Raw genomic sequence first — 57,671 nt, forward strand, 5'->3', positions numbered from 1 at the left:
GTATTGTATGCTTTTAGAGGAGGCGCAAATCGTCCGTCAAGATGCGCCCAAAAAGGCAATGCGCATTAAAAAACCAATCGAAGTCAAAGATGGTGATAAATTCGTGCGTATAGAGCCAAGCGAGCGTGTGGTATTTGATTTTCGTATTTCTTTCCCACATCAAGCTATTAAAGAGCAGGCATATACATTTACTTTTTCTACAAGTGGGTATATCGAGGAGATTGCGCGGGCGAGGACTTTTGGCTTTTTAAGCGAGGTGAATTATTTGCGCTCTCAAGGGCTTGCTAAGGGGGGAGATTTGAGTAATTGTATCGTGCTTGATGATAATGGCGTGATGAATAAAGATGGATTGCGCTATAAAGATGAGTTTGTGCGACACAAAATTTTAGATGCTATTGGTGATATGGCGGTGCTTGGAATCCCGCTCATTGGTAGCTACATCGCTTTTGCGGGGAGCCATAAACTAAACCACCTCCTCACGCAAAAAATCCTAAACGAACAAGGCGCGTATGAAGTGGTGGATTTAGATGAAGTGGCTGAAGATGAGGCACTAGATTACGCACTAGCGCAAGATTACGAGCACAAAATCTAAATTTTTATACAAATTTTTGCAATTTTGTCTATGGTGGCTTAATTTTTGCTATTGCAAGGAAGTGGTGTTTAGGAATCTTTGTGAAATTTTATAGATTCTTAAGCGCGAAAGAACTACAATGTATGCTTTGCAAGTGGTATTAAAATTTTAGGGAAGTGCAAGTCGTGGGCGAGATTCACAAAATATTAAACTTTTTACAAGCTAATTGGCATTTGACGGCGTATATTGGCGTGGTGGTGATTTTGGTGTCTCCTGTGGTGCTGTGGCTTTGTAAGCTGGCGGTGGATATTTTTGGGATTTTTTCCGTAGTTTTTGTAGAGATTACCTTTTTTATTACGATGCTTTTGCTTTGCTTTGTGGTGTTTTTAGGAATCAAGCAAGGATATAACTGCCTTAATGGCACGCAAGCAATACAAGCTGTGTGGCATTATATGGTCGCTAGTATCGCTTCGCTAGGGCTAATGGTAATGCTTAAGCGAATGCGCGATAAACAAAGTATCAGCACCAAGACAGAGCAATCCAGCGTTACCACAGATTCCCAAGATTTTGAATTTTAACCTCGTAATTTACCTACTTTTTCTTAGTTGTATTAAGTTTAATACATTTTTTTCAAAAATTGACAAAAACTCTCTTTTTTATGGTAAAATGTCGCTCTAAATCGTTTTTTTTTTTTTTGTCTTGCGCCGTTCTCATCAGTATTTTTGGTTTTATAAATTACTTAAAGGAGGAGTGATGAAAAGCATTTTAGCAAGGCTTGCAGGCGTGGTATTTGTATTTGGGTTGGTAGCGTGTGGCTCATCTAGCAGGAGTGCCGATGAAGCCTCAATAGAGTATGTTAAAAGCTGCTTTAGTGGCAGTGGGACGGAGTTTTTAAGCAATGCACGGGGTCCAAATGGCACTACGCTTGATAAAGAGCGGGTTATCGAGCGCACACAAGATATAGCCCAGCTACGCAGTTTCGCTCAAGCTCGAGGCGGGCTGAAGGCTATAAGCGTGCTAAAAAGCAGCAATATATCAAATGAAATACACAAGAATCTTATGCTTATAGAGTTAAAGGTGGAGTTTCATAATGGCGAGGCGGTGGATTATGTTGTGAAAGTCGCTCTTATTGATGATGTGTGGCGGGTGCTGGTGGATTGAGCGCGTGGGGTTATTGATTGGATTTTATGATTTTAATCTCATTAGAATCTAGCTCGTAGAGGGCATAGGCTAACATTTATTTGGTATGGTGAATGCTATCAAATCTACAAACTAATTGTTAGCTTTTTTAGTCCCACTGCTCTAGCGTATTTCACAGCAGTGTCTAGGCTAAAGCCACCATTTGCGCTCTCTAGTCTTGCGATATTTGATTGTTTTAGTCCGCTACGCTGCGCTACTTGGGCTTGGGTTAGCTTTTTTGCTAGTCGTTTGGCAATGAGTATGGATTTGATTTGAAATTCTGGTGTTAATCGCTCAAATTCCGCCCTAAACTCGCTATCTTGCATACATTTATTAAGTGTGTTTTTGAAATCAATCGTTGCCATTTGCAAACTCCTTTAATCGTTGTGTTGCCGTTTGGATAAACGCTTTGGGCGTTTTTTGTGATTTTTTTACAAATACCACAAGGATTAAAATCACCCTATCTTTTTGATACGCATAAACCGCCCTCGCTATGCCCTCTTGCGCTTTAATCCGTAGTTCAAACAGCTCATCTTGCAATTTTTTGGTATGCGGTTCGCCAAGTGCGCCAAATTTCTCTAATAGCAAAATCATCTGCGCCATTTTTGCCCGCAATTTTGTTGGTAGGGCTAAAAATTCATCATTTGATTTTTGACTTACAAATTTGACTACAAACATTTTGAACCTTAAATATCCATTAGACTTATGATTATATCACTTTTGATATAAAATTGTCCTTATTTTTCGTGCAATTTTAGCGTAAATATTTATGAGTTTTTGATTATGTCAATCTCGTGGGAATCCAATCCATAAAGTTTATAGACCAACTCATCGATTTTGGATTCTAAATCTTTGATTTTTGTGTCATATTGAGGTTTCGCAGAAACCGAAATATCTTTGTTGTCATCTTGAGCGGAGCAAAAAATCTCTTTTGTTGATTGAGATACTTCGCTTTCTTGCGAAAGCTCAGTATGACAAAGATTTTTTGACTCCAAAATTGTATCCACGAGATTTTCAATCTCATCGGCGATTTTTTGGTTTTTTGCCGTTATTTTTGGGATAGGGATTTTTCCTGCCACTTCGTTAGAAAAATCCATCGAGCGAATCGCTTTAGCATAAGCAAATCTGTGTGCATACCAATTTATGAGTTTTGAGTGAAATAACCCTAAAATAAACTTATTTGAAATATCCTCTTTGCAAATTATTTGAAAAATTGTATTAACGATTTTGTAGCTTTTATCATTAGTAATCGTGCCTGTAAATTTTATGTGTGATGTTGGATTATCAATGTGTGAGATGATTCGTTGCAATAAAATGCCATTGTCCTTTATTGTGGAATGTTCGCCGATTTCGTTTTTGTCAATATAACCCTTAACACCACTTATTGTGTATCTTTGGATTTCATTTCCACCCAAAACTTTGTATCCTTTTGAATCTTTGTTCATAAATTTTTGAAAACTATCACCACGATAACATTCTGCAAAATCTAAAAGTGTTTGTTTGCAATTTTTACAAATTTTAATCCCCAAATCCAACTCTCTTTTGGTTAAGCCATTGACAAATATCCCAAATAAATCAATAAGTTTTTTATCAACAATAATGCTTTGACTTTGCGTTTGAGATTGACTAGATTCCGAATTTTTAAAGAAAATGCTTTTATAATTTTCATATTTGTGATTTTTATGCACGGCATAGATTACCATTTCAAGCTTGACATAATTCCACGCCTTGCCACAATCTGCTAGCAAATAAAGATTTGGGTTTAGCACTTCGCGCAAGGGTTTCCATTTGGCGACATAGGCAAGGGATTTTGGCACGATAAAGGTATTTATGCCATTTGGGCTTGTGATTTTATCGCCGAGCAAAATAAAAAGTTGCGCGGTATTTGTCGAGTTGAGTTTATAAATTTGCTTATATTTTTCTCTATCCTCTTTGCTTAAATCCGCACCATACGGCGGATTGCCTATCACTAAATCAAATCCCACAAAATCCCCATTGCTATCCAAAACTTCGGGGAACTCAAATCGCCATTCAAAAGAAGATTTTGCTTCATTTGCGATATTTTCATAGGCATTCATAGACTTTACCAATGCGATAAAATCGCGTTCCACAAATTCGCGTGGGTCATCTGCTTTAGGAATATCAAGGATTATCTGATGAAAATTAAAGTCATTTATATAAGTGTTTAGTTTGTTCTGCCACTCTTGTAGTTCTGCTATGTCGATATTTACCATTCGCGCATTATCGATACCATTGCAACCATGAGTTTTGAGATATTCTGCAAAAAGGATTTTAAATTTTCGATATGTAGGGTGCGTTTTGACAAAAAGATTTAGGATAAAGTCTTTGGCGGATTGTATTTTGCATTTATGCTGTGCTTTTAAGTCTTTGTGTGTTTCGTTTTTGTAGGCGTTTGTGGCTTCTTTGTAGATTTCGATTTGTCGAGGGAGTTTATTTTTTAAATCATTTAAAATCGCTTTGATTTCATAGCTAAAGACTAAGGTTTGTTTTTTGTTATTTTCTACTTTATCAGTCGTGGTGAAAAGTCCTGCGGATTGGAGCAAATCTTTTAGCTGTTTTTCTAGCTTGTCTTTGGCAATATCTAGCGCGATATTTGAGAGCAGGCTATTTCCACATTTGATATTTATATCGATATTTGGGAGGGTTTGCATTTGGTGGATATGCGCGCTTAAAGTTGACTCATATCCCTCATCGCCCTGCGTGAGATAATAGCTATTTTTAAGCAATTCAATCCATAATCGTAGCCTGCAAATCTCCACCGAGTTTGGGTTTATATCCACGCCAAAAAGGTTGTTTTCGATTATGGATTGTTTGAGCGTGAAAAGTTCTTTTTGGATTTGATACTCTCTGCCTTGTGAATCTCTTTTATACGCGAAATCTGCTATATCTATCTCATCATCGATGATTTCTAAATGTGTAATATCGCTATTGATTAAATGCAGGTCATAATGTATCTGTATCATAGCATTGAGCGCGGATACGAGGAAGTGTCCGCTCCCCACAGCAGGGTCGCAAATGCGAATGCCTTGGAGCAAGGTTTTATACTTTTGTTTGATAGCGTTTCTATCCGCGCTTTGTCTCATTTCCATTTTAATTTCATCTTGTATATCACTTATATGTTTGCATTGCCACTTAGGATTTGCCTCATTAAACTTCTGCAAAACAACTCGCCCTAAACTCTCCTTACACATATATGCTGTAATCGCGCTAGGTGTATAAAATGAGCCGTCTTTATACGCATTTAGTCGCTCAAAGACATTGCCTAAAATGCTTGCGCTAATAAGCGTCTTGCCTTGTGCTTCTACCTCTGCAGTGCCAAAGTCAAAGGCGTTTAAAAACTCAAATAAATAGGATAAAAATTTCACTTCGCCTTTTTTGCTTTTGCCTGTGGCTTCTTTGATTTGTGTGTGGGGATAGTAGGATAATTTTGCTTGATTATTAAGACTTGAAATCTCTAGCAAATATGCTGGATTGTGTGGATTCTCAATGTCTTGTCTTTGAAAGAGTGATGAGTTGAGATAAGGGAGGTGGTAAAATGGCGAGTTTGTATCGTGCCTTTTATCGTGGGGGAGCGCGAGAATCTCAAAAAACAGCTCGCTCAGTGTGCCAAAATCTTGGATTGTGCCAGATTCAAAGAACCTATCCCCCCTAATTGCCTATCTGTCGAGAATCTAACGAGGTTTGCCTCGATGAGCTTTAAAAATAAGATTCTATTTAGCCATAGGATTATGAGCTTCATCACATTTTCAAAATTTTTATCTTCTGACGCAAGTTTGTGGAGTATATTATCATACAGCGTTCCATTGTTGTTTGCTCTTGGTGTGAGCTTTTCTTTATCTTGCTGTAAGCCTAAAATATAGAGCAATTCTTTATAGAAATTTTCGCTAATTTGGTTGTTGATGTTGGGGTTAAACTCGCCGAGTAAAAAATCTCTATGAAAGGCTTTGATAAAGGGTTTATAATCCTTAGAATCTCTTAGGGAATCTAAATCCAAAAACAACGGCTGCAAGGCTTGCAATCCCTCTGTTACTAAAAATCTCTCATATTCATCGCTCGCTAAATACTCTTTTATGTTGGTGTAGAAGTCTTGGTTGTTGTCTTGCTCGCTTTTTGGAATCTTTGTGGTAAGATTGGCGTGATTTTCTGGTAATTGTTTGAAAAGCTCACGGATTCTTTTGTCTTGGTAGAAAAACTTATCAAACTGCGCCTCCCTAAAAATATAAAATTGTGTGAAATTTGTGATTATGATAAATTTTACTTCGTTGTTGGTTCTTGTCTTTTCTCGTAAATAATACAGTATGGTTTGGTGTAGAGATTTTGTGTTGTAATTATCGAGTCTTATCATTTCAGGGCTTTTTGGGGCTTTGACTTCGCATATCACGCTGACTTTATTGTGTTTTTTAATGCTTATATCAATTTCACTATTGCCCTTTTGAGAATCTCCCACAACCACTTCATCTTCATCAAAGCCTAGTGCCCTGAAAAATCCTCCCAAAATCTCTGCTTTTGCGCGCTCATTTTGCTGGCTAGAATTTTGGAGTTTTTTGTGATATTCTTGCAAGGCATTGTCAAATCTCACCTCACTATCGTGTAATGGATTACTTTGAAAGTATAATGGTGTAAAAAACTTTTGCGCTTCTATGGATTCTATGGGTTGTAGTTTAAGCATTGCCGACCTTATTTAGACTTATTTGTGGGTTAAGTCGCGCCTTTGCAAGACACGACTTTTAAGTTTTACAAAGTATTAAACAAATCCGTGCTTAAATATCGCTCGGCGGTGTCATTAAGCACAGTTAAAATCGTTTTATCGCTATGCTCGCGTGCGATTTTTAGAGCCGCGCTTACATTTGCACCGCTTGAGATTCCCACCATTATGCCGATTTTGCCAAGCCTTTGTGCCATAGCGATAGCGTCATCGTTCTCCACGCACGCGATTTCATCTATCACATTGCGGTTTAAAATCTCAGGGATAAAGTTCGCGCCAATGCCTTGAATCTTATGCCCGCCTGCTTGTCCTTTGCTAAGCAGTGGCGAAGCAGCTGGCTCAACGCCTATGATTTTGATATTTGGGTTTTTTTCTTTGAGCACTTCGCCCACACCGCTTATCGTCCCGCCTGTGCCAAATCCAGCGACAAAATAATCTAAATTAGAGCCAAAGCTCTCCCAAATCTCAACTGCAGTCGTTTTTTTGTGCATTTCTTTGTTTGCAAGGTTGCTAAATTGGCTTGGCATAAAGGCATTTGGCGTATTAGCTAAAATCTCATTTGCCTTGTTGAGCGCGCCTTTCATTCCCTCGCTTGCGGGGGTTAGCTCGAGCTTCGCGCCAAAGAGTTGCACCATTTTCCTACGCTCGATACTCATAGATTCTGGCATTGTGAGGATTATCTTTAACCCCAAGCTCGCGCAAATCATCGCTAGTGAGATTCCCATATTGCCACTTGTGCATTCTACAATGGTGGTGTCTTGGTTTATCTTGCCACTTTTGAGTGCCTCATCTATCATCGCATACGCCGCCCTGTCTTTGACCGAATGGCTAGGGTTTAGAAACTCGCACTTGCCATAGAGGTTTGGCGCGATTTGCTTTAGGCTTATGATTGGTGTTTTGCCGATAATGTCGGTGATATTTTCATAGACTTTCATTGTCTCTCCTTTTATGTTCCTCTTTTTATGAGGGTTTTGATTTTGTGTTTAACGCGCATAACATAGCAAAAAATCTATTTACAATCAAGGGAAAGACTATGCACTTATACAAATCTCTTATTTGTTTTGCTATAATCGCACCTGTTTTATCTAAACAAATTGCATAAATGAGAGAATATGATACAAAAAACGCTTGAATATTTTGGCAAAATCGCTAGTATCCCGCACGCTAGCTATGATACAACATTGCTTTTTGAATTTTTATTGCAAGAATGCGAAAAATTAGGCGCGCAAGTCAGTGTCGATGAAGCACGCAATATCCATTTGCTAAAGGGCAATCCAAAATGTTGCTTACAGGGGCATTATGATATGGTAGCGGTGGGGGAAGCGCGAGAGGAAAAGCCACTTGAGCTCTATGAGGAAGTGCAAGGAGAGAGGCGGTTTTTACGCGCGCGAGATTCTTCGCTTGGTGCGGATAATGGCGTTGCTATCGCGCTGTGCTTGGCATTGGCAAACAAATATGATGATATAGAATGTCTTTTTACCAATGATGAGGAAGTGGGTATGCTTGGGGCAAAGGCATTGCAACTGCCAATACACGCTACCATTATGCTTAATTTAGATTCTGAAAATATCAATGAAATTGTGCTTGGTTGCGCGGGCGGTATGGATATAAATGCAAAAAAATCTCTTATTCCTCAAAAGCGCAAATATGCGCATTTTTACACCATTACCGCGTTTGGATTCCAAGGGGGGCATAGCGGGATTGATATAAACAAGGGACGCGATAATGCTATTATTGAGTGCGCGAAGTTGTTAGGAGAGTTGCCTTGCGAGATTATGCGCTTTAAGGGTGGGGAGAAGCGAAATTCTATTCCAACGGGCGTTGAGGTAGTTATCGCAAGCGAGCGAGATTTGCTTGATTCTTTAGCGTTAGGAAAATTTTGCAATCATTTAGAATCTTTTGAGGAATCCACGCAATCTCTTTGCCTAAAGAGTGTTAAAAATTGGGGGTTTGCCTTTAGACAATGCGAGTGGGGTGAGAATCTTAGCTTTGCTAAAGAGCAGATTCTCCCTATTTTGCTAGAGATAAAAAGTGGCGTGTATGAGAGTGATGGCGCGGTGGTGCTAAACTCCGCAAATCTTTCTCTTTGTGAATTAGAGCTTGCTCCAACGCCGACTTTTAGTCTAAGCATTATGGCGCGGGCAAATGATGATGAAAAACTCGCACACACCAAGACACACTTGCAACAATCACTACAAATGCAGGACTTTGCAGTGGAGATAAGTGATTTTTACGGAGCGTGGAAACGAAGCATACACGATGATGACACACTTTTACAACTCCTTATGAAAGAATTTAATGTGTGCGACATCACACCAAGTGTGGTGCAGATTCACGCGGGATTAGAATGCGGGATTTTGCAAAAGCGCATTAGTGAGCTACGCGCTAAAAGTGGTGGCAAGAGCGAGTCTTTAAAGATTCTCTCTATCGGTCCTAGCATAGATTTCCCGCATAGCACGCAAGAAAGGCTTGATTTAGCAAGTTTAAAACATTTTGTTACAATCGTGGAAAATTTTATGCAATCATTGCAAAAAGATTGTAAGGTTGGTTAGGAGAGGAAATGAAACGCTTACGCGCTGGAATCATTGGAGTAAGTGGCTATACGGGTGCAGAGTTATTAAAGATTTTGCTTCCCCATCCACATTTTGAGATTACTTTGCTGGCAAACTCGCAGGGGCAAACAAACATAGAGCACATTCACCCCGAGTTTAAGGGAATCTTTGAATGTGAGGTAAAAAAGGCAGACCCACAAGAGGCGATTGCAAGTTGTGATATAGTGTTTTTAGCTCTACCGCATAAAAGTGCTATGGAGTTTGTCAAAGGCTTGGGAGAGAATCTCGGTGGGCTAAAGGTTGTTGATTTGTCCGCAGATTATCGCTTAAGCGCGCAAAATTATGAGAAGTTTTATTGTCCGCATATTGATTTGCATAATTTACAAGGCGCAGTATATGGGCTACCAGAATATGCCAAAAGAGAAATTGCGAATGCTTCTTTGGTGGCAAATCCGGGCTGTTATCCAACGGCGACACTTTTAGCCATTGTGCCATTTTTGCCATTTATTAAGTCAAATACTCTCTTTGTCGATGCCAAAAGTGGCGTGAGTGGCGCGGGAAAAAAGCTCAGTGATAATACACATTTTCCCAGCATTAACGAAAATATCTTTGCGTATTCACCGCTAAATCATCGCCACCAAATCGAAATGGAAGAAAAATGTGCTCTTTTTGGGAATAGGGAATTGCAAATCCATTTTATTCCCCACCTTATCCCCATTACGCGTGGAATGTTAGTGAGTGTTTTTGCCGAGCTTAGCGAGGATATTGAGCCATTAGAAATTTTACAAAAAACCTACAAGGGAGCGGAATTTGTGAGAATCTGTGAAAGCCCCGTGCGTGTAAGCAATGTATGCAAAACTAATATGTGCGATATTTTTGCTTCAAAAAGAGGAAACGCGCTCTATGTCAATAGTGCGATTGATAATCTTATGCGCGGGGCGAGCTCCCAAGCGGTAGTAAATGCAAATTTAATGTGTGGATTCCCTGCGGACTGCGCAATCCCAAAAGTTTGATAGCTTAATGTCAAAATACACAGAAATTGTCATCAACCCTGATGCGGTGTTTGTCGCGGATTCTCATTGGTTTGATTGCACGCTTATTAGTGAGAATCTTCGCACAAACGCCACAGATTCTAGCGATTATACGCCAAAAGATTTGCCAAGTTTTTTAGAATCTTTGCGTTGCTCGCAAGTGTTTTTAATGGGTGATATTGCGCAAGTGCTCGTTGGCAACATTCACACAAGCGTGCAATCAAACCAAAAATTGCTCGCGGTTATAGAGATTGTAAGTCAAAGAAGCGAGGTTTTTTGGTTTGAGGGTAATCACGACTTTGCCTTGCAATCATTACAATCATTGCTCCCTCGCGTGCGTTTTATCCCACGCAAAAGCCAGCCACTTTTGGCGACATTGAATGAGAAGTGCGTAAGTTTAGCACACGGCGATTTGTTTTTAAATTTGCGCTACAAAGTGTATATTGGAATCTTAAATTCTTCTTTTGGTCGCAGTGTCATTAAAGTGCTTAATAAAGCGTGCTTTGGCAAGTTATATGAGGCATTGGAGCAAAAAATCGTGCGTAAAAAAATGCGCCCATTTGCTGGGGAATCAGAGGCATTTTGTGAGAGAAGATTGCATTTGTATGCGCGATATTTTACTCATAGAGAAAAAAAAATGCCACAAATCATTATCGAGGGGCATTTTCATTTAAACACACACAAACTCAAAGATGGAGTTTTGTATGTGTGTTTGCCAGCTTTTTGTGAAAATAGCGAAACTTTATGCCTTAATACCCTCATAGATACAATCAATGATATAAAGATTTGATAAAATTGCCGATTGTTTTGGACTAAAGTCAAAGAGATTATAATATTTGGGAGAAATCAAAATATGCTAGGCGAAAAATCAGGCATTCCTAGTCTAAGCACCAATGAAATGGAGCTATTAGATTTTAGAATCTATGAGCTACGCGAAGATAACAGAGTTTATGAGGGTGTGTATGGGATAAATGTCGCTAAGGTTGAGGGCGTTGTGGTCTATCCAGACCATATTTTTGATTTGCCTGCCGCACCTGATTATGTGATTGGGACTTTTGATTTGCGTGGAGAGATTGTGCCGTTGGTGGATTTGACCAAATGGATTAGAGTGCAATCTGATACCTCAAGGGATAGAGATAGAAAAGTCATTATCGCGATTTTTAATAACATTAAAATTGGCTTTGTGATTCACGAGGCAAAGAGAATCCGCCGTATTAGTTGGAAAGATATTGATGGCGCGGAGTTTGGTATGAGCGGTGATAATAGTCGCTCTAAAATCACGGGCACTACCCGCATAGAAGATGGTGTAACACTGCTAATTCTCGATTTAGAGGGAATCATTGATGATTTGGATTTCTACGACCCGATGAAATCTCTGTCTAAAGATGATGGTTCTACGCGCGAGATTCCCAAATTTGACGGAATGGCTCTCATTTTAGATGATAGTGTTATTGCGCGCAAACTTTTGCGCACTTCTCTTGGCAATGCGGGCTTTGAGCTTGTAGAGGCGGTGAATGGCGAAGATGGCTTGCAAAAGTTAGAGAGTTTGTATGCCAAGTATGGCAACGAGCTTAACAAACATCTTAAAATCATCGTTTCAGATGTGGAAATGCCAAAGATGGATGGCTTTCATTTTGCTGAAATAGTGAAGCAAGATAGGCGGTTTTCAAGCATTCCCGTAGTCTTTAACTCTTCGATTTGTGATAGAATTAGCGCGGAGAAGGGGAAAAAGGTTGGTGCTGATGCGTATTTAGTGAAATTTGATGCGGGGTCATTTTATGATGAAATCTCTAAAATTTTATCTAAATAGCTCTAAAATTTGCTACAATCCCAAAAACACTAAATTTTGGGGTTGATTAAAACTTAAATTTAAAGCGGAGGTTTTTTATGGATGATATGCAAGAGATAATGGAGGACTTCCTTGTTGAAGCCTTTGAAATGGTTGAGCAACTCGACCAAGACTTAGTCGAACTAGAGAGCAACCCAGAAGATTTGGAATTGCTTAATAGAATCTTCCGTGTGGCACACACCGTGAAAGGCTCTAGCTCATTTTTGAACCTAGACATTCTCACAAGCCTTACACACAATATGGAAGATGTGCTCAATAAAGCGCGTAGAGGTGAGTTAAAAATCACTCCTGATGTAATGGATGTGGTGCTTGCTTCGATTGACTTGATGAAATCTCTACTCAACGCCATTAGGGATAACGGCACAGATTCTAATAGTGGCATTGACATCACTGATATTGTAAAAAGATTGCAAGCTATCTCCACAGGTGGCGCAGCTCCAGCGGAATCTGCCCCAGAAGCTCCAGCCGCCGCCCCAGCGCAACCAGCTCCAGCCACCACTCCAGCCCCAGATTCCTCCAATCCTTTAGCAAATGAGCCAGAGATTGATGTGTCATCAATGAGTGGCGAGCAAGTTGATGCTGAGATTGAACGATTACTTAAAAAACGACAAGAGGCGGATAAGGCGCGTCGTGAGGAACTTAAAAAACAAGGTGTAGCAGTAGAAGTGCAAGCTCCAAGCGCACCAGCTACTGAAGCTCCAAAGGCTCAAGCCGCCCCAGCGCAACCAGCTCCAGCCGCCGCTCCCAAGCCAGCGGCCAAACCTGCTCCTAAACCAGCAGAGAAAAAAGACGGAAATGCTCCAGCGACTAATGTCGAGCAAACTGTGCGTGTAGATGTCCGTAGATTAGACCATTTGATGAATCTCATTGGTGAGCTTGTGCTCGGCAAAAACCGCCTTATTAAGATTTATGGTGATGTCGAGGAGCGATATGATGGCGAGCGATTCTTAGAGGATCTTAACCAAGTTGTTTCAAGCGTTTCAAGCGTTACTACCGACATTCAGCTAGCGGTGATGAAAACGCGTATGCAACCTGTTGGAAAGGTATTTAACAAATTCCCTAGAATGGTGCGGGATTTATCACGCGATTTGAAAAAAAGCATTGACTTAGTAATCACAGGTGAAGAAACAGAGCTTGATAAATCTATTATTGAGGAAATTGGCGACCCACTTATTCACATTATCCGTAACTCTTGCGACCACGGTGTGGAATCACCAGAGGATAGAAAAATCGCTGGCAAACCCGAAACAGGACGCGTGGATTTGAAAGCATATAACGAGGGAAATCATATCGTTATTGAAGTAGTTGATGATGGTAAGGGCTTAGATGCGGATATGCTTAAGCAAAAGGCAGTTGAGAAAGGCTTAATTAGCGAGCGAGAGGCTGATACAATGAGCGATAAAGAAGCCTTTGGTATCATCTTTAAGCCGGGCTTTTCTACCGCCAAAGTCGTCTCAAATGTCTCTGGGCGTGGTGTGGGAATGGATGTGGTGAAAACGAATGTCGAGAAACTCAATGGAATCATTGAGATAGATTCCGAAAAGGGTGTGGGCACGGTCTTTAAACTTAAAATCCCACTTACACTTGCTATTATTCAAGCATTGCTTGTGGGTGTGCAAGAGGAATATTATGCCATTCCGCTTTCATCGGTTATTGAGACGGTGCGCATTAGCCAAGAGGAGATTTATGCTATTGATGGGAAGAGCGTGCTAAGATTGCGCGATGAGGTGCTTTCTCTCGTGCGATTGGCGGATATTTTTAAGGTAGATTCTGTTTTAGAGGCGATGAATGAAGTATATGTAGTCATCATCGGGCTTGCAGACCAAAAGATAGGCGTGATTGTGGATTATCTTGTGGGACAAGAAGAGGTGGTTATTAAATCACTTGGCTATTACCTAAAAGGCACAGAGGGTATAGCTGGAGCGACTGTGCGAGGTGATGGTAAGATTACACTTATTGTCGATGTCGCAGGTATGATGGAAATGGCAAAAAGTGTAAAAGTAAGCATCAACAAGCTAATGGACGAGGCTGAAACACAAAAAACCAAAAATTCTCCAGCGGATTATATCGTGCTTGCTATTGATGATAGCAACACGGATAGAGCGATTATGAAAAAATGCCTTAAAAAGCTTGGCGTAACGGTGCTAGAAGCGGCAAATGGGCTAGACGGTTTAGAAATTGTCAAAAATAGCGATAAGCCACTTGATGCTGTGCTCGTGGATATAGAGATGCCAAAGATGGATGGTTATACTTTCGCTAGCGAAGTGCGAAAATACAATAAATTTAAGAATCTGCCACTGATTGCGGTTACAAGTAGAAATAGTAAGACGGATAGAATGCGCGGGGTAGAATCTGGTATGACAGAGTATATCACTAAGCCCTATACACCCGAGTATTTAACCAATGTGGTAAAACGCAACATTCACCTTGAAACGACAGGAGAGTAAAAATGAGCGACCAAGTAAAAAAAGTAATGCAAGACCAGCAAAAGGGAATTGATAACAAAAACACCGAGATTGAGGAGGCGTTGCAAGTCATTAGCTTCACTATTGGCAATGAAGAATTTGCTGTGCCAATCCTTAATATAAAAGGAATCGAGCGACCTATCGAATATACACGCGTGCCGGGCACACCTAATTATGTGTTGGGTGTGTTTAATCTACGCGGAAGTGTCTATCCGCTTATTAACTTACGAATGAAGTTTGGACTTAATGCGATTAAGCAAGATAAAGACACACGATATTTAGTCGTGCATAATCACGATGAAATGGCGGGTTTTGTCATTGATAAACTCAATGAGGCTATGTGGATAAATCAAAGCGATATTGACCCTGTGCCAGAAACCATTGGTGAGGGAGAGAATCTCATTCAAGGTATTGGCAAGCGAGAGGATAGACTTATCTCAATCCTTAAGGCAGAAAATCTTCTCAAGCGAGTTTTTTAAGCTCGCTCCCCATACATTAAGTTCCTTCTTTTTTATTTTCTATCTTTTTAAGTAGTTTTTGCAGTCGTGCTATATTGAGACAAATAATTTTTTAATATAGTAAATTAGGGAAATTATTTGTAGAATTTTTGCATAAATTGCAAGATTCTCATTATGTTTAAAAAATTTTTAAGTTTAATTTCGTTAGAATCGCCTCGTAAAAAAATATTAAGGAGCGTGCAATGTCTTATACACAGCAAGTTCTAGCCAACTTAAAGGCTAATTTTCCGTCTCAGGTGCTTTTTCATCAAGCCGTAGAAGAGGTTTTTGATTCTCTTCGTTTAGAAGTGGATAAAAATCCAAAATACCAAAAAAACGCGATTTTAGAGCGAATGGTGCTCCCAGAGCGCGAGATTCACTTTCGTGTGCCTTGGGTTGATGATAATGGTAAAGTGCAGGTTAATCGGGGCTATCGTATTGAGTTTAGTTCAGCGATTGGACCATATAAGGGAGGATTACGCTTTCACCCAAGTGTAAATGAGGGCGTAATCAAGTTTTTGGGCTTTGAGCAAGTGCTTAAAAACTCTCTTACCACGCTTGCTATGGGCGGTGGTAAGGGTGGAAGCGACTTCGACCCACACGGCAAAAGTGATGGCGAAGTAATGCGATTTTGCCAAAGTTTTATGAATGAGCTTTTCCGTCATATTGGTGCGACTACCGATGTGCCAGCGGGTGATATAGGTGTTGGAGGGCGTGAGATTGGCTATCTTTTTGGTCAATATAAGCGTCTTACCAATCGTTTTGATGGTGTGCTCACAGGCAAGGCTCTTGCTTGGGGCGGAAGTTTAGTGCGCACAGAAGCCACAGGCTATGGATGTGTGTATTTTGCTGAGGAAATGCTAAAAGAGCGAGGTGAGAGCTTGCAGGGCAAGACTTGCACTGTCTCAGGTGCGGGCAATGTGGCAATCTACACGGTTGAGAAACTCCATCAATTAGGCGCAAAAGCCGTAACGGTAAGTGATTCTAAAGGAATGATTTATGACGAGAATGGCATTGATGTGGCGTTGCTAAAAGAGATTAAGGAGGTTCGTAGAGAATCTTTAGAATCTTATGCAGCACAAAAATCAAGTGCCAAATACACAAAAGCAAGCGATTATAAAAAGGGCACAAATGGCGTTTGGAGTGTGCCTTGCTTTGCAGCATTCCCATCAGCGACACAAAATGAAGTAAGCGAAGAGGACGCTAAGATACTCTTAAAAAATGGGTGCAAATGCGTGAGTGAAGGAGCGAATATGCCTTCAACTATCGAAGCGGTGCATCAATTCCTCAACGCAAAAATCGCTTATGGTCCGGGTAAAGCTGCAAATGCTGGTGGCGTGGCAGTGAGCGGATTAGAAATGGCGCAAAATGCAAGTATGAATCCGTGGAGTTTTGATGTGGTTGATGCAAGATTGCACGAGATAATGGAGAGCATATTCCGTGCTTCAAGTGAAGTGGCTAAGGAATTTGGTGAGCCTACGAATCTCGTGCTTGGCGCAAACATTGCTGGCTTTAGAAAAGTGGCTGGTGCGATGATTGACCAAGGAATTGTGTAATCACAAACTACGATGCAAAGATTCTATAAGAGAATCTTTGCGTTTTTACTCTAACTTCCCCACACAAAAATCCCATAAAGATTTAATCCAACACGATAAATATTATGTATTATTTTTCATCATTGTAATTTTAGAAAGTAAGTTTAAAAGAGTTGATGATTGCAAATATTTTATTACGAATTAGGGCGGAAGTATCGCAGGAGTAAAAATATCACTAATGACAATCCTAACACAACACCAATGGTGCTAAACGCTTCAAAATATCCAAAAGGCTTGCTTAAATCAAATACATTTTCCATACCATTTTCCTATTGTGCTAGATTCTCACCCGACTACTTGCTTACAGCGCGCGCATAGGCAATCCTCGCTGGGCGCGATAAATTGCCAACAGCGCGGGCACTTATGCTTTTTGGCGCGGGCGATATAAAATGTCTCGGTGGTTTTTGATTGTGCGTTTTCAATGCCAAATTCACCCAAAATTTCCTCACCATCTTGCGCACTCTTGCATTCACTTACGATAAGCCATCGCTCCAACTCGCTAAACTCTTGCTTATTTGGGCTTATTACGCAGAGTTCTAGCGAGGATTTGATAAGTTTTTCTTTTTTAAGCCCATCTACGCATTCGCCAAACTTCTCTCTAATGTGCATTAAACGAGTAAAATCCGCTGTATATGCGAGATTACTAAGAGAATCTAAGTCGCTATCGCGTATGTCAAAAATGTCTTCCCCGCCGTTTTTTACCAATTCACTTGCGTGCGAAAATGCCTCATACGCAGTGTATGTCAGCACAGGAGCGATAGTGAAAAGTAATTTGCGTAAGATAAGTGCCATAGCACTTTGAATAGAGAGCCTACGAGAATCGCCAATCCCATCACAATACAAGCTATCCTTACACAAATCCATATACACACCACTTAAATGCGTGCTTAAGAAGTTCATTATCACACTAAAGCCCTTAGCGAACTCATACTCACCAAAGAGTGTGTTTGCAGTGTTTAGTTCCTTTTGTGCGAGCGCGACAATGTAGCTATCAATCTGTGAGCTTAGCGGGGCGAGATTCTCCAAACCCTGCGTGTTTGCAAGGAGGAATCGAATGGTATTACGCACCTTTTTATACTGCTCGCTAATTTGCTTTAAAATCTCATTAGAAATGCGTTGGTCATTTTGATAATCACTTAATGCCACCCAAAGTCTTAGAATCTCGCTTCCATATTGCTTGATGACTTCTTGTGGAAGCACCACATTGCCTAATGATTTGCTCATTTTACGCCCATTTGCATCCATTGTGAATCCGTGCGTAAGCACGCTTTTATACGGGGCTTTTTTGTTGATTGCGCACGACACAAGCAATGAACTTTGAAACCAGCCTCTATGTTGGTCGCTCCCCTCCAAATACATACTCGCAGGATATGCGCCTGCATTGTATTTGGGATTTTGTAGCACAGCACTCCAAGTGCTTCCGCTATCAAACCACACATCTAAGATATGTTTGCCTTTTTGCAAATCTTTTGCTCTGTGTTTCCAGTTTTGCGGGAGTAACTCTTCTACTTCGCGCTCCCACCACGCATCACAGCCTTGTTTTTCAAATATTTGTGCGATATGCTCTAACACTTCGGAATCTAAAATTGCCTCGCCATTTGTGCTATCTATGAAAAATGCGATTGGCACACCCCAATCTCTTTGACGAGAGATACACCAATCAGGGCGATTTTGCACCATTCCATAGATTCTATTGCGTCCAATTTGTGGATAAAATGTCGTTTTTTCAATTTCACTTAGGGCAATTTGGCGCAAAGTTTTCCCCTCAAAGAATGGCTCATCGAGCAAAATAAACCATTGTGTCGTGGCACGATAAATCACAGGTTTATGAGAACGCCAGCAATGTGGATAGGAGTGCGTAATTTTACTTGAATGCAATAGATTCTCCCCTAAAAGCTCTAAAATGCGTGGTTGGACATCAAAAATATGCTGACCGACAAATTCTTTTGCATTTGGCAGGAGATTCAGACTCTCCACCAAAGGCGAGAAATTCCCCTTATCATCAACAGGCATAATAACCTCTAATCCATACTCCAAGCCAATGTAGTAATCATCTTCGCCGTGCCCGGGCGCAGTATGCACCGCTCCACTCCCATCATTAAGCGAGACATATTCTGCTAAAATCAACACAGAATCTCGCCCATTAAGCGGATTTATCGCCTTTAGATTCTCTAATTCTTTCGCGTTAAATTCACGCGTTATTGTTTGCAAGCCAAGAGTTTCTTTAAGTTTTTCAAAGAGTGATTTTGCCACAATGCACCCATTTTGCGCAAGGACATAGACCTCATTTGGATTGATTGCAATCCCCACATTAGCGGGCAGTGTCCAAGGTGTGGTCGTCCAAATCACTACACCAACTTCATTTGCACTAGATTCTAGCTTAAGAGATTGTTTTGCCTCATCGCTTAGGGCAAACTTCACAAAGATAGAATCTGAAACTTTATCTTGGTATTCTACTTCTGCGTCTGCAAGCGCAGTTTCACACGCCCAGCTCCAATAAATCGGTTTTAATCGTTGCACGAGCAAGCCCTCTTTGGCGATTTGGCAAAGGGAGCGATAAATTTGTGCCTCAAAGGCATAATCCATCGTTTTATAAGGATTTTTAAAGTTGCCAAGCACTCCTAATGCTTGAAACTCCTCACTTTGAATAGTGAGGAAATTTTGCGCCCAATCTCTACACATTTGGCGAATGGTTGATTTTGGCAAAGTATCTTTTTTTGCCTTACCAAGTTTTTCCTCTACCTTTTGTTCAATGGGTAATCCGTGGCAATCCCAGCCCGGTGTATAGGCGATTTTCTCACCTTTGAAGTAGTGGTATTTCACTACAATGTCTTTAAGAATCTTATTGAGCGCGTGCCCGATATGCAAGTGTCCGTTGGCGTATGGAGGTCCATCGTGTAAATTAAAAGCATCTTTGCTGCTTTCATTTGCCTTTAGCATTTTTTCATATATTTTTTTTTCTTGCCATTTGGCATATACGGGTGGTTCGCTAGCAGTGAGGTTACCACGCATTGGGAAATCTGTGTTGGGTAAAATAAGCGTATCTTTATAATCCATACATTTAGCCTTAAGTTGAATTTAACTTGGAATTGTAGCAAAATTAAAGAGTGTTTAGGCGTGTTGGCAAGATATTCATTAAGAATGCTTTTTTAAAGCCTTAATTTAGGGCATTGTAGCAAAAGGTTAGAGAATCTTTGAGCGAAAAATTGCAGAATTTAGATACAAAAATTCCTTAAAATTCTATAAATTTTGCGTTTTATTTACCAAAATATGGTTTTTGGTATTAAATTTTTTTAGCATTAGTCGATAGTTAGCCGATTTTAAAGGGTGTAACAAATGCAAAAAAATAAGCAGAACTTTTAAGGAGTGTCGTATGGCAGTGCAAAATGAACAAAACGATGTCTTTGATGAGATGACCGATGCTGATATGGAAGAGATGATTATCATTGATGGAGAAGATGAAAAAAGCACTGATAAGAAAAAAGCCAAAGAAGTAATGGGCTCTTTGGAAAAATTCTTTAAAGAGGAAGAAAGTAGTTATGTAACCTACGAAAAAATTGCACAAATTTTTAACAAAGCACCATCAAGTGCGCAAGCGCGAAAAATCCGCGAAATGGCAAAAAAATATAAAAAAGAACTTTTAAGCTCTTCAGAAGCAGCAATTAAGCTCAACAACAAAGAAAAAGTCCAATCCCAAAAAGAGCGCAAGAGAATCTTAGATGAGGAATTAGAGAGCGAGTTTGACTTCACTAAAGATAAAGAGCTCTTAGAGTGGAGCAGGAGTGATAGTCCCGTGCGAATGTATCTGCGTGAAATGGGGCAAGTGCCACTTCTTACCAAAGAAGAAGAGGTGGATTTGTCTAAAAAAATAGAAATTGGAGAGAGCACTATTTTAGATGCGATTTGCTCCGTGCCTTATCTTATTGATTTTATCTATGATTACAAAGACGCGCTTATCAATAGAGAGAGACGCGTAAAGGAGCTTTTTAAAAGTTTTGATGATGAGGAGGAGGGTGAAGATTCTGAATCATTGGAGCTAGATGTCGAGGAGAGCGATTTAGAATCTGAAAGCCCAAAGCAAACACTCGAGGATAAAAAAGTCTCAAAAGTCGCCAAGCGTAAGGATAAAAAGCGCGTAGAAAAAGTGTTAGAGAGTTTTAAAGCACTTGATAAAGCCAAGCGCGATTGGCTTAAAGTCCTTAACACAGAAAACACAATCAATGAAAAAGAGAAAAAAAATAAAGCTAAGAGTGATGAGGATTTGGCACAGATTCTCTTGCTCGCACACAAAAAGCAGATTTTAAAGGACAAATTGCTCGATTTAGGTCCTACGAGCAAACTTATTAACGAGCTTGTCAAAGCGATGGAAAATACACTAAAAAGTGGCGATGGGTTTGAAAAAGAGCTCAAAAGACTTGAGTATAAACTCCCACTTTTTAATGATACGCTTAAGCAAAATCACCAAGAGATTCTCTCTAAAATTACTTCAATGAGTCGCGAAGACATTGTCGCTAGTGTGCCAGAAGCCACGATGGTGAGTGCGTATGTAGAGATTCAAAAGCTCTTTAAAACAAAAGAGGCAAGTGAGGGCGGGTTTAACCTAGAGCCAGAGAAACTCAAAGAAATTTTAGAGCAAATTAAGCGTGGGAAAAACATTTCAGATAAGGCAAAGGCAAAAATGGCAAAATCAAATTTGCGCCTTGTAGTAAGCATTGCCAAACGCTACACCAATCGTGGGTTGCCGTTTTTGGACTTAATCCAAGAGGGAAATATCGGGCTAATGAAAGCGGTAGATAAGTTTGAATACAAAAAGGGCTTTAAGTTTTCTACTTATGCGACTTGGTGGATTCGCCAAGCTATTTCGCGTGCAATCGCTGACCAAGCACGCACGATAAGAATCCCAATCCATATGATTGAGACGATTAACAGAATCCACAAGATTATGCGTAAGTCTATACAAGAGACAGGCAAAGAGCCAGATGTAGAGTTCATCGCTAAAGAAGTGGGCTTGCCTGTGGATAAAGTGAAAAATGTGATTAAAATTACCAAAGAGCCAATTAGCTTAGAAGCTCCTGTGGGCAATGATGATGACGGGAAGTTTGGAGATTTTGTCGAGGATAAAAACGCCGTTGGTCCAATGGATTTCATTTTAAAAGAGGATTTAAAAGCCCAAATTGATGATGTGTTAGAGCAACTCAATGATAGGGAAGTGAGAGTTATTAGAATGCGCTTTGGGTTGCTCCCAGATGAGAGCGACCGCACGCTTGAAGAGATTGGCAATGAGCTTGGTGTAACGCGAGAGCGCGTGCGACAAATAGAATCGAGTGCGATTAAAAAGTTAAAACACCCAAAAGTCGGGCGCAAACTCAAAAATTATATGGAAGAATAAGTGAGATTTGGCACAAATGTAGTGTTAAATACCCAAGATTCCATAGAATCTGCCTAAATTCTCTCTGATTTTATGCAGATTTTGTATTTGTAATAAAAGTTACAAGACAAGGCATTTTTTTAGTGCGTATTTTTAGGATTTTTTTGCTAAAATACCTTTTTTATTTAAGTCTGCAACTTTAAAACAAAAGGCAAATACACAATGATGGATGTAAATAAGATTAGAGAAATCCTCCCACATCGCTATCCTATGCTATTGGTTGATAGGGTGGTGAGCCTTATCCCAAACGAAAGTATCGAAGCATATAAAAATGTAACAATTAACGAAGAGGTCTTTTTAGGGCACTTTCCACGACAGCCGATTTATCCGGGCGTTATGCAGATTGAGGGAATGGCGCAGGCTGGGGGATTACTCGCGTTTTGTAGTATGTTTGGTGATAATGTCGAGGAAGCAAAAACCAAAATTGTATATTTTATGACGATTGATAATGTAAAGTTTAGAATCCCCGTAGTGCCGGGCGATAAACTCGTATATAAACTCAGCGTGCTTAAGCACAGAGGGAGCATTTGGAGCTTGAGCGCACAAGCGTTTGTCGATGATAATGTCGTTTCTGAATGCGAGCTTAAAGCGATGATTGCAGATTCCACCGATTCAAAGAGTTAGTATGCAAGAAGCACTTATTTCCCCAAATGCCATTATAGAATCTGGAGCAAAGATTGGCAAAAATGTCAAAATTGGGCATTTTTGTGTTATTGGCAAAAATGTCAAAATTGGAGATAATTGCCAAATCGCTAATAATGTTACCATTAGCGGACATACAAAGATTGGCAACAACAATAAAATTTACTCAAATGCCTGCATTGGCACACATCCTCAAGACTTAAAATATGCTAATGAGCCCACAGAGCTTGTCATTGGTGATGATAACATTATCCGTGAATGCGTTACGATGAATACAGGCACGATTGGTGGCAGTGGAGTTACACGCGTAGGAAATAAGAATCTTTTTATGGCGTATGCGCATATCGCGCACGATTGTCAAGTGGGTGATGAGTGTATATTTGCTAATGTGGCGACTTTAGGCGGGCATGTTAAGGTGGGGAATTATGTAAATATGGGTGGACTTACAGCCGCACATCAGTTTGTCCAAATTGGTGATGGTTGTATGCTCGCAGGCGGGTCTATCTTGGTGCAAGATTTGCCACCATATTCTATGGCGCACGGCTCGCACGCCTACATTCGTGGGTTAAACAAACACCGAATGCGCAAGATTTTTAACTCCAAAGAAATTGATGAGATTTCCGCGCTTTATAAGCGGTTGTATTCTCGCACCGCGCCGTTAAAAGAGCTTGTAAAAAAAGAGCTAGATTCTAAAGAAATCACACAAACAATGCGATATATTTGCGAATTTATTTTGGGTGCGACTCGCGGGATTCCATTTAGGGGTGGCAATAATCATAGTGAAGGAAATGAGTAATGGAGAGATATTGTAATTTTTGTGGCAAGCCAGAAACACCAAGTAATCGTATCATTACGGGCAATGTAGGAGTTTCTAAAAATGTGTATATTTGTGAGAATTGTGTGCGTGCTGTGGAAATTGCGCTCAATCGAGCTCCGTTGGAAAGCATTGAGAGCGAGGGTAAGGCACAATCGCCATTTGATTTGCCAACGCCAAAAGAGCTTAAGGCAAAACTTGATGAGTATGTCATCGGACAAAATGATGCAAAAAAGGTTTTTAGCGTGGCGGTGTATAATCACTACAAGCGCATTAGCCACCAAGATGTGGAGCAAATAAGGAATCCACAGGAAAATGAGCTAGCTCGCGGATTAGAAGAAGTTGAGATTGCGAAGTCTAATATCTTGCTTATTGGTCCCACAGGGAGTGGGAAAACACTTATGGCGCAAACTTTGGCGCGATTTTTAAATGTGCCAATCGCAATTTGTGATGCGACAAGCCTCACAGAAGCTGGTTATGTGGGCGAAGATGTGGAAAATATTTTAACGCGTTTGTATCAAGCTGCCGATGGTGATGTGAAGTTAGCCGAGCGCGGTATCGTGTTTATCGATGAGATTGATAAGATTTCACGCCTTAGTGAAAACCGCTCTATCACGCGTGATGTGAGTGGTGAGGGCGTGCAGCAAGCATTGCTAAAAATTATTGAGGGAAGTTTGGTTAATATCCCACCAAAAGGCGGGAGAAAGCACCCAAATCAAGAATTTATCCAAATTGACACGAGCCATATTCTCTTTATTTGTGGCGGAGCGTTTGATGGTTTGGGTGAAATTATCAAACGCAGAGTGGGTGGCAATGTGCTTGGATTCAATGGTAAAAAGCGTGGTAAAAGCGATGAGAGCGAGCTACTCCATTTAGTCGAGCCAGATGATTTAGTGGGTTATGGGCTTATCCCTGAGCTCATTGGACGATTGCATATTATCACTACGCTAAGTCCTATTGATAAAGAAGCGATGATAGAGATTCTAACCAAGCCCAAAAACGCTCTTATAAAGCAGTATCAAAAACTTTTTGCAATGGACGGAGTGAAGTTGCATTTTGACTTGGGGGCGATTGAAGAGGTCGCAGAATTAGCCATCGCGCGTAAAATTGGTGCGCGTGGGTTGCGCTCAATTATTGAGGAGCACATCAATGATTTAATGTATGAATTACCAGAATTAAGAAACTGCGAGGTAAGCATTACTAAAGATTGCATACAAGGAAACAAAAAACCACTTATCATAAAGACAGCTACGGCAAAGACAACCATTGGTAAAAAGGCGCGTAGCTCGTAGCTAAGTGGTGATAAATCTAATACAAGGAGTTTAGAATGTTTGATAAGTTTGTAGGAGCACTTTCAAAGGATATTGCCATTGACTTGGGCACGGCAAATACGGTGGTTATTGTGAAAGGTGAGGGCATTGTAATCAATGAACCCTCCGTAGTCGCTGTGCAAACAGATAAAAGAGGCACAGACAGAATCCTCGCTGTGGGGCATGAGGCAAAAGAAGTCGCAGGCAAAACGCCAGATAGGATTAAAGCTGTGCGCCCAATGAAAGACGGCGTGATTGCGGATTTTGAGATGACAGAAAAGATGATTCGATTTTTTATTGAAAAGGCACATAAGCGAAAGTCTCTCGTGCGCCCAAGAGTTATGGTATGTGTGCCTTATGGCCTCACAGGTGTGGAGAAAAAGGCAGTAAGAGAATCTGCGCTTGGGGCTGGAGCTAGAGAGGTGTATTTGATTGAAGAGCCAATGGCGGCGGCTATTGGTGCTGGATTACAGACTGATGAAGCAAAAGGGAATCTCGTCATTGATATTGGCGGTGGGACGACAGAAATTGGCGTGGTGAGTTATAGTGGTCTTGTGGTGAGCAAAAGTATCAAAGTCGCGGGAGATAAGTTTGATATGGCTATCCAAGATTATGTGCGTAAAAAATATAATCTCCTTATTGGCGAGCGCACAGCAGAAGAGATTAAGCTAGAAATTGGTTCGGCTTCACCGCTTGAGAATCCACTCACCTACCAAGTTAATGGTCGTGATAATGTGAGCGGATTGCTTAACACTATTCCTTTGACTAGCGAGGATTGCAGAGAGGCGATGAAAGAGCAACTCAAAGAGATTGCTAATGCGCTAAAATCCGTGCTTGAGGAGACTCCGCCAGATTTATCAGGAGATATTGTAGAAAATGGAATCGTGCTTACAGGTGGCGGGGCACTTATACGCGGACTTGATAAATATCTTTCTGATATTGTTAAACTTCCTGTGTATGTCGCAGAAGAGCCACTACTGTGTGTGGCAAAAGGCACAGGCAGGGCTATGGAAGACCCACGACTTTTAGAAGAACTCGCTATCGAGTAAGATAAGAATCTTTAATGCGCTATAAGGCTTTAATTTTTGTTGTGATATTGCTTGCTACACTGCTTGTGGCGATAGAACTTGATAGGGGAATTGAGAGCAAGGTTTTGGGTGCGGGTGATGCGGTGCGTATGTTCTTTGTCCAAAAGATTCAAGGATTCAAAGATTGGAAAAGCAAGTATTTTGACCAAGCTGAGCAAATCGTTGCATTGCGCCAAAAGGTTGCAGATTATGAGAATCTTGCGTTGCAAAACCACGCCTTGACAAACGAAAATAAGCGATTAAACACTCTTTTTGATACACAACATTTAACCAACAATCCAATATTTCATCGTGCTTTTGTGAGTGCTTTTGTGCGTTTGGGTGAATATGAGCGTGTGTGGCTAATACTTGATTTGGCTACACAACAAAGTTTTGTGGGCGATGAGGAGAGAATCGTAGGGCTAATCCACAATAACACCGCGATTGGGATTGGGAAGTTTGAAAATGGGCGTTTAATGGGACTATTAAACGGAGAAAAAAATTGCAGTTATGGTGTGTTTATTGGTGAGGATAGAGCTTTGGGGATTTTAGAGGGCAAAAGTGATGATGGCGAGCACATAAGCGTGCATTATATCCAGCGGTGGAGAGACATTAAAATCGGCGATGAGGTTTATACAAATGGACTTGATGAGATTTTTTTGCCCAATGTGCCTGTGGGAAAGGTGATAAATATTTATGAGGATAGCGGATTTTTACGCGCTGATGTATTGCCTTATGCGAATATGAGTGATATGGATTATATTTGGGTTGTTGATATGAGAAATAGCGTAGATGAGAGCATTGATGAAAGCATAAGTGATGAAACAAACCAAATACAGGAGAATCAAGCACAAGATTCCAAACCAAATCAAGCAGAACAACAATAATATAACAAACTATATATCATAAAGAGAATGAAAAAGCATTCAAAAGAGCCATAGCCTTATAAACCATTTCCATTGTAATGCAAAGAAATGTTTATTTGGCATTAAGTGGTGGGCTTTGCAGGACTTGAACCTGCGACCAATCGGTTATGAGCCGAGTGCTCTAACCAGCTGAGCTAAAAGCCCACTTCGACCTGGCGAGGCTGAATTATACTGAAAAATCAATCTAAAGGCAAGAGCGTTTTCTAATATCGCCAATAAGACGAGAAAAGTTGTAAAACTTGTCCCGCCATAGCTTACCATCGGTAGCGGTATGCCAACCACAGGTGCTAATCCAACGACCATACAAATATTCACCCCAGCGTATAAGAAAAATAACACAGCAATATACGCGCTTACCACGCGCAAAAAGTAATCTTTCATCGCATTAAAGCAAATATTAAGCAAATATACAATGAGCATCATATACAAACCGATTAAGCCAAGTGCGCCAACCAACCCAAATCGCTCGACAAAATACGCAAAAATAAAATCTGTGCTCGCATAGGGCAAAAATTCTAATTGGGATTGCGTGGCAGATTCTTTATCTTTGCCCACCACACCACCTGAACCAATCGCAATGAGAGCTTGCTGGACTTGATAGGGATAATTTCCGCTTACAAAGTCATCAATACGCTTTTGATGATAGCTTTTTAATAACCCAGAGCTAAAGGCGATTGATGAGCCAATAGGCACAACCAAAAGTCCAATAATCCCAAGTGTAAGCCATACCTTTTTATTCACCCCTATTAAAAAAAGCACTCCAAACCCAGCGAGAAACACAATTAAAGCCGTGCCTAAATCAGGCTCAAGTAAAATAATAAAAAAAGGCACTAAGATAAGCAAGGAAATAATGCTAAAATCTTTCCACCCATAGCCATCTTCTGCTGGTGGATTCTTAGAGACATACCAAGCAATGATAAGCATTAGCGCGATTTTCATAAATTCGCTGGGCTGGATAGAAAAACTTGTGAATGGAATCTCAATCCAACGCCTAGCGTGATTTTTCTCCACTCCTATATATTTCACCAAAAGAAGCAACAATAGCAAGATTATATACACAACAACAAGAGAATAATTCAACTTGCGATAGGGGATAAAAAACAACGCAAATGCTATGCAAAAGCCAAACACAATATATTTGAGCTGTTTTGAAGCAAGATTCTCATCAAGCTCGCCAACCAAGTAAAAACTCACTAGCATTAACGCGCCCACAAGTATAATGACAAAGAAATCAAAATTTGCTACAATTTTGCGAAAATCCAAAATACCAACCTTAAAATAAAAAGTGAGAGAATGACTGCAATTATAACTAAAAACAGCAATTTCGTGCGCTTAGATTCTATAATAAGTGAAGTTTTGGGCATTTCTCGTGCAAAAAGTGTAAGCCTTATTAAATCAAACAAAGTCTATCTTAATGGGAATCTCGCACCAAAGCCAAGTCTCCAAGTCGCACAGGGAGATAAAATTGAGATTGATGAAGATATAAATTTAGAGCAAGATTTATCTCATTTAGACACAAACAGTTTAGATGAACTCATTGCAATAAAACCACAATTACAACAAATTGATATTGTGCATAAAGATAGCGATATACTCATCATTAACAAACCCCCAAATCTCGTCCTCCACCCCGCCCCCAACCTAAAAGAGCCGACTTTGCAAGATTGGCTTAAATGCAAGGCTAAAGATTTTGGTATCACTCTTAATGAAGATTCTCGTTATGGCATTGTCCATAGACTTGATAGAGAGACAAGCGGAGTGCTTAGCATTGCAAAAAATACTACCGCCTTTAACGCGCTCTCAAATCAGCTTAAATCTCGCCAAATGGGGAGAATCTACCTCGCCATTATTGAGCCACCGCTTAAAGAAGCACAAACGCTCGAGTGCTACTTAGGACGCAATCCAAAAAATCGCCTAAAAATTACCCAAATTGGTAAAGCTACACGACACATTATCCCACAAGAATGCTTTGAGTATGGCGATGGAGAATCTCCACACAAACAATCAAAGCAAGACCTACAAGGCGACTTAGCGCACAATCCTAGCGCAGATTCTAGGCATTTGCGCTATGCTAAAAGTGCATTTTTACCATTGCTTCATTCACGCTCTAATGCAATGCAGCTTATAGCGGTTAAACTTTTTACAGGCAGAACACATCAAATTCGCGCACAATTAGAGGGCTTGGGGCGACATATTGTGGGCGATAGTTTGTATGGATTCAAGCTTCACAGCAAGGCTGGCAGAGAATTTAGCACATTTTTAGCACAAAGCCCATTAGCGCGTAATCTCACACATAGAATCTTTTTGCACGCGTATGTGCTTTACTTGTGCCATCCAAATGATGAGTGTGGTAAAATATCGCTTTTTAGGGCGCAGATTTTGGCAGATATGGTAGAATTTTTGCAGACATTTTTTGATTTGGATGGTGTGAATGAAGCGTTGGACATCGAGCGTATTTTGCGTAATTTTAGGGCTTTTTAGTGGCTGTGCATTCATCGAGGGAGACAAAAAGTTAAGTTTAGATGAAACTCTCCCAGAACTTGGAAGAATCCAAGTATTAAGCGATGTGAATGCCGTTGGCTTTGAGTGGCAAGGATTAAGCCAAGAACCAAAAGCAAGCTCTATAAACCCCTCACTCATACCATCAATTAACACCATAATTGATGGATTTGTCGTGTATCGCGCTGATGCAAGCTCGCTTAATAATGCCCGCAAAAAATATAACAATACTAGCGCGGATTTTTTCCCCGCGGAGGCGTTTAAAAAAATCGCCACGATAAAAAATCCTTTCGCTACGCATTATTTTGATAGCGGGTTAAAGCCAAAAAGCGTGTATTATTATATGTTTGCGACACTTGGAGCAAACAGCACGGTTGGGAAGACTTCTCGAGTTATTAAGGTTGAGACTTCCTATGTCGATGCGGTCGAGGGGGTTTTTGGATTCTCAACCACACCAAAGAGCAATAAACTCATCATCACTCCTCACCCAAATCCCAGCGTGAAGTCTTACATTATCCAGCGCAAAAATAACCAAAACACTTTTTCTAAAGTTGCTGAATTAAAGCACCGCTTTGATATTGAGTTTTTTGATGAGAATCTCCAAGATAGCAAAACTTATGAATACAGAGTGCTGGCAAAAGACTTTTTAGGCAATGTCTCTGAGCCTAGTGAAATCATTTCGGTGCGCACGCTAGACCTAATCCGCAGTGTCGATGGAGCGCAAGCAAGCAAGGGTCTGCCATTCAAAGTAGAGCTTAAATGGGAGGAACACCCAGACGCAATAGGATATAGAATCTATGTAAGCGATGAGCCAAAAGGCAGATACACATTTCTTGCAGCAAGCAAACAAGCAAAATATACGCATAATGTCGAGGAGCACGGCAAGATACTCTATTATCAAATTGTTGGGATTGATGAGCATTCAATGGATGGCAAACGATTGGCAAGCCCCATTGAAGGCTCTACACTGCCTCCACCCCAGCCCCCTAAAATCACAGCTTCGTTTGTGGAGAATAATGCCATTATCATTGAGTGGGAAGAACCAGATGATGGGAGGGCGAGGAAATATGCTCTTTATCGTAAAGAAGGTAGGGCTGATGCAAATCGCTATGGGAATCTTAGAGATACAAAATTTATCGACAAAGAAACAAACATAGGCGTAGTATATACTTATAGCGTAGTGAGTGTCGATGAATTTGGCATACAATCTGCCCAAAGTCAATCTGTAAGCCTCTCACGCTAAGTGATTTATGATGAAAATCTTTTATCCTTAGGTGAGCTATGCCACATTTTTTCACCCAAACTTTGCAAAATTTCTCACTGCCTTTGCGCAAAAGAGAGTTTGAGTTTGTGGGGGAGTTTTGTCATTGTGCGTATCCTCATAGGCGGGTAATGTTGGTTTGTCATAGAGAATCCACGCGTTTTAAGGAATTTTTGCTTAGTATAAATGCTGGGCAAAAAGTGCTCTATAAATGCCTCAAATCCACCAAACCAAGCCCTATTGGAATCGCCAAAGATGCGCTTGGCATTTTAATGGAGCATTCAAACCAAGTCCTTTCACACAACCTTTCGCCTAATTCACATCGACAAAAAGTAAGTTCGCCATTTTTACTCTTAAAAGATGAAATACCAACCTTTATCACACAAAAACTTCACAGCACTAAGCCACTCCAAATTGAGATTGGCTTTGGCTCTGGGCGACATTTACTTCACCTTGCCAAGTCAAATCCAGATGTGCTTTTTTTGGGAGTGGAGATTCACACGCCCTCGCTTCAGCAAGTGTTGCGTCATATTGAGCTTTTAGAGTTGGAGAATCTTTATGTAACAAACCTCGATGCAAGACTACTTATAGAGCTTTTGCCACACAAATGTGTGAGTGTGCTTTATATTCACTTCCCCGTGCCGTGGCTTAAAAAGCCTCATAGACGCGTGATTAGCAAGGAGTTTTTAGGGCAAATTGCGTGCGTGCTTAAACCTACACAATTTCCGCAAGATTTGGATACAAAGAGCACAAATAGCGGAGGATTCTTGCATTTACGCACTGATGAAGAGCAATATGCAAACTTCACATACGATATAGCGCAAAGTTTGGGGTTTATCTCACGCTTTAGTGTTGATGAAAATGCGTTAGTGGTAAGCAAATATGAAGCAAGGTGGCGTGCAAAACAAAAGAGAATCTATGATTTATTTCTCACTATTGACAAAAATAGGCAAAATTTGTGTTGCAAAAATAAAATTTTGTGGCAAAATACAACATTTATTTTTCCTAAAATGAATGAGACTATCAGGCGAAATGTGGAGGATTTGATAGCTTTTTTTGCCAGCCCTGCGTCTATTGGCGCGAATATTGAGCAAGGAGGCTTACAAGGGGCGATACAAAAGGAGGATTATTTTTTACACATTAGTGCGGTGTATAGAGGCGTGGATTGCGTTAAGGGTTCTTTTTTGTTGGAGGTGAGTTTGGGAGATTTTGGCAGGGTGCAAAATGCGTTTGTGTTACTTGATATACAGAATGCAAAAGTGCGATATGTCAATCCCCCGCTCCCTACCATAGCGACATTAAAAACCCACGACCTTTTAGTTAGCATTTTGGAATCTAAACCAATTTAAGGATGTGTTGGTATGAATGCGGTTACTTCAAATACTATCATTGAGGCAAGAAATCTCTATCTAGCCTACAATAACAAAGAGGACATTATCAAAGATGCAAATTTTAGCATTCAAAGGCGCGAATTCGTGTTTATCACAGGACCAAGTGGGAGTGGGAAAAGCACGATTTTAAACTCACTTTTTGGATACTTGCCTATCAAAAGTGGCAATTTGGAAGTGCGTGGGATAAATATGGCGCGCCCATCAAAGGCACAGATTAACTTTTTACGCCAACATATTGGAATCGTGTTCCAAGATTACAAACTCATTAAAGAGTGGAATATAGAGCGTAATATTGAATTACCAATGATGATTAGCGGGTATAAAGAGCAGATTCGCAAAGACCAAGTGCAAAAACTTCTTACTCACATTAAACTCCCCCATAAATTTAATAAATATCCCTTAGAGCTAAGTGGTGGAGAGCAACAGCGTGTGGCTATGGCTCGCGCTCTCTCAAGCAACCCCGAGATTATCCTAGCCGATGAGCCAACGGGCAACCTTGATGATTATTCTAGTGATTTGATATGGAATCTTTTGCGTGGGGTTAATGAACAGCTTGGCATTACTGTGATTGTGGTTACTCACCGCCTACCGCAAAGTTTTAATGCGAACTTTAGACACATTAGGATTGAGGAGGGAATGGTGTATGACTTCGATTAGAAATCACTTGGCATTGATTATTCCGCTAATTGCGTTACTTTTTGGCATTGAGAGCATAATGCTTGTCAATCGTGCTATTTCAACGCACGAAATGCAGCTTGCGCAAAATTATCAAATAATTATTGCTTCTAAAGAAACGCTTGATTTAAGTAAGATTCAAACCTTTGTGCGCGAAGCGGTGGAACTCAAATCTATTTCTCCAGCATATATTATCAATGAGCTAAAAACTGAGCTTCCCAAAGATGCCATAGAAACATTGCAAAAAGAGTTGCCATTTTTTTATTCTTTGCGCTTAGATTCTTATCCTAGCGATGAGAGGATTGATAAAATTAGCTCTACGCTAAGTCGTTTAGGAAGTGTAACTCGCGTGGAATCTTTTAAGAAAACGCATTCTCAAGTCTATAAACTTTTGTTGATTATTAAAGGTTCGGTGATTATTTTTTCGGTGCTTAGTGCGATTTTAAGCTGTCTTTTAATGGTAAAACAAATCGAAGTGTGGAAACTAGAGCATAGTGAGCGAATGCAGATTATGAGCTTTTTAGGTGCGCCATCTTGGATGCGTAATAATATTTTATTAAAACTTGCTGTGATAGATTCTATCATCGCCACCGTAGCGATAGTTTCTGCGCTTGTGTATTTTAAAACCACTCCATTAGCAGGCGATGTGGCTATCGCCCTAGAAGTGGATTTAGATATTATTAAGACGGCGAGTGATTGTGTGATTTTATTTTTCTCATCAGTTATTATTTCGCTAGTTTCGGTGTTTTTTGTCATTATCAAACAAAAAGATTTTTAAGCTTGAATAATGCGTATATTAGGAATCTTACTCGCCTTTGTGGGATTGACATTTGGCGCACCAGATGTGCAAAGGGACATTTCACAAAACACTAAAAAGCTCGAAGAAACTATCAAGGCACAAAGCAAGATTAGCCAAAAACTTGATAAATTAGGCAGGGCGATTAACCAAAAAAACCAAGAAATTATTAACCTTGATGCGCAGATTGAGAATCTCCAAAAAGGCATAGAGCAAAACAAAAGCAAATATTCCCTCCAAGAAAAATCACTCAAAGACAATCAAACGCGCCAAAATGAACTTATAGAAAAATCTAAAAAATTACAAAGCGAAGTTATCTCGCTAGTGAGCAAAAGCCTTGCTTTTTATGCCCTAAGTAATGAAATAGATTCTAAAGAAGATGTGCTCTCCCAAGAAGTATTAAATATCTTGCTTAAGGATAGCAAAAAGCGTATAAAAACACTCAAAGAAAATCAAGAAAAACTTAATAACGAAATAAACAATGTGTCTAAAAATATTTCCACCCTAAAAGATTCTATCCAAGCTCAAAGTGTCAAAAAACTTTCCCTAGAGGAAACAAAAGCAAAGCAAGAGCAAATCATAGCTTCTATGAAAAAGGAATTAAACGCTTATAATGCCGAGCTCCAAGCCATTAACAACGAACGAAAGAATCTTGATTCAATTTTAAGTAATTTGAAAATTATCCAAGCCCAAAATGAAAAAAATATCCAAAAACAAGTCCAAAAAGATGAGCAAGCTCAAGCAAACTTACCAAATCCCAAGCGCACAATTCAACCAAGTAAAGATGTGCGCATTGCTTCAAGTGCGTATAAAGACATCAAAACTGCTGTGTATAAGGGGAGCAAAACTATACCGCCATTAGAGCCAAAGACTTTTAGCATTGACCAAAAATTTGGACCCACTTTTGACCCTGTGTATAAAATGAAGTTTTTTTATGAAAATATAATCCTCGTGCCAAAGAATAAAAATGCTAGTGTCAAAAGCGTGCTTGATGGCAAGGTCGTTTTTGCCAAAGAGAATCCTGTGATTAAAAAAGTGGTGATTATTGAGCATAGCAATTCGCTTTATACCGTGTATGCCCACCTTGATAAAATTAGCAATGGCGTGAAAAATGGTGTGTATGTGAAAAAAGGTTTTGTCATTGGTAATGTAAATGAAAAGCTAAGCTTTGAGGTTACACAAAAAGATAAACATATCGACCCACTTCAACTTATCAAAATCAATTAACCCCTTACAACACGATTGTATGAAATAGTTAAATATTTTATTACTTAAAAGTATTCAAAAAAAAAAACCCTTAGCCGATATTGCACGCATAAAAGCAAGAAGCTTAATGGATTATATGAAATCTACAACATACACATTTCAAGGAGGAATGGCGAGTGGATATGAGGATTGAGAATACAAATTCGGCGCAAGCCGTCCAAAACAAAATTGTTGATATGGTTGAATCTGTCGCAGCGAAACAATCAAACCACGCACAACAGCAGCAACTCGAACAAGAATACACTAAGGAGCAAAAAAAACAGCTTGAAGCAGAGCTCCGAGTCCTTAGTCAAAAACTCAATGAAGAGATGAGACAGCTTGGCACAAGCATTAGCTTTTCTTATAATGATGTTTTGGAGGGACTAACAGTTACGGTAAAAGAGTTTGGCAGTGGGCGTGTGATACGCGAGATTCCAAGCAGAGAGGCTATTGAGCTTATGCACAAGATGCGTGAGGTAGTTGGCATAATTTTTGATAAGCAAGCGTAGATTCTTATACCACAGCCTTGTTTTGTCGGATTTAGTGGGTGAGAATGAAAATTTACACATAAAGGCAGATTATGGCATTAGGAAGAATGAGCTCTTTGGGCGTTGGAAGCAATGTCTTAAATTATGATATGATTGATAAATTGCGTAAAGCAGATGAGGGCTCTTACATTGCCCCCATTGATAGAAATTTAGAAAAAAATGTGCAAAAGCAAACCGAGCTTGTCGAGCTCACAAATTTAGTGCGTGATGTGAAGTCAAACACAAGGGTGCTTAGCGATTATTCTACTTATTTAGGTCGTTCTCACGAGGTCATAGGCAATGAAGTGAAAGCTATCATTAGCGATGGTGTGCCTATCCAAGATATTCGGTTAGATATTGATTCTATTGCGCAAAACGATGTGAATGAAGTTGGCTCGAAATTTTCTCAACGCGATTCTGTATTTAGCCAAAAAGATTCTACTTTGCGTTTTTTTACAAAGGGAAAGTTTTATGAGATTGATATAAAGGCTGGGACGAACTTAGAGGAGGTCGCACAGCTTATTACTGATGAGACAAAAGGCGAGGTAATAGGCTCGATAATGAAAACAGGCGGGCAGCACCCCTACCAACTAATGATAAACTCCAAAGATACAGGGGAAGAAAATAGAATCTATTTTGGTGAAACCCTTAGTGGTGGGACGATAAAAGCAGGTGAGATTGATATTAAAGATGATGATTTTACCATTACTCTAGCGGATAAAAACGGCGGAGAAAAAACACTCCAAATCAAACTAAAAACCTCCCAAAGTGCTAAGACAAATGAAAATGTGGAGAGCTTGCGAGATGCGATTAAAGAGGCGATAAGCGAAGATTCTGACTTTGAGGGCTTGCTTGATTCTGAGATTAACATTGGTATTGGAAGCAACGATTCGTTAGTGATTAACGATTTGCGAGGTTATGAAGTCAAAGTAGGTGGCGATAGTGCTAGAATGCTTGGTTTTAAAGAAACAAGCAGTCAAAACGACAAAGATGAGCGCAAGAAAAAAGATTTGGTTTATGGAGAGCCCGTGCAGGAGGGATATATAGATGGCATAATAAGAATTGGTTCAGTGCCACTTGACTTAGCCAAACTCACACAAAGAGGTAACTCATCGTATAAAAATGCCAAAATTATCGCCCGCGCTATTGATAACATCGCTGGAATCCACTCTTATGCCACAAAAGATGGAAGAATTGTCATAAACTCTGATACGGGTGAGGTTACCATTGTCCCAGATGATGATGGCGGAAAGAGTGAAGATGCACTAAAAAGAATCGGCTTGGAGCGAGGCTCGGCTATGGATTATACAAAGGCACAAAACGATTTATTCAAAATTAGAAATATTCAAACCGCTCAAGATGCGGAGTTTAGTTACAATGGCATAAAAATGCGCCGTGCTTCTAATCAAATCGATGATATTGCCACAGGTGTGAATATTGAGCTCCTTGCCTCCACTCAAGAGGGCAAGCCAGCGATGATACACATTGGGCGTAATGACGAGGAAATCATCGAAAATATCACAGGCTTTGTGGAAAACTACAACAAACTCAGCACCAAACTTGATGAAGTAACCCGCTATGATGAGGATACTAAAATCGCAGGCATCTTTAATGGTGATAGCGATATACGCGCTATTCGCCCAGCACTCAATAAGATTCTCTCTTTTAATAGAGGCGGGATTGATGGGCAAACGCTCGTAAAATATGGAATCACTATCAACGAACACGGATTGATGAGCCTTGATTCTGGAAAGTTGCGAAGTGCTATCAACGAAGACCCGCAAGCCGCTCAAGAGTTTTTTCAAGGCAAGATAGTTACAAGAGAGTTTAGAGATGTTGAAATTGACGGTGTATTTAAAATGCTCGATAAAGAACTTTCCCTTTTTGTCGATAATGGTAAGTCAAGGTTGAAGTTGCTTGAGGAGAGTCTCACAACAGAGGATAAGAAGCTAAAAGACGATAAGCGCAGAGCAACAGAAATGTTAGATTCTCGCTATGATTTGATGGCACAGCGATTTGCTAATTATGATAGCCAAATCGCAAAAGCAAACAATTCATTTAATGCCGTGCAGATGATGATAGACCAATCGATTGCGAATAAAAAACCATAAGTTAGGAGGATAAATGAAAAACAATAATGCCTATGAGCTCTACCAAGCCAACTCGACAATGGTAGAATCACCAATTAAATTGGTGGAAATGCTTTATGAAGGAATCTTGCGTTTTTGTGCGCAGGCGAAGCGGTATATGGAGGCTGGGGATATTGAAAAAAAGGTGTATTTTATTAACCGCACGACAGATATTTTCACAGAGTTACTAAATACGCTTGATTACGAGCGTGGTGGAGATGTAGCGACTTATCTTACAGGATTGTATATGCACCAAATTAAGCTTCTTACGCAAGCTAATGTTACCAATGACACACAAAAAATAGATATTGTTATAAATGTGGCTAAAGGACTTTTAGAAGCGTGGCGAGAAGTCAATGCTGATGAGCTAATGCAATATGAGAGCTAGGAATGAGAGAATCTAAAGAGATTAACCAAGAGCAACAATCTCACGCTCAAGCTGAGATTATGGTGCGAGCGTGGTTAGATTCCCTAAAGATTGCTCTTATGAATAATGACGAAAATAAAGCCTTCGCACTCACACAAAACCTTCCAAACCTATTAAACCAAGCAAGTTTGGAATCAAAACTCCAAGCAAAAGAACTCATCTCTCAAACTATCGAGTTGCTTCAACTCCACAAAAATCACACAAGACTATCAATGGAGCAAATTAGGGCGGCAAAAAATTTTTTCTCTTAAATCTTTTATTGCCAAACAATCACCAAGATGCCTTTCGATAATCTTGTGCTACAATGTGGGTTTAGATTCCCATTTTAAAGGATAAGAGTGCAAGTCCGTGTGTATTTTGAGGATACAGATTGTGGGCAAATCGTGTATCATACTAATTATATAAAATATTGTGAGCGTGCTAGAAGCGAGTTGTTTTTTAGCAATGGATTTAAGCCTTATGTAGATGATTGCGGGTTTGTGGTGAGTAGCATTGAGGCGAAGTTCCATACCACAGCAAGGCTTGGCGATGTGTTAGAAGTGCGCACAAATATTATCCAAATTAAGCACAGCTCGCTTATTGCTCACCAAGAGATTTATAGAATCTATGATGGATTAAACCAAAAAGATGATGAGCGTTTAATCTTTAGTATGGATTGCCTGCTTGCTTTTGTGGATATAAGCAAGCAAAAAATTGTAAAGATTCCGCCACAGATGCGTGAAGTCTTACAAAAGACACTTGGTGGTGATAATGCCTAAGAATGCTCCACAACCCACAAACAACCCACAAGACAACTCCTTGCCCCCATTTAAGCAAGAGCTAGACATAACGCCACTTATTTCTTATCCCACGCGCTGGGAGTATATCATTATTGGTAAAGATGAGAATCACATCAAATCCGCGCTCGATGAGATTCTCCTAAATAAAGAATATGAAATCACCGCTCATAAAGTCTCTGCAAAGGGGAATTTTACTAGCATTCATATTGCCTTAGAAGTTGCCTCTAAGGAGGAACGCGATGAAATTTTTCACACTTTAAAAAGCCATAGTGCCGTGAATATGGTGATTTAATGCGTTTTGGTAAAATTGCTTACCTCAATCTTTTGCCTTTTGATAGCTTTATTAAGTCCTATCCATTGCCCTCACAAGTCAAAGCATTTATCACGCTTAAAAAATCTTATCCCGCCAAACTTAACAACGACTTTTTCTTTAAGCGCATTGATGCGGGCTTTATCTCTTCAATCGCAGGAATGAAAAGCCATTATAAAAAATGTGTCGCCCCAAGTGGAATCATCGCCAAAGGAGCGGTATGGAGCGTGATAGTAAAGCACGGAGAGGGATTTGATTATCAATCAAGCACTTCAAACGCGCTTAGTCAAGTGCTTGATTTGCAAGGAGAGGTGCTTATCGGCGACCGCGCTTTAGCGTATAAAAAATCTGGCGGAGAATATATCGATATGGGTGAAGTGTGGTGGGAGAGAGAACGCCTGCCTTTCGTGTTTGGGCGATTGTGCTTTAGTAAGCATAAAGAGTTGCTTTTACGCATAAGCAAGGCGTATAACGCCAAAACGCGCTCAAAGCGCAAAAAAATCCCCCGCTATCAACTCCTAAACGCACAAAGCACAAGTGGGATAGAATCTGCTTATATTTTAGAGTATTTAGAGCATATCTTTTATGAGATTGGGGCGAAAGAGCGCGCAGGATTAGAGCGATTTTATCGCTTCGTGCGCTTAAAGCGATTGTTTTTGAAAAGAAGTTTTAGAATCTAAACACTCAAGTATTTTGAGAGCATTTTGGTATTCCTCTTTAGTGTTGCAGTTTATGCTAAGGAGTTCATCTCGCACATTGATATGGGTGGAGTTGAGTGTGTGTATGAGCGAGGCGATTTTAAACTCGCCTTTTTGCAATGCTTTCTCTATCGCTTCAACCGTGTTTTTGCACCAAATGCTTAGTAAAAAATGCTCTTTGCTCTCTTGGTGGGAGAGAATCTGTGAAATGTAGGCAACTTGTGCGTTTTTTTCTTCTAAATGTGTAAAAAGCTCCGCAAAATATCGCCCATTTAAAAATGGGCTATCCACACTCATAAAAGCAATAAATGGAGAGTCTAGCACTTCAAATGCCCTTTTAATGCCAAAGAGCGGTGAAAACAGCGATGTATTTGTCTTGTCGATGGGCGTGCTTGATTCTGCGATGATGTTTTGTTTGGGTATGTTTGTCGCTCCATTATCCCATTTCACACACACAAATACTTCGCTAAAATATCTTTGCATTGATTGAAAGCAAAATTGCACCAACAAACCATTGCCAAATGGCAAAGTTGCTTTATCTTGCCCCATTCTTTTACTTCTCCCACCACACAAAATCACACAGGGGAATCCAAGCGCATTAGTGCTTTGCAATCCACGCCTTACTTTAGCGTCATTTGTGCTCTTTGGTGGCATTTTTTATCCTTTTAGTCGATATTGTGTTTTTTATTGTATTATTGCATTATATCTCAACAATAAAGGTTTTGTATGCTTGTGGATTCTTTTGGACGCAAGATTGATTACTTGCGTATCTCGCTTACCAAGCAGTGTAACTTTCGTTGCGCATATTGTATGCCAAATACTCCTGATGACTTTTTTGACACGAATGCCCTGCCTTTGCCAAAACTTTTAGAATTTTTAAAAATTGCTATGGATAATGGAATCCAAAAAATCCGCATAACAGGCGGAGAGCCACTTTTGCGTGAAGATATTGCGGAGTTTATCGCAGGCATTTATGCGCATAATCCAAGTATGGAAATCGCAATGACAAGCAATGCTTTCTATCTCCAAAAATATGCCAAAGCTCTTAAAGAAGCGGGATTAAAGCGCATTAACATATCCTTAGATTCTCTAAAACCAGAACGCATAAAGCAAATCTCAAAACGCGATGCCTTACCACAAATCTTAGCAGGGATAGAATCTGCCCTGCAAAATGGGCTAAAAATCAAGCTCAATATGGTCGCCTTAGAAATAAACAAAGATGAAATCCTTGATATGCTCGAGTTTGGCAAAGAGCGCGATATTTTAGTGCGCTATATCGAATTTATGGAGAATATCCACGCTAAGCAAAATCTCACATCACTTTCACGCGAGGACATTGTAAGCATTATTAGCACGCGCTATGCTGTGCGTGAAGTAAAAAAGGAGTGCTTTGGTCCTGCAAGGCTTTATGAGATTAGCGAGGGAGCGAATGTAACTAAGCCCTATGCTTTTGGCATTATCGCGCCACACGAAGATGATTTTTGTGAAAGTTGTAATAGAATTCGCCTCACAAGCGATGGAATCTTGTGCCCTTGTTTATTTTATCAAGATGCTGTGAGCGTGAGAGAAGCGATTTTGGCAGGAGATAGAGAGCAAATGGAGGAGTTATTAAAACTTGGCGTGCAAAATAAGCCACAAAAAAATCAATGGAGTGCCAATGAAGTTTCCACGCGTGCCTTTTATCACACAGGCGGATAAGAGATTTGGGAGTGCTATGAAGCGATTAGGAGTAAATATCGACCATATTGCTACTCTAAGAGAAGCGCGCGCCATAAATGACCCAAATCCCCTGCAAGCAATCTTTATCGCTCACACCGCAGGTGCGCACCAAATCACACTCCACTTGCGTGAAGATAGGCGACATATCCACGATAGCGATGTGTTGCAGATTATCCAAGCCTCGCCACTACCTATAAATGTCGAATGCTCGATGAATGCACAAATTATCGAGTTTTTGTGCGAGCTTAGACCACAGCGCATTACTCTTGTGCCTGAGAATCGCGCTGAGGTAACCACAGAGGGCGGATTAGAGTTGCTTCATAACGCTAAGCACATACAATCTCTTATGCGCACTTTTGAGAATCTAGGCGTAAAAACTACGCTTTTTATCAACCCAGATATAAAAACTATTGCGCTTGCAAAGGAGTTAGGAGCGAGTGGCGTGGAGCTTCACACAGGCAGATACGCTAATTTATGGTTAATGGCAAATACCAATCTTTCGCGCACACAGCATAGTATTAAGGAGTTTGAACTCCACCAAGATATGCTTGTCAATGAGTTAGCATTAGAGGTTGAGGCACTTACAAAGAGCGCGAAAAAGGCGCAAAAATTAGGATTAGATTGTTTTGCTGGACACGGATTGCATTATCACAATCTCACGCCAATCCTTGCAATCCCTGAGATTACTGAGCTTAATATCGGGCACGCTATTATCGCGCGTGCAGTGTTTGTGGGACTACAAAACGCCATAGAGCAAATGCTTAGTGCAATGGCACAAGACTGCTAAAATATGACACACAACAAACCAAGCATAGCCATTAGCATAGGCGATATAAATGGTGTTGGTTTAGAGATTCTCTTGCGAGAACATAGCTTTGTGTGCGAACTTTGTCAGCCGATATATTGCGTGCATAGTGAGATTCTTAGCCAAGCAAGCAAACTTTTAGGAATCCAAGTGCCAATACAAAAACACTGCATAAACCCCCCAAAGAATTGGAACTCCCAGTTGCCTGATATTCGCATCGCCTGCATTGATGAGGGCAGTGGGCGATATAGTTTTGAGAGCTTTATGCACGCGTGTGATTTGGTAGATTCTAACCAAGCCCAAGCACTTGTAACATTGCCAATCCATAAAGAATCGTGGCACAAAGCGGGCGTGAGGTTTATCGGTCATACGCACGCCTTAAGAGAGCGGTATAAAGCAGAGGCGATTATGATGCTTGGTTGTGAGGAAATGTTTGTGGCATTATTCACAGAGCATATTGCACTTCGTGCTGTGAGTGAGCGTATCAAGGAAAAGTCATTATGCGATTTTTTGCTCTCTTTTGCGCGGTGTGTGCGATTAGATGAGCCTTGCGCGGTGCTTTCGCTTAATCCACATTGTGGTGATGGCGGGCTTATGGGGAGCGAAGAGGAGGACATTAACAATGCTATAATCAAAGCAAATACGGCACTCCAAAAGCGTGTATTTTTTGGACCTTGCGCGTCAGATTCTCTCTTTGCTCCGCATAATCGTGCAAGATTCCGCTATTTTGTAAGTATGTATCACGATGTGGGATTGAGCGTGCTTAAGGCATTGTATTTCGAGCAAAGTATCAATGTCAGTTTAAACCTCCCAATTATCCGCACCTCAGTAGACCACGGGGTGGCGTTTGATATTGCTTATAAAGGTATTGCAAGCACGCAGAGCTATAAAAATGCCCTGCTTTATGCACTCAAAGCCATAGAAAAACAAGGAGTTATTTGATTTTTGCCTTGCTAGAGGCACGATTAAGAATAAAAAGCAGCAATGCAACCCAAGCAAGGACAATAGGAATCACAATAAATGGAGGAATGTCAAATTGCTCTATGATATTTGCTACCACATTGCCCGCAAAATATGAAATGCCACCTACCAAGATAGCCCATAGAGCACACGCAAGCGTGTTGTAAAGCAAAAAGATTCTAAAATTATACCGACTAATGCCAATGCTAAGTGGCACGATAAAGCGCACAATATGGATATATTTGCTAAGGAAAATGGCTATCTTGCCATAACGGCGAATCCACACCTGACATAACGCAATTTGCCGTGAATAGGCAGAAAACATCGGGAGAATGTCCTTTTTATAATACCGTGCTAATACCGCACTAAGTGAGCTACCAAGCGTATTAGCACAAAAGGCAACCACAATGCACACACCTATATCCATTTTCCCAAAGGCACTCATTGTCGCTGCGGCGATAAGCCCCACATACCCGCCATACAAGCAGTATAAAAATAACAATAAGTAACCCCAAGATTCTAATCTAGCAATGACTTCTTCCAATTATAGTCCTTATACTAAGCAACCTTAGTAAGTAAAGCGCACAAATACATTAAAACTACTACCCCTGCGCCAAGTGTAATCACGCGAAGCCGTAGTATTATAGAATCCATACGATTTATATTTATGGTATATAAATCCTCCGCCAAAATCTAACTTCATATTATCCTGTTGCCACGCGCTATATTGGAGCATTAAAGAAATCTCTTGATAATCAATAAATGAAGCCATTGCTTGGAGTTTAAAATTCTTTATATCCACATCACCATAGAGATATGCGCTAAGGAGGTTGTTATAAAAATATGGCGCAAGCAACGCAGAATTTCCTATTCTCCCGAGCGTGTTGCCATAATAATGTGTAGTATCGCTAATACTCCAAATCCCACCTGTGCCCTCTCTACCAAAGACATAATGCGCACCAACGCCAATATGGAAATCTTCATAAAGAGTGATTCTCTCATCAGCCCACGCTAGCACGCTAAAATCCTGCCCGAGCGCATCGGGGACATCTCTTTGGTCGGTGTTGCCATATTGGGCTAATCCTTTTAGGTTTGTTTGGAATCTAACATTTTGTGAGCCAATCTCAAAACTTGCCACCGCTCCAGCTTGCCAAAGCAACGAAGCACCCGTATAAGTGAGAGCATTAGCAGAATCCCACACCGCTACGCTACCAAGATTTGAGCCAGATGGAAATTTTGTGTTAAGCAAGCCAAAAACATCAAATAAAATATTTTGGTTGCTAAATCGCACGCCACCTGTTATCACTTCACCGCCCACAGAGCTATTTTTAGAATCTGGGCTATAAGGCACAAGCAAACCAAGCGCACTTCCATATACCGCACCAATCTGCCCTCTTTTGTATCCTGTATTGAGATAGGAGTTCGCATACAACGCATATATATCAAAGCGATTGGTGATTGAATATGCTACCCCAAGTCCTTGCACATTGCCAGCTACCCAAGGTAGCGTTAAATAATCGCTATTAAATCGCCCAAGACTTGCTTCTATATGCGCCTTTTGAGAGCCATCATCTTCTCTAGCACCTTTTTTATATTTGACATACGCATCAGAAATATCCCCCACGCTTGCAGAACTTCGAGCATCTAGCGGGATATTCCACGCACCAATCGCACCAAGTCCTACACTAAATCCACTGCTTCCAAAACCAAATGTCGCACCGCTACGCGCACTTAGTGTGAAGTCGTTGCGTTGGTTATATCCTGCTGTGAGGTAACCAAAAGGGTTTATATCCACTTCCATTGCACTTAGCAATGCTGTGCTACTTAGGAGTAATCCTGTGAGTTTTTTCATTCTCTATCCTTTTTAGTATTAGTAAAAATGCGCGTGATTATACTTTATTTTTTACAAATTCTTGTATATTTTTTCTCACTCCATCGATTAAACGCGCCCTTGCCTTATCATAAGCCCACGCATAATGTGGCGTAATGATGAGTTTATGGGCAATCATTGGATTGAGTAAAGGGTGGTTTTTTGCCATTGGTTCGCTTTGAAGCACATCAGTTCCAAAATAAAAATTTTTAGATTCTAAAGCTGTGGCGACATCTCGCTCATTGACAATGCCACCTCGCCCCATATTTAGTAGTATTGCCCCATCTTTTAGTAAGCCCAAATTACCACTATGTAAAAGATTGTTAGTGTTTTCATTAAGGGGTGCGTGGATAGAGATAATATCACTTTCTTGCAAGAGGGAATCGAGACTTTTTTGTGTGAGGTTAGATTGCGTATTTTTCCCACTTGTGGAGTAATAGCTCACATTTGCACCAAAACTTTGAGCAATATCACTGACGCGCTTGCCAATATTACCTAAGCCAATAATCCCCCACTCCAAACCATCGAGCTCGATAATAGGCTCTTTAATATGCGTGAAAATCACACTTTTACTCCAACCACCACTTTTGCAATATTCATCAAAATAGCGCAGATTCCCTAAAAAATTAAGAGCTATCATTAGCGTGTGTTGCGCTACGGCATTAGTGCTATAACCAGCGACATTTTTCACTGCTATACCTTTTTGCTTAGCGTAGTCTAAATCCACATTATTCATTCCTGTGGCCGTGATACAAATAAGCTCCAAGTTTGGCAACTGCGAGAGAATTTCGCTATTTAAAACCACTTTATTGGTTAAAATGATATGCGCGTCTTTACTCCGCTCAAACACTTCATTTGGCGCAGTAGTGGGGTATGTCTTAAAATTCCCAAATTCCTTAAAAACACTCAAATCACACTCACCCAAACTTAGCGCGTCTAAAAAAACAATATTTTTCATTTTCTGCCTACCTTTTGTTAATTTGCTTTTGTATAAGAGTATAATAAATTTTCTAAAACTAACAAATAATTCTCAAAGGATTTTTATGCCAAGTGTTTCTAGTTTGAGAGGGTATAGCAAAATCGTCCATACACTTTTAGAATCTATTCCCTACATACGCGAGTTTCGTGGGAGTGTGATGGTGATTAAATACGGCGGTGCAGCCCAAATCACACCGAGCTTAAAGGAGAGTTTCGCACTTGATTTAGTGTTGCTTTATATGGTTGGCATTAGACCTGTGGTGATTCACGGCGGTGGCAAACGCATTGATGAAATGCTCCAAAAATTGGGGATAGAGAGTCATTTTGTCGATGGCTATCGTGTAACAAACAAAGAATGTATGAGTGTAGTGGAAATGGTGCTAAGTGGGGAAATCAACAAAGAAATTACAGCATTTTTAAATCATCACGGCGCAAAGGCGGTGGGCTTAAGCGGTAAAGATGCGATGATGCTCCAAGCCAAGCCAAAAGACAATGGCGCGTTTGGCTACACAGGAGAAATCACAAAGGTAAGCACGGAATTACTTGATAAAATTCTTCGTGATGATTTTATCCCTGTTATTGCTCCTGTGGCGTGTGGGCAAGATAGTTTGGGATTAAACATTAACGCAGATATTGCTACTTGTGAAATTGCCAAAGCCCTAAAAGCACAAAAAGTCATTTTTCTTACCGATACGGCTGGCGTGCTTGATTGCAACCAATCTCTCATAAGCTCGCTTAATCCCACAAAAATCGCCGAACTAAAAAATAATGGTGTAATATCTGGCGGAATGATACCAAAGCTAGAGGCGTGCGTGGGTTGCGTGCAAAATGGTGTGCAAAAAGCTCATATCATTGATGGGAGAGTGGAGCATTCGTTGCTTTTGGAGCTTTTTACCGCTCAAGGTATCGGCACACAAATCCTCCCACAATGAAAGCAAAGGCAAGGAGATGACGATTGTTATCCATCGTGCAAATAGAGTAGGTGATAATGTCGTAGCGATTAGGGCATTTTACGCGCTTAAATGTCTCTTTCCACAATCGCGTTTAGTCGTTGCGACAAATGGCATTGGAGAGAATCTTTACGCACACTTGCCATTTATAGACACCTTGCTAAACTTAGATTCTAATCCAAATGCACTTAGCACGATAGATTGTATTGATTATTTTATCATTACGCATCGCACTAGCGTAAATATCGCCTTTGCAAAAGCCACCAATGCGTGCAAAATAATCGTTCAAGCACATTTGCATTGTCTGTTTTCTCCGCGCTTTATAATAGATTTTAATTTTTTCACTAACCTCCGCACTGAAAGTGAGAATCTCCTGCGTCTTGTGCGTTTGGTGGATAAGCGCGCATTTGATAATGGCATAAAAAATATAGATTTTAGCAATGCAAGACTAAAGATTGCAGCGCAAAATAGCAATTTTGTGCGTGGGTTTTTTGATTCAAACACAACGCATTTTAGCGATAAAAATCGCCCAATCATTGGCATAAATTTTTTTGGTTCGGGTGGGATTTGTTATTTTAGCTTGCAGACTTGGCGTGAAATTATACAAACCATAGCGCAGGAATTTCGCGCGTGCAATTTCATTATTTTAACTGCCCCCCCCCATAAACTTAAATCTTTTGATATACCAAATATAGCGATTTTTGCGAATAATGCGGATTTGCTTAATCTCGTGGCAATTACGGAGCGATTTAGCGCACTTATTAGCATCGATACAGGAAATGTGCATATTGCAGATAATTTGAGGATTCCCACACTTGGAATCTCTACACCAAAAATGGCAAAAAAGTGGCGTGGTGGCACTTATGGTGGGAAATTCGCACAATTTATAATGCCAATCTCTGGCGAGCATAATGACTTGCTGTATAAAGAGGCATTGCTTGATTACGCACGAGCACAGATTCCAATGCTTATAGAATCGAGCTCTCAATAACTTGGCGCAAAATACAAAAACTTGGTAACTTCGCTGGAAGCAAGAAATAATTGGTGTTGCCACTATGGATAGAATCCAACTCTTTGCCATTTTCTAAGCGAATGACAAAAAGACGCAAGTAATACGCATCATCACGCATAAAAATCTCACCAATTTCATTTTTCACACACTCAATCTCACTACCAAGTGGCGCAATGATTTGTTTTGGCTCATTTGGATAAATGCTAAATTTACACAATGCTTTAGTCCCGCTCTCATCGACAATAGCATTGACTTGATAGCTTCCCTCGCTTAGCGCAGTAGCGTGGTTTTGCGTATCGGTGCGCTGGTATGGTCTATGAATGATATAGCCATCGGTAAATCCACGATTTTTAAGCGTGTGGAGCTCGCTTTGATAGAATTTTGTATCGTTGATTCCGTGCTCGTAATCATCGATTGCCTTGCGATAGGTGCGTGCGGTGATTGCTGCGTAATACAGCGATTTCGTGCGCCCTTCAATCTTAAACGCACTAATCGCCCCAGAATCTAGGATTTCTTTGATATGGCTAGCGAGATTTAAATCCTTAGCATTAAAGATATGCGCCCCCACACCCTGTTCTTCTTGCACCCTCATCATTACGCCATTATCAGGATTTTTTACATAAAGTTCGTTTGTGTCAAATGCCACTAATTCATCATTTGCTTTATTTTTTACAAAATATTCATAATCAAAGCGACAGTCATTGGCGCAACTTCCACGATTGGGGACGCGCCCGTTTTGCAGGGCAGAGATGAGACATCGCCCAGAAAATGCAAAGCACATACTGCCGTGTATAAACATTTCTAATTCTAAGTTTGGCAGGGCTTTTTTAATCTCCATAGCGTCTTTTAAACTTAGCTCACGCGCCGCTACAATGCGCTTCACTCCCAAATCATAAAATACTTGCGCATCGAGCACATTTAGCACATTTGCCTGCGTGGAAAGGTGGATAGGGATTTGTGGGGCGACTTGTTTGGAGAGCCTCACCACACCCGGTGCAGCGATGATAAAGGCATCGGGTTTGAGTTCTGCCATTTTGGCGATGTGAGATTCTAAGAGTTTAAGTTGAGCGTTAAAGGGGAATCCATTGATAGTTACATAAATTTTTTTCCCTCTTTGGTGTGTGTAATCAATAGCTTGCGCGAAACTTTCCATATCAAATTCCTTGCCGCTTCGCGCCCGCAACGAAAAATGACTTACTCCCCCATATACAGCATCAGCACCATAAGCTAGGGCGATTTTTAGTTTTTGGAAATTTCCAGCAGGAGAGAGCAACTCGACTTTTGTGCTTGTTTGGTTTGTATTTTTAGCAACTTGAGTAAAAGGGGAATGTGCGCGCATAGAATCTCAAAGATAGAGTTATTGTTTTTTACCAAAGGAGGCGATGAGTGCCTCAATTTCATTGTCATCGGCGACATCATCTTTATCATCACCTGCGATATACACCGCTGAGCTCACTCGCTTGCTATCATCGATTTTGCTCTCAAATAAAGAGTTCATATATTGTGCCAAAGCACGCATCACATTGATAACGCGCTCAATCTTTTGACGATGAATATCTTGGAATTGCATCAAATCCATCGCTTGCATCGAAGCATCGCTAATGCTATTGCACGATTGTTTGATTTCATCGCTAAGTGCATTTATTTTTTTTACTTCTTCAAGGGCATTTTGAAAGGTTTTGATATGTGGGAAATTCGTGCATAGCTTGCTAAATATCTCTTCTTGGGAATCTAAAAAGGCTTTTAATTGTTTGTTTTTTTTGCTTATGTCATCAGAGCACGAACTCATAATCTCTAGCTGGTCAAAAATCTGTGTGCCCTTGATTTCAGAATCTTTGGTTACATCATCGAGTTGATGGACGACTTTGTGGTCATCATTTGGTGGAGGTGGGGGCCATTGCCTATCTGCTTCTACGCGATAATTATCTTCTGTGATACATTCTCCCGTTTCGCATTCTTTTGAATCACCAGAATCTTCACCACCATCAATACTTTCTTGGATATTATCACCATCCATCAATGCGTCTAATTCTTCTTGTGTCATTGCTTAGCCTTGCAAAAATTTGCCACTATTATAGCTATGTTTTGGTAGCTTTTGGTGAAAATGCCACATTTTTACGCAAAACTCACATTTATAAGACATAACATTATCAAAGTGTAAATGTATGTGAGAGTCCAAAAATATCATTTTGTAATGTTTTAATCTTTGGGCTTAAGAGAGCCCTAAAGATTAAAAATGCAACCCTAACAAAAATTGCACATTGTGCATTGTGTGAGTGGTGCTTGTGCCTACTAACTCTGGGTTTTGATAAGTGTATTGGAAACTTAGTGCCAAAGGAAGCACGGGGAATTTTACTTTTAACCCAGCATTAAGTGCCCAAGTATCGCTAAAAACTTTATTGAAACTTGAATAGTTTGCTCCGACATAAGGTGTCAATCGCACACCAAGCCCAAAATTTGTGCCAATAGACGCGCCATATTGCCCATTATTTACAGAATCTCCGCCGTATTTTTGTGAATAAAAATCAATTTTTGCCTGAGGAGCGACCACAAAACCAAATGTGCCAAGCCAGATTCTCGCGTATGCGCCATAATTGTTTGGGTTATATCCATTGCTTGATATTTTGCCACCACTGAGTCCGATTTCAGGGCTTACTTCAAGCACACCAAGACTTGCACTAAATGCCGAAGTAACGCTTAAAAACATTGCCAAAAGAAGCTTTTTCATACTATCTCCTTAGATTTTAGGATTGTTTTTATCTTGCAATTTTACTTACCCTTAAATAACGAAAGATTAGGGGTGTAAATTTTGGATAAAAATCGCCAAAATGATAGCATAAAAGCCATTTATTATTATTTTAAAATGTGATTTTTGCTACAATTTTGGAATTTACTTTAAGGAGGTTGCAAATGACAATTACAGATTCTAAGATGTATTTTAACCGCGAACTTTCGTGGTTGAGGTTTAATACACGCGTGCTTGATGAGGCTAAAAATCCAAACATTCCGCTTTTGGAGCAATTAAAATTTATTGCTATCTATGGGACGAATTTAGATGAATTTTATATGATACGCGTGGCTGGGCTTAAGCGATTGTATGCGAGTGGTGTTACAGAAGTGGGTGCAGATAAGCTAACGCCATTACAGCAACTTACCCATATTCGCAAATATTTGCATACACAGCAAAATGTGGTGGAAAAGATTTTTGCCGACATCAAAAAGGGGTTGAATGCAGAGAATCTCCACATTAAATCCATTAGCGAGCTTAATGCAAGCGATAAAAAGGTGCTAAAGGAGTATTTTACAAATTATTTATATCCTGTGATTGTGCCTGTGCTTGTGGATTCCACACACCCATTTCCGCATTTAAACAATCTTTCCTTTGCCATTGCATTGAAGTTAAAAAGCGGAGAAAAAACCTTTAAATACGGCATTATCAGAATCCCGCGCGTTTTGCCACGGTTTTTTGAGATTGAGAGTGGCATTTTTATCCCTATTGAGGATATTGTGGGGAGCTTTGCTGAGGAATTTTTTAGCGGGTATGAAGTGCTCACCTATACACCATTTCGCGTTACTCGTAATGCAGATATGGAGATTGAAGAGGAGGAGGCAGATGACTTTTTCCAAATTATGAGCGAGAGCATTAAGACACGGCGCAAGGGCGAGATGGTTCGCTTAGAGATTGGCAAAAGTGAAGAGGATTTGCAAAAATTTGTTTTTGATAGCGTAAAAGTGGATAAAGAGGACACTTACATCTACAATACCACTTTTTTGATTAACCTTAGCGGATTGTGGCAAATTGTCGGCTCAAAAGCGTATGCACATTTGACTACCCCACCTTTTAATCCAAAGATTCTCCCCCCACTTGGCAATAACAGCGATATTTTTTCCACATTGGATAATCATAGTGTGCTTATGTTTCACCCTTATGAGAGCTTTGATTCTGTGGTGCGCTTTATCCAAAGTGCCGCCAAAGACCCAGATGTGCTGAGCATTAAAATGACGCTTTATCGCGTGGGGAAAAACTCGCCAATCGTGCAAGCCCTCATCGAAGCCGCCGAAAACAACAAACAAGTAACGGCATTAGTGGAGCTTAAGGCACGGTTTGATGAAGAGAATAACTTGCATTGGGCAAAGCGACTAGAAGCCGCTGGCGCACATGTGATTTATGGAATCTCGGGGCTAAAGGTGCACGCTAAAATCGCTTTAGTGATTAAAAAACTTGGTAACAACCTTAAAGAGTATGTCCATTTAAGCACAGGAAACTATAACCCCAGCACGGCAAAGATTTACACCGATTTGTCATTGATGAGTGCGCAAAAAGAGTTTGTCGCTGATGCGGTGAAGCTCTTCCACTCACTCTCCACAGGGAGCTCACATAAGACAATGCTAGGCAAGCTTAAAATCGCTCCCACACAGATAAAGAGCGAGATTCTCTCGCTTATCGAGGGCGAATGTGCTAAAAAAGAGCAGGGGCGAATCATAATGAAAGCGAATGCTTTCGTGGATATTGATGTGATACGCGCGCTGTATAAGGCATCTCAAGCTGGTGTGAAAATTGATTTGATTGTGCGTGGGATTTGCTGTCTGCGACCGGGCGTGAAAGGTGTGAGTGAGAATATCCGCGTATTTTCTATCATTGGGAAATATTTAGAGCACGCGAGAATCTATTATTTCAAAAATGCGAAAACGCCTATTTACTTTGCTTCGGCGGACATTATGCCACGCAATTTGGAGCGTAGGATTGAGATTTTAACCCCAAGTATTAACGCAGAAATGAGCGAAAAGCTCCTTGAGATTCTTAATATCCAACTCAAAGATAATGTCCAAATGCACGAGCTACAAAGCAATGGCGAGTATAAAAAGTTAAGCCCTCTCTCTAACCAAAAACCTCTAAGCTCGCAAATTGTGTTTGAAGAAATGACAACAATGCTCTATAATGAGGCAAATAAAGCCACTCACGCCACAAAGGCAAAAAAACTTGTCAAGCGAATGATGGGCGAGTCTTAAGGGCTTTTACCTAAGGATTGAGAGGATTTGCGTGTGCTTTTTTACAAATATCGCATAAAAAATTTCATCGCCCTTGCCTTTGTGCTAAGCGCGATTTTTGGCGTGGCGTATGTGCTTATGCGTGTTTTTATGGTGCAAAGCAACATTGATGGCGCGAATCTTTTGAGCGCGGAGTTTGCGCAAATGTTTATTATGGGGGCGCGATTTGATATGCGCGTGGTTTGCATATTTGCCGCGCTAGTGGTGCTTTTGGGTTATATTATGAGCCTTTGTAAAGCGGTGGGAGCACGAGAGAGAGAGAGAGAGTAGCGCGGCGCGCGTCCTTTGTGCGAATCTCGCTACATTTATCCCCAAATTTACACTAATCTTAACCGCACTTTGTGCCTTTATCGTGGCATTGAGCGCGTTTGTGAATTTTTATTATTTTGCCACTTATCACACCAAAATTGACGCGTTTATTTTCGGGCTAAAGGACGATGAGACAGCGACAATTTTAGGCATAATTTTTAATGATTATCCGCTAATTCGCGTGATTTTGGCAAGTGTGATTTTTAGCGTTGTGTGCTATAAAGTTGCAAAAATTATTTTGGGTGCGAATTTAGCGCGATTCACACGCTTTTTAAGCCACACTACATTTGCAAAACTCCCACGATTCGCACGAATCGCATTTATTTTTACCGCGAATCTTTTGCTTTTGGGTGTGATATTTTTGGGGATTCGTGGCTCTGTGGGGACATTTCCGCTAAAAGAAAACGAAGCAAATTTTAGCACAAATCCACTGCTTAATCATATCGCTATAAATCCCATAATGGCGTTTGTTTGGGCACTTGGCAACTATCAAAATCAAGATAAATTCGCGCCTATAAATGTGGAGGATTTGCGTAAATTAGAAGCCGAACTTTTCCCCATTTTTGCGCACAATTCGCAACAATCTATCAAAAATCCCCCACATATCGTAGCCGTGCTAATGGAGAGCTTTGGCAATAACGCATTGTCGCTGTTAGATTCGCCAAATTGCGATTTGCTAGGGAGTTTTAGAGCGCATTTTGAATCTGGCAAGATTCCACACAAAAATCAAAGCGATTTTACATTTCGTGCGTTTTTATCCGCGCAAAATGGGACTGCGGCAAGTTTCGCGGAGCTGTTTTTCAATTCGCCAAGTGCTACGATTAGCGTAAGTAGCGTAAAAAATCGCAAAATCGCGCTCACCCCCTTTGATATTTACAAACGCGCGGGGTAGAAGTGGTTTTTATCACTTCGGGCAACCGCTCGTGGCATAATTTAGGCGATTATATCATCACGCAGGGCGCAGATAAAGTTTTTGATAAAAATGAGCTAATACGCCTTTATCCCCAAAGTGCAGAGTTTGAGAGCGATTATGGAGTGCCTGATGAATACGCTTTCAAACTTGCGCTTGAAATTTTGCAAAATGCCACAAAGCCCACATTTATCGCAATGCTAACGATTTCAAATCACCCGCCATATAAGATTCCCACGCATTTTACGCTACCGCATTGTAATATAGAGTCGTTGCGTGAGTATTTTAACAATGACAATATTGCTAAAAACCGTGAAGCTGTGAATGCCTTTGCATACTCAAGCAATGCGTTTGGCGACTTTGTGGGCGTGATTAAGGCGGATTCGCGCTTAAAAGATTCGACTATTATCGCTGGGAGTGGCGACCATAAATTGCGCGATTTAAAAGCTTCGCAAAATCTCGCACTAGAACACTCCGTCCCGCTGTATATGTATATCCCACCGCGCTACACGGGCGATTTTAAGGGATTTGCGTTTGAGCGCGATAAACTCGGTTCGCACAAGGATATTTTCCCCACGCTGTATGCGTTGAGTTTGAATGACTATGATTTTTTAACGCTGGGTGGGCGCAATCTCTTTGATAGTAATGCAGATTCGCGCTATAATTTCGCAATCAACGGCGCATTATGGATTGATGAGTTTGGAATCTACCCAAATGGCGCAAAAATGGGCTACACATACACATTGCAAAACGGCGAATTTGTAATGAGTGGCGAATCTGTCGCATTATCGCAGGAAAAAGCGGACTTTATGGAGCGATACAACGCGCTAAATAGAGCGCAAATCAACTATCGTGTGGGAGATAAATAAAAGCTAACAATCTGTTAAACCACCAAATTTTCGCACACGCTTATGAAATTGTTTAATGATAGATTCTAATTCCTTAGCACTAAAGTCTGGCCACAGCGTGGGAGTGAAAAAGAGCTCTGCATACGCACACTGCCAAAGTAAGAAGTTTGATAAGCGCATTTCTCCTCCTGTGCGGATAAGCAAATCCACCTCGCTTGCTTCTTTAGTATCAAGGGCGTTTTGAATGTGGTTGGTGGTGTATTCTACTGCCTTTGTGTGCGAGAGATTGCGTATTTGAGTGAAAATATCACATTTTTGCAAGTTTAACACTGCACGAGCGATTTCGTTTTTCGCACCATAATTGAGTGCGAGAAATTGCGTTAATCCTGTGTTTTTGGCGGTAGATTGTTGCATTTTTGTGATGAGCTTTTGGAGTTTTGGTGAAAAGACACTTATATCCCCAATAACCTTAAAACAAATATTATGTTTCTCATAAGTTTTGCGCTCACTTTGCAAATATTGCTCTAAGAGTTTCATTAAAAATTCTACTTCTTGTTTGGGGCGTAACCAATTTTCGGTAGAAAAGGCATAAAGCGTGAGATAGCTAATGTGTGCCTTAGCGCAGTATTTTGTGATTTCACGCACGACTTTTGCTCCCATTTTATGCCCATAAGTGCGCGTTTTGTTGCGATTTTTCGCCCACCTACCATTGCCATCCATTATGATAGCGAGATGCTTTAAGTGTTGTTGTGTCATCGTGTCCCCATATAAGTTCTTATTTGGAATCTAGCGCAATTTTTCTAATGCTTGACGCGTGAGTTCAAGTTTGTTTGCCAAATCACAAATTGCTTGAAACTTTTGCTCGGATTGTTTTTGAAAATCTGGTGGAATGCGCAGATTTTTAAGAGATTGTATATCAATGGTTTTGCTGTGGCTTTCATACAGTGTGCTTAAGTCTTTTTGTCCTGCTTGTGAGTAAAAATAACAATATAGCCCAATGGCTTCACTTTTGTTTTTACACCGGACGATGACGATACCAGCATTTGCCACAGCGAGCTTTTGAGCGATATTTTGTGAAAATATCGTTACTTTTGGGGTATTTCCACGCAATGATAAACAAATATCAAAGGGTTTTAGCGCGTATTTTTTAATCTTTGCCTTATCGCCAAAGTGTCTTTTTGAGAGGAGATTCTCGCTAAATCCATATTCGCTAAAATCTGCCAATCCCACATCAAAGTATTGCACCTTTGTATCGCTTTTGCCACCATATACGCGTTGCCCGCGAAATATATTTACATCGAGTGCTTGGAGGCTTTTGCCTCTACTTAGTGATTTTTTGGCAAGGAGGTCTTTTGGTGAAATGGGTAGGCTGTAATGCGTGGCTTGCGTATAGGGAAGCAAAAAGCAAAAGTCGTTATTCTTGCGCTTGAAAAAAGATTCTAAAAGAGAATCAAGATTGATGAGGCGATTGTATTTGCCATCTTTTTTCCAAAACGACTCGCTTTTAGCATCAATGTTTAAAATATGTTTGTTGTTTGGAGAGAGCACAAGAATGCAAAAATCGCCACTTTGATAGGGAAAAATATTTTTAGGAAGTTCGATGATTGCTTCAATCAACCGCTCTTTGTGCAATCTTTTCATAAGTTCGCTTTCAAGGCTTAGCTTTTGTAACGCCAATGTGCGTAAAATAAATACACCGCGCTTTTTGAGATAAAAAAGTGAATGGATTAAAAACGCCCATTCAGGGTAAGTTTTTATCAATCCACCCACTACATTGTATGGGTGGTTGCTAAATCGTTTGTCGTTTTTTAAATACTGCACGCCAATGTGCGCAGAAAATGGCGGATTGCAAATAATTTTATCAAACTTTTGATTAAAAAATTGTGCCTTTAAAATGTCGTTAATAATAAGGTTGCTAAAGTCGATTTGGGCGAGCTTGCAAGTGAGTCTAGCGACCTTTGCCAAGTGGGAATCTAGCTCCTCGCCAAAAAGAGCGATTGTGGCTTTTTTATTTTTACACCGCACGATTTGAGAAATCATCAAAAACAACGAACCAATGCCATAACACGGATTATATACACTTTCATTTGATTGAATATCAAGCAGTCGCACGAGCAATTCATTGACTTCAAGCGGTGTAGAATAATAAAAGAGCTTGTTGGCAGTCTTTTTTTGCGTGATAATGTGTAAAAACTCTTCGATACTTGAAAGGGTGGTGTCAGCGTTTTTTATGGTTTTTAAAATCTTTAAGGCATTAAGACTTGGGTTTATGCGGGTAAAATCTTTCCCAAAAATCTCACTAAGCACAGAATCTAGCGATATTTGCTTGCGCTTATTGCCTAAGTCGATGAGGTTTTCTAACACATCATTGTAGGAGTTTTTTATGATAAAAAGCTCAAGCATTATGCTGATAGAATCAAGCATATCAATGTGGTAGCGTTTAATGTATTCAAAGCATTGTAAGAGTTTTTCCAATATAACTTGCTCCAAAAAATTTATTATCAAAGGTTAATTTTAGCAAAAACTTTTTACTTTTTGTTTCGCTTCTTTAAAGAAAGCGGGGTTTGGTTATTGTATAATCGCACAAAAATTACACTAGGGCGAGGAATTAAAGTGGAGCGATGTAGCCATTGTCATCTGCAATATAAAAAAAGCGCACTTAAAGAAGTTTTGTTGGAAAATGGTGAAGTGTTATATTTTTGTTGCAATGGCTGTGAGGGCGTGTATTTCTTACTGCAAAAGGCAAATTTGCAAAGCTTTTATGAAAAAAGAGGTGAAACAACGCTCAAGCCACCAAGCCAAGATGTGGAGCAAGATTTAGCCTTTTTTGATTCGGGCGCATTTAAAGATACATATATTAGAGACGCTCAAG

General features: G+C 40.3%; 55 protein-coding genes, 1 tRNA gene and 2 pseudogenes (2 of these 58 running past the window's edge). 39 read left to right on the forward strand and 19 right to left on the reverse strand.

The window, feature by feature from the left end; all coding sequences use genetic code 11:
* From lpxC to ACWIUJ_RS07235, 3 genes are all read left to right on the forward strand, one after another.
* Positions 1-592: the 3' portion of a UDP-3-O-acyl-N-acetylglucosamine deacetylase gene (gene lpxC / locus ACWIUJ_RS07225; RefSeq protein ID WP_454150567.1), read on the forward strand. The gene continues 317 nt to the left of window position 1, outside the view; the window shows 592 of its 909 coding nt (coding positions 318-909); its start codon lies beyond the left edge, outside the window; its stop codon occupies positions 590-592.
* Between the two features lie 155 nt (positions 593-747).
* Positions 748-1,149, forward strand: a complete 402-nt coding sequence (locus ACWIUJ_RS07230) for a hypothetical protein (RefSeq protein ID WP_454169956.1) — start codon at positions 748-750, stop codon at positions 1,147-1,149.
* Between the two features lie 175 nt (positions 1,150-1,324).
* Complete coding sequence (locus tag ACWIUJ_RS07235) at positions 1,325-1,732, forward strand: hypothetical protein (RefSeq protein WP_454150571.1); 408 nt, start codon at positions 1,325-1,327, stop codon at positions 1,730-1,732.
* A 104-nt stretch (positions 1,733-1,836) separates the two neighbouring features.
* On the opposite strand, the gene ACWIUJ_RS07240 is transcribed toward ACWIUJ_RS07235, so the two are convergent.
* From ACWIUJ_RS07240 to cysK, 6 genes and pseudogenes are all read right to left on the reverse strand, one after another.
* Complete coding sequence (locus ACWIUJ_RS07240; protein WP_454169958.1) at positions 1,837-2,115, reverse strand: helix-turn-helix domain-containing protein; 279 nt, start codon at positions 2,113-2,115, stop codon at positions 1,837-1,839.
* A complete protein-coding gene (locus ACWIUJ_RS07245; RefSeq protein ID WP_454169960.1) occupies positions 2,102-2,428 on the reverse strand; it encodes a type II toxin-antitoxin system RelE/ParE family toxin in 327 nt (108 codons plus the stop codon). The genes ACWIUJ_RS07240 and ACWIUJ_RS07245 overlap by 14 nt, the downstream gene beginning before the upstream one ends.
* A gap of 89 nt (positions 2,429-2,517) precedes the next feature.
* Positions 2,518-4,857: pseudogene (locus ACWIUJ_RS07250) on the reverse strand (Eco57I restriction-modification methylase domain-containing protein); the annotation flags it as partial.
* A gap of 252 nt (positions 4,858-5,109) precedes the next feature.
* Positions 5,110-5,424, reverse strand: a pseudogene (locus ACWIUJ_RS07255) (type IIG restriction enzyme/methyltransferase); the annotation flags it as partial.
* Positions 5,370-6,440 (reverse strand): DUF7149 domain-containing protein, encoded by a 1,071-nt coding sequence (locus ACWIUJ_RS07260; RefSeq protein WP_454169962.1) that lies wholly within the window; start codon positions 6,438-6,440, stop codon positions 5,370-5,372. The pseudogene ACWIUJ_RS07255 and the gene ACWIUJ_RS07260, both read right to left, overlap by 55 nt.
* 65 nt (positions 6,441-6,505) lie before the next feature.
* Complete coding sequence (gene cysK, locus ACWIUJ_RS07265) at positions 6,506-7,411, reverse strand: cysteine synthase A (protein WP_454150579.1); 906 nt, start codon at positions 7,409-7,411, stop codon at positions 6,506-6,508.
* Positions 7,412-7,588: 177 nt separating this feature from the next.
* On the opposite strand from cysK, the gene ACWIUJ_RS07270 reads away from it, so the two are divergent.
* From ACWIUJ_RS07270 to gdhA, 7 genes are all read left to right on the forward strand, one after another.
* Positions 7,589-9,028, forward strand: a complete 1,440-nt coding sequence (locus ACWIUJ_RS07270; protein ID WP_454169964.1) for a M20/M25/M40 family metallo-hydrolase — start codon at positions 7,589-7,591, stop codon at positions 9,026-9,028.
* An 8-nt stretch (positions 9,029-9,036) separates the two neighbouring features.
* The gene (gene argC / locus ACWIUJ_RS07275; RefSeq protein ID WP_454169966.1) at positions 9,037-10,041 is read left to right on the forward strand and encodes an N-acetyl-gamma-glutamyl-phosphate reductase; all 1,005 of its coding nucleotides are present in this window, start codon (positions 9,037-9,039) and stop codon (positions 10,039-10,041) included.
* A 7-nt stretch (positions 10,042-10,048) separates the two neighbouring features.
* The gene (locus ACWIUJ_RS07280; RefSeq protein ID WP_454169968.1) at positions 10,049-10,849 is read left to right on the forward strand and encodes a metallophosphoesterase; all 801 of its coding nucleotides are present in this window, start codon (positions 10,049-10,051) and stop codon (positions 10,847-10,849) included.
* Positions 10,850-10,912: 63 nt separating this feature from the next.
* The gene (locus ACWIUJ_RS07285; RefSeq protein ID WP_454150586.1) at positions 10,913-11,869 is read left to right on the forward strand and encodes a chemotaxis protein CheW; all 957 of its coding nucleotides are present in this window, start codon (positions 10,913-10,915) and stop codon (positions 11,867-11,869) included.
* Positions 11,870-11,946: 77 nt separating this feature from the next.
* Entirely contained in the window at positions 11,947-14,355 is a 2,409-nt protein-coding gene (locus ACWIUJ_RS07290) for a chemotaxis protein CheW (RefSeq protein WP_454169971.1), read from the forward strand.
* Between the two features lie 2 nt (positions 14,356-14,357).
* The gene (locus ACWIUJ_RS07295) at positions 14,358-14,852 is read left to right on the forward strand and encodes a chemotaxis protein CheW (protein ID WP_454150590.1); all 495 of its coding nucleotides are present in this window, start codon (positions 14,358-14,360) and stop codon (positions 14,850-14,852) included.
* A 221-nt stretch (positions 14,853-15,073) separates the two neighbouring features.
* On the forward strand, positions 15,074-16,426 hold the full coding sequence (gene gdhA, locus ACWIUJ_RS07300; protein WP_454150592.1) for an NADP-specific glutamate dehydrogenase: 1,353 nt from the start codon (positions 15,074-15,076) through the stop codon (positions 16,424-16,426).
* A 173-nt stretch (positions 16,427-16,599) separates the two neighbouring features.
* On the opposite strand, the gene ACWIUJ_RS07305 is transcribed toward gdhA, so the two are convergent.
* Together ACWIUJ_RS07305 and ileS are read right to left on the reverse strand one after the other, a co-directional pair.
* The gene (locus tag ACWIUJ_RS07305) at positions 16,600-16,725 is read right to left on the reverse strand and encodes a hypothetical protein (RefSeq protein ID WP_454150594.1); all 126 of its coding nucleotides are present in this window, start codon (positions 16,723-16,725) and stop codon (positions 16,600-16,602) included.
* A 25-nt stretch (positions 16,726-16,750) separates the two neighbouring features.
* Entirely contained in the window at positions 16,751-19,522 is a 2,772-nt protein-coding gene (gene ileS, locus ACWIUJ_RS07310; protein WP_454169973.1) for an isoleucine--tRNA ligase, read from the reverse strand.
* Between the two features lie 316 nt (positions 19,523-19,838).
* Here ileS and rpoD point away from each other — a divergent pair, with 316 nt between their 5' ends.
* From rpoD to mreC, 6 genes are all read left to right on the forward strand, one after another.
* A complete protein-coding gene (rpoD, locus tag ACWIUJ_RS07315; RefSeq protein ID WP_454150598.1) occupies positions 19,839-21,854 on the forward strand; it encodes an RNA polymerase sigma factor RpoD in 2,016 nt (671 codons plus the stop codon).
* Positions 21,855-22,055: 201 nt separating this feature from the next.
* Positions 22,056-22,517 (forward strand): 3-hydroxyacyl-ACP dehydratase FabZ, encoded by a 462-nt coding sequence (gene fabZ / locus ACWIUJ_RS07320; RefSeq protein WP_454150600.1) that lies wholly within the window; start codon positions 22,056-22,058, stop codon positions 22,515-22,517.
* A gap of 1 nt (position 22,518) precedes the next feature.
* A complete protein-coding gene (gene lpxA / locus ACWIUJ_RS07325) occupies positions 22,519-23,331 on the forward strand; it encodes an acyl-ACP--UDP-N-acetylglucosamine O-acyltransferase (RefSeq protein WP_454169975.1) in 813 nt (270 codons plus the stop codon).
* Entirely contained in the window at positions 23,331-24,641 is a 1,311-nt protein-coding gene (gene clpX, locus ACWIUJ_RS07330) for an ATP-dependent protease ATP-binding subunit ClpX (RefSeq protein ID WP_454150604.1), read from the forward strand. Before lpxA ends, clpX begins: the two co-directional genes overlap by 1 nt.
* A gap of 35 nt (positions 24,642-24,676) precedes the next feature.
* Positions 24,677-25,708 carry a rod shape-determining protein gene (locus ACWIUJ_RS07335; protein WP_454169977.1) on the forward strand — a complete coding sequence of 344 codons (1,032 nt, stop codon included), beginning with the start codon at positions 24,677-24,679 and terminating at the stop codon, positions 25,706-25,708.
* Between the two features lie 14 nt (positions 25,709-25,722).
* Positions 25,723-26,613: a rod shape-determining protein MreC gene (gene mreC, locus ACWIUJ_RS07340; RefSeq protein ID WP_454169979.1), complete on the forward strand. Its 891-nt coding sequence runs from the start codon at positions 25,723-25,725 to the stop codon at positions 26,611-26,613.
* Between the two features lie 106 nt (positions 26,614-26,719).
* Here the strand turns inward: mreC and ACWIUJ_RS07345 are convergent.
* A tRNA-Ile gene (locus ACWIUJ_RS07345) sits at positions 26,720-26,796 on the reverse strand.
* The gene (locus ACWIUJ_RS07350; protein ID WP_454152012.1) at positions 26,758-27,852 is read right to left on the reverse strand and encodes an FtsW/RodA/SpoVE family cell cycle protein; all 1,095 of its coding nucleotides are present in this window, start codon (positions 27,850-27,852) and stop codon (positions 26,758-26,760) included. The genes ACWIUJ_RS07345 and ACWIUJ_RS07350 overlap by 39 nt, the downstream gene beginning before the upstream one ends.
* A 93-nt stretch (positions 27,853-27,945) precedes the next feature.
* Between ACWIUJ_RS07350 and ACWIUJ_RS07355 the strand changes: the two genes are divergently transcribed.
* The 13 genes from ACWIUJ_RS07355 to ACWIUJ_RS07415 all read left to right on the forward strand — a co-directional run bounded on the left by ACWIUJ_RS07355 (position 27,946) and on the right by ACWIUJ_RS07415 (position 39,371).
* A complete protein-coding gene (locus tag ACWIUJ_RS07355; RefSeq protein WP_454169980.1) occupies positions 27,946-29,133 on the forward strand; it encodes a pseudouridine synthase in 1,188 nt (395 codons plus the stop codon).
* A complete protein-coding gene (locus ACWIUJ_RS07360) occupies positions 29,084-30,394 on the forward strand; it encodes a hypothetical protein (RefSeq protein WP_454169982.1) in 1,311 nt (436 codons plus the stop codon). The genes ACWIUJ_RS07355 and ACWIUJ_RS07360 overlap by 50 nt, the downstream gene beginning before the upstream one ends.
* Positions 30,395-30,432: 38 nt before the next feature.
* A complete protein-coding gene (gene trmB, locus ACWIUJ_RS07365; RefSeq protein WP_454169984.1) occupies positions 30,433-31,761 on the forward strand; it encodes a tRNA (guanosine(46)-N7)-methyltransferase TrmB in 1,329 nt (442 codons plus the stop codon).
* 12 nt (positions 31,762-31,773) lie between these two features.
* Positions 31,774-32,460: a cell division ATP-binding protein FtsE gene (locus ACWIUJ_RS07370; protein ID WP_454150614.1), complete on the forward strand. Its 687-nt coding sequence runs from the start codon at positions 31,774-31,776 to the stop codon at positions 32,458-32,460.
* Positions 32,447-33,256: a cell division protein FtsX gene (locus ACWIUJ_RS07375; protein WP_454150616.1), complete on the forward strand. Its 810-nt coding sequence runs from the start codon at positions 32,447-32,449 to the stop codon at positions 33,254-33,256. Before ACWIUJ_RS07370 ends, ACWIUJ_RS07375 begins: the two co-directional genes overlap by 14 nt.
* 9 nt (positions 33,257-33,265) lie before the next feature.
* Positions 33,266-34,501 carry a murein hydrolase activator EnvC family protein gene (locus ACWIUJ_RS07380; protein ID WP_454150618.1) on the forward strand — a complete coding sequence of 412 codons (1,236 nt, stop codon included), beginning with the start codon at positions 33,266-33,268 and terminating at the stop codon, positions 34,499-34,501.
* Between the two features lie 161 nt (positions 34,502-34,662).
* A complete protein-coding gene (locus tag ACWIUJ_RS07385; RefSeq protein ID WP_454169986.1) occupies positions 34,663-35,028 on the forward strand; it encodes a FlaG family protein in 366 nt (121 codons plus the stop codon).
* 71 nt (positions 35,029-35,099) lie between these two features.
* Positions 35,100-37,157: a flagellar filament capping protein FliD gene (gene fliD / locus ACWIUJ_RS07390; protein ID WP_454169988.1), complete on the forward strand. Its 2,058-nt coding sequence runs from the start codon at positions 35,100-35,102 to the stop codon at positions 37,155-37,157.
* A gap of 13 nt (positions 37,158-37,170) precedes the next feature.
* Positions 37,171-37,563: a flagellar export chaperone FliS gene (gene fliS, locus ACWIUJ_RS07395; RefSeq protein WP_454150624.1), complete on the forward strand. Its 393-nt coding sequence runs from the start codon at positions 37,171-37,173 to the stop codon at positions 37,561-37,563.
* A gap of 2 nt (positions 37,564-37,565) precedes the next feature.
* The gene (locus tag ACWIUJ_RS07400) at positions 37,566-37,853 is read left to right on the forward strand and encodes a hypothetical protein (protein ID WP_454150626.1); all 288 of its coding nucleotides are present in this window, start codon (positions 37,566-37,568) and stop codon (positions 37,851-37,853) included.
* 87 nt (positions 37,854-37,940) lie between these two features.
* The gene (locus ACWIUJ_RS07405) at positions 37,941-38,360 is read left to right on the forward strand and encodes an acyl-CoA thioesterase (protein WP_454150627.1); all 420 of its coding nucleotides are present in this window, start codon (positions 37,941-37,943) and stop codon (positions 38,358-38,360) included.
* Positions 38,353-38,673 carry an HP0495 family protein gene (locus ACWIUJ_RS07410; RefSeq protein ID WP_454169990.1) on the forward strand — a complete coding sequence of 107 codons (321 nt, stop codon included), beginning with the start codon at positions 38,353-38,355 and terminating at the stop codon, positions 38,671-38,673. The genes ACWIUJ_RS07405 and ACWIUJ_RS07410 overlap by 8 nt, the downstream gene beginning before the upstream one ends.
* Complete coding sequence (locus tag ACWIUJ_RS07415; RefSeq protein WP_454169992.1) at positions 38,673-39,371, forward strand: MqnA/MqnD/SBP family protein; 699 nt, start codon at positions 38,673-38,675, stop codon at positions 39,369-39,371. The genes ACWIUJ_RS07410 and ACWIUJ_RS07415 overlap by 1 nt, the downstream gene beginning before the upstream one ends.
* Here the strand turns inward: ACWIUJ_RS07415 and ACWIUJ_RS07420 are convergent.
* Entirely contained in the window at positions 39,333-40,043 is a 711-nt protein-coding gene (locus ACWIUJ_RS07420) for an NTP transferase domain-containing protein (RefSeq protein WP_454169993.1), read from the reverse strand. The two genes, ACWIUJ_RS07415 and ACWIUJ_RS07420, sit on opposite strands and share 39 nt — an antisense overlap.
* Before the next feature lie 72 nt (positions 40,044-40,115).
* Between ACWIUJ_RS07420 and moaA the strand changes: the two genes are divergently transcribed.
* The 3 genes from moaA to pdxA are packed head-to-tail and all read left to right on the forward strand — an operon-like array spanning position 40,116 to position 42,855.
* Positions 40,116-41,087, forward strand: a complete 972-nt coding sequence (gene moaA, locus ACWIUJ_RS07425) for a GTP 3',8-cyclase MoaA (RefSeq protein WP_454169995.1) — start codon at positions 40,116-40,118, stop codon at positions 41,085-41,087.
* Positions 41,088-41,103: 16 nt separating this feature from the next.
* Positions 41,104-41,895 carry a pyridoxine 5'-phosphate synthase gene (locus tag ACWIUJ_RS07430; RefSeq protein ID WP_454170039.1) on the forward strand — a complete coding sequence of 264 codons (792 nt, stop codon included), beginning with the start codon at positions 41,104-41,106 and terminating at the stop codon, positions 41,893-41,895.
* 3 nt (positions 41,896-41,898) lie between these two features.
* Positions 41,899-42,855, forward strand: a complete 957-nt coding sequence (gene pdxA / locus ACWIUJ_RS07435) for a 4-hydroxythreonine-4-phosphate dehydrogenase (protein WP_454169997.1) — start codon at positions 41,899-41,901, stop codon at positions 42,853-42,855.
* Here the strand turns inward: pdxA and ACWIUJ_RS07440 are convergent.
* The 3 genes from ACWIUJ_RS07440 to ACWIUJ_RS07450 are packed head-to-tail and all read right to left on the reverse strand — an operon-like array spanning position 42,848 to position 45,701.
* Positions 42,848-43,417: a DedA family protein gene (locus ACWIUJ_RS07440; protein ID WP_454150639.1), complete on the reverse strand. Its 570-nt coding sequence runs from the start codon at positions 43,415-43,417 to the stop codon at positions 42,848-42,850. The genes pdxA and ACWIUJ_RS07440 overlap by 8 nt on opposite strands.
* A 24-nt stretch (positions 43,418-43,441) precedes the next feature.
* Entirely contained in the window at positions 43,442-44,725 is a 1,284-nt protein-coding gene (locus tag ACWIUJ_RS07445; RefSeq protein WP_454169999.1) for a hypothetical protein, read from the reverse strand.
* A 37-nt stretch (positions 44,726-44,762) separates the two neighbouring features.
* A complete protein-coding gene (locus tag ACWIUJ_RS07450; protein ID WP_454170001.1) occupies positions 44,763-45,701 on the reverse strand; it encodes a D-2-hydroxyacid dehydrogenase in 939 nt (312 codons plus the stop codon).
* An 85-nt stretch (positions 45,702-45,786) separates the two neighbouring features.
* Here ACWIUJ_RS07450 and argB point away from each other — a divergent pair, with 85 nt between their 5' ends.
* Together argB and ACWIUJ_RS07460 are read left to right on the forward strand one after the other, a co-directional pair.
* Positions 45,787-46,653: an acetylglutamate kinase gene (argB, locus tag ACWIUJ_RS07455; protein WP_454150645.1), complete on the forward strand. Its 867-nt coding sequence runs from the start codon at positions 45,787-45,789 to the stop codon at positions 46,651-46,653.
* A gap of 16 nt (positions 46,654-46,669) precedes the next feature.
* Positions 46,670-47,662 (forward strand): glycosyltransferase family 9 protein, encoded by a 993-nt coding sequence (locus ACWIUJ_RS07460; protein WP_454170003.1) that lies wholly within the window; start codon positions 46,670-46,672, stop codon positions 47,660-47,662.
* Here the strand turns inward: ACWIUJ_RS07460 and ACWIUJ_RS07465 are convergent.
* The 3 genes from ACWIUJ_RS07465 to ACWIUJ_RS07475 all read right to left on the reverse strand — a co-directional run bounded on the left by ACWIUJ_RS07465 (position 47,640) and on the right by ACWIUJ_RS07475 (position 50,411).
* Positions 47,640-49,022, reverse strand: coding sequence for a peptidase U32 family protein (locus ACWIUJ_RS07465; protein ID WP_454170005.1), 1,383 nt, complete (start codon positions 49,020-49,022; stop codon positions 47,640-47,642). The two genes, ACWIUJ_RS07460 and ACWIUJ_RS07465, sit on opposite strands and share 23 nt — an antisense overlap.
* Positions 49,023-49,040: 18 nt before the next feature.
* On the reverse strand, positions 49,041-49,727 hold the full coding sequence (locus ACWIUJ_RS07470) for a chemotaxis protein (RefSeq protein ID WP_454150651.1): 687 nt from the start codon (positions 49,725-49,727) through the stop codon (positions 49,041-49,043).
* A 186-nt stretch (positions 49,728-49,913) separates the two neighbouring features.
* Positions 49,914-50,411 (reverse strand): hypothetical protein, encoded by a 498-nt coding sequence (locus ACWIUJ_RS07475; RefSeq protein WP_454150653.1) that lies wholly within the window; start codon positions 50,409-50,411, stop codon positions 49,914-49,916.
* Between the two features lie 182 nt (positions 50,412-50,593).
* Here ACWIUJ_RS07475 and ACWIUJ_RS07480 point away from each other — a divergent pair, with 182 nt between their 5' ends.
* From ACWIUJ_RS07480 to ACWIUJ_RS07495, 4 genes are all read left to right on the forward strand, one after another.
* A complete protein-coding gene (locus tag ACWIUJ_RS07480) occupies positions 50,594-52,693 on the forward strand; it encodes an RNA degradosome polyphosphate kinase (RefSeq protein ID WP_454150654.1) in 2,100 nt (699 codons plus the stop codon).
* A 33-nt stretch (positions 52,694-52,726) separates the two neighbouring features.
* A complete protein-coding gene (locus ACWIUJ_RS07485; RefSeq protein ID WP_454170007.1) occupies positions 52,727-53,002 on the forward strand; it encodes a hypothetical protein in 276 nt (91 codons plus the stop codon).
* A 100-nt stretch (positions 53,003-53,102) separates the two neighbouring features.
* A complete protein-coding gene (locus tag ACWIUJ_RS07490) occupies positions 53,103-53,933 on the forward strand; it encodes a hypothetical protein (protein WP_454170009.1) in 831 nt (276 codons plus the stop codon).
* Between the two features lie 2 nt (positions 53,934-53,935).
* Positions 53,936-54,820: a sulfatase-like hydrolase/transferase gene (locus tag ACWIUJ_RS07495; protein ID WP_454170011.1), complete on the forward strand. Its 885-nt coding sequence runs from the start codon at positions 53,936-53,938 to the stop codon at positions 54,818-54,820.
* 3 nt (positions 54,821-54,823) lie between these two features.
* On the opposite strand, the gene ACWIUJ_RS07500 is transcribed toward ACWIUJ_RS07495, so the two are convergent.
* Both ACWIUJ_RS07500 and ACWIUJ_RS07505 read right to left on the reverse strand, forming a co-directional pair.
* Complete coding sequence (locus ACWIUJ_RS07500) at positions 54,824-55,555, reverse strand: di-trans,poly-cis-decaprenylcistransferase (RefSeq protein WP_454150658.1); 732 nt, start codon at positions 55,553-55,555, stop codon at positions 54,824-54,826.
* A 30-nt stretch (positions 55,556-55,585) separates the two neighbouring features.
* Positions 55,586-57,274 (reverse strand): N-6 DNA methylase, encoded by a 1,689-nt coding sequence (locus ACWIUJ_RS07505; RefSeq protein ID WP_454170012.1) that lies wholly within the window; start codon positions 57,272-57,274, stop codon positions 55,586-55,588.
* A 138-nt stretch (positions 57,275-57,412) separates the two neighbouring features.
* Here ACWIUJ_RS07505 and ACWIUJ_RS07510 point away from each other — a divergent pair, with 138 nt between their 5' ends.
* On the forward strand, positions 57,413-57,671 hold the start of the coding sequence (locus ACWIUJ_RS07510; RefSeq protein ID WP_454170014.1) for a heavy metal translocating P-type ATPase. The gene runs 2,219 nt beyond the window's last position; only the first 259 of its 2,478 coding nucleotides appear in the window; its start codon is at positions 57,413-57,415; its stop codon lies beyond the right edge, outside the window.

It is taken from the genome of Helicobacter sp. 23-1046 (genome assembly GCF_053654635.1).

Excerpts from the sequence above, each read along its gene's own strand:
- ACWIUJ_RS07235 (WP_454150571.1), top strand. The coding sequence starts at position 1,325 with ATGAAAAGCATTTTAGCAAGGCTTGCAGGCGTGGTATTTGTATTTGGG.
- ACWIUJ_RS07240 (WP_454169958.1), bottom strand. The coding sequence starts at position 2,115 with ATGGCAACGATTGATTTCAAAAACACACTTAATAAATGTATGCAAGAT.
- ACWIUJ_RS07245 (WP_454169960.1), bottom strand. The coding sequence starts at position 2,428 with ATGTTTGTAGTCAAATTTGTAAGTCAAAAATCAAATGATGAATTTTTA.
- ACWIUJ_RS07260 (WP_454169962.1), bottom strand. The coding sequence starts at position 6,440 with ATGCTTAAACTACAACCCATAGAATCCATAGAAGCGCAAAAGTTTTTT.
- cysK (WP_454150579.1), bottom strand. The coding sequence starts at position 7,411 with ATGAAAGTCTATGAAAATATCACCGACATTATCGGCAAAACACCAATC.
- ACWIUJ_RS07270 (WP_454169964.1), top strand. The coding sequence starts at position 7,589 with ATGATACAAAAAACGCTTGAATATTTTGGCAAAATCGCTAGTATCCCG.
- argC (WP_454169966.1), top strand. The coding sequence starts at position 9,037 with ATGAAACGCTTACGCGCTGGAATCATTGGAGTAAGTGGCTATACGGGT.
- ACWIUJ_RS07280 (WP_454169968.1), top strand. The coding sequence starts at position 10,049 with ATGTCAAAATACACAGAAATTGTCATCAACCCTGATGCGGTGTTTGTC.
- ACWIUJ_RS07285 (WP_454150586.1), top strand. The coding sequence starts at position 10,913 with ATGCTAGGCGAAAAATCAGGCATTCCTAGTCTAAGCACCAATGAAATG.
- ACWIUJ_RS07290 (WP_454169971.1), top strand. The coding sequence starts at position 11,947 with ATGGATGATATGCAAGAGATAATGGAGGACTTCCTTGTTGAAGCCTTT.
- ACWIUJ_RS07295 (WP_454150590.1), top strand. The coding sequence starts at position 14,358 with ATGAGCGACCAAGTAAAAAAAGTAATGCAAGACCAGCAAAAGGGAATT.
- gdhA (WP_454150592.1), top strand. The coding sequence starts at position 15,074 with ATGTCTTATACACAGCAAGTTCTAGCCAACTTAAAGGCTAATTTTCCG.
- ACWIUJ_RS07305 (WP_454150594.1), bottom strand. The coding sequence starts at position 16,725 with ATGGAAAATGTATTTGATTTAAGCAAGCCTTTTGGATATTTTGAAGCG.
- ileS (WP_454169973.1), bottom strand. The coding sequence starts at position 19,522 with ATGGATTATAAAGATACGCTTATTTTACCCAACACAGATTTCCCAATG.
- rpoD (WP_454150598.1), top strand. The coding sequence starts at position 19,839 with ATGGCAGTGCAAAATGAACAAAACGATGTCTTTGATGAGATGACCGAT.
- fabZ (WP_454150600.1), top strand. The coding sequence starts at position 22,056 with ATGATGGATGTAAATAAGATTAGAGAAATCCTCCCACATCGCTATCCT.
- lpxA (WP_454169975.1), top strand. The coding sequence starts at position 22,519 with ATGCAAGAAGCACTTATTTCCCCAAATGCCATTATAGAATCTGGAGCA.
- clpX (WP_454150604.1), top strand. The coding sequence starts at position 23,331 with ATGGAGAGATATTGTAATTTTTGTGGCAAGCCAGAAACACCAAGTAAT.
- ACWIUJ_RS07335 (WP_454169977.1), top strand. The coding sequence starts at position 24,677 with ATGTTTGATAAGTTTGTAGGAGCACTTTCAAAGGATATTGCCATTGAC.
- mreC (WP_454169979.1), top strand. The coding sequence starts at position 25,723 with ATGCGCTATAAGGCTTTAATTTTTGTTGTGATATTGCTTGCTACACTG.
- ACWIUJ_RS07350 (WP_454152012.1), bottom strand. The coding sequence starts at position 27,852 with ATGCTAGTGAGTTTTTACTTGGTTGGCGAGCTTGATGAGAATCTTGCT.
- ACWIUJ_RS07355 (WP_454169980.1), top strand. The coding sequence starts at position 27,946 with ATGACTGCAATTATAACTAAAAACAGCAATTTCGTGCGCTTAGATTCT.
- ACWIUJ_RS07360 (WP_454169982.1), top strand. The coding sequence starts at position 29,084 with ATGAAGCGTTGGACATCGAGCGTATTTTGCGTAATTTTAGGGCTTTTT.
- trmB (WP_454169984.1), top strand. The coding sequence starts at position 30,433 with ATGCCACATTTTTTCACCCAAACTTTGCAAAATTTCTCACTGCCTTTG.
- ACWIUJ_RS07370 (WP_454150614.1), top strand. The coding sequence starts at position 31,774 with ATGAATGCGGTTACTTCAAATACTATCATTGAGGCAAGAAATCTCTAT.
- ACWIUJ_RS07375 (WP_454150616.1), top strand. The coding sequence starts at position 32,447 with ATGACTTCGATTAGAAATCACTTGGCATTGATTATTCCGCTAATTGCG.
- ACWIUJ_RS07380 (WP_454150618.1), top strand. The coding sequence starts at position 33,266 with ATGCGTATATTAGGAATCTTACTCGCCTTTGTGGGATTGACATTTGGC.
- ACWIUJ_RS07385 (WP_454169986.1), top strand. The coding sequence starts at position 34,663 with ATGAGGATTGAGAATACAAATTCGGCGCAAGCCGTCCAAAACAAAATT.
- fliD (WP_454169988.1), top strand. The coding sequence starts at position 35,100 with ATGGCATTAGGAAGAATGAGCTCTTTGGGCGTTGGAAGCAATGTCTTA.
- fliS (WP_454150624.1), top strand. The coding sequence starts at position 37,171 with ATGAAAAACAATAATGCCTATGAGCTCTACCAAGCCAACTCGACAATG.
- ACWIUJ_RS07400 (WP_454150626.1), top strand. The coding sequence starts at position 37,566 with ATGAGAGAATCTAAAGAGATTAACCAAGAGCAACAATCTCACGCTCAA.
- ACWIUJ_RS07410 (WP_454169990.1), top strand. The coding sequence starts at position 38,353 with ATGCCTAAGAATGCTCCACAACCCACAAACAACCCACAAGACAACTCC.
- ACWIUJ_RS07415 (WP_454169992.1), top strand. The coding sequence starts at position 38,673 with ATGCGTTTTGGTAAAATTGCTTACCTCAATCTTTTGCCTTTTGATAGC.
- ACWIUJ_RS07420 (WP_454169993.1), bottom strand. The coding sequence starts at position 40,043 with ATGCCACCAAAGAGCACAAATGACGCTAAAGTAAGGCGTGGATTGCAA.
- moaA (WP_454169995.1), top strand. The coding sequence starts at position 40,116 with ATGCTTGTGGATTCTTTTGGACGCAAGATTGATTACTTGCGTATCTCG.
- ACWIUJ_RS07430 (WP_454170039.1), top strand. The coding sequence starts at position 41,104 with ATGAAGCGATTAGGAGTAAATATCGACCATATTGCTACTCTAAGAGAA.
- pdxA (WP_454169997.1), top strand. The coding sequence starts at position 41,899 with ATGACACACAACAAACCAAGCATAGCCATTAGCATAGGCGATATAAAT.
- ACWIUJ_RS07445 (WP_454169999.1), bottom strand. The coding sequence starts at position 44,725 with ATGAAAAAACTCACAGGATTACTCCTAAGTAGCACAGCATTGCTAAGT.
- ACWIUJ_RS07450 (WP_454170001.1), bottom strand. The coding sequence starts at position 45,701 with ATGAAAAATATTGTTTTTTTAGACGCGCTAAGTTTGGGTGAGTGTGAT.
- argB (WP_454150645.1), top strand. The coding sequence starts at position 45,787 with ATGCCAAGTGTTTCTAGTTTGAGAGGGTATAGCAAAATCGTCCATACA.
- ACWIUJ_RS07460 (WP_454170003.1), top strand. The coding sequence starts at position 46,670 with ATGACGATTGTTATCCATCGTGCAAATAGAGTAGGTGATAATGTCGTA.
- ACWIUJ_RS07465 (WP_454170005.1), bottom strand. The coding sequence starts at position 49,022 with ATGCGCGCACATTCCCCTTTTACTCAAGTTGCTAAAAATACAAACCAA.
- ACWIUJ_RS07470 (WP_454150651.1), bottom strand. The coding sequence starts at position 49,727 with ATGACACAAGAAGAATTAGACGCATTGATGGATGGTGATAATATCCAA.
- ACWIUJ_RS07475 (WP_454150653.1), bottom strand. The coding sequence starts at position 50,411 with ATGAAAAAGCTTCTTTTGGCAATGTTTTTAAGCGTTACTTCGGCATTT.
- ACWIUJ_RS07480 (WP_454150654.1), top strand. The coding sequence starts at position 50,594 with ATGACAATTACAGATTCTAAGATGTATTTTAACCGCGAACTTTCGTGG.
- ACWIUJ_RS07500 (WP_454150658.1), bottom strand. The coding sequence starts at position 55,555 with ATGACACAACAACACTTAAAGCATCTCGCTATCATAATGGATGGCAAT.